The 57,671-nt window shown below is 44.3% G+C and carries 48 protein-coding genes (1 of these 48 only partly in view); 27 read left to right on the plus strand and 21 right to left on the minus strand.

Annotated features, from left to right (window positions below; all coding sequences use genetic code 11):
* The 22 genes from IE165_RS04620 to IE165_RS04725 form a co-directional block, all read left to right on the plus strand.
* A protein-coding gene (locus tag IE165_RS04620; RefSeq protein WP_189625433.1) for a nuclear transport factor 2 family protein crosses the window boundary here: on the plus strand, positions 1 to 372 show its 3' portion. The gene continues 54 nt to the left of window position 1, outside the view; only the last 372 of its 426 coding nucleotides appear in the window; the start codon falls outside the window, past its left edge; the stop codon is at positions 370 to 372.
* Between the two features lie 250 nt (positions 373 to 622).
* Entirely contained in the window at positions 623 to 1,219 is a 597-nt protein-coding gene (locus tag IE165_RS04625) for an RNA polymerase sigma factor (protein WP_189625434.1), read from the plus strand.
* A 72-nt stretch (positions 1,220 to 1,291) separates the two neighbouring features.
* Positions 1,292 to 2,299, plus strand: a complete 1,008-nt coding sequence (locus tag IE165_RS04630) for a FecR family protein (protein WP_189625435.1) — start codon at positions 1,292 to 1,294, stop codon at positions 2,297 to 2,299.
* A 27-nt stretch (positions 2,300 to 2,326) separates the two neighbouring features.
* Positions 2,327 to 5,671, plus strand: a complete 3,345-nt coding sequence (locus IE165_RS04635) for a SusC/RagA family TonB-linked outer membrane protein (protein ID WP_189625436.1) — start codon at positions 2,327 to 2,329, stop codon at positions 5,669 to 5,671.
* Between the two features lie 8 nt (positions 5,672 to 5,679).
* Complete coding sequence (locus IE165_RS04640) at positions 5,680 to 7,059, plus strand: RagB/SusD family nutrient uptake outer membrane protein (RefSeq protein WP_189625437.1); 1,380 nt, start codon at positions 5,680 to 5,682, stop codon at positions 7,057 to 7,059.
* A 34-nt stretch (positions 7,060 to 7,093) separates the two neighbouring features.
* Positions 7,094 to 8,563: a TlpA disulfide reductase family protein gene (locus tag IE165_RS04645; RefSeq protein WP_189625438.1), complete on the plus strand. Its 1,470-nt coding sequence runs from the start codon at positions 7,094 to 7,096 to the stop codon at positions 8,561 to 8,563.
* A gap of 351 nt (positions 8,564 to 8,914) precedes the next feature.
* Positions 8,915 to 9,421, plus strand: a complete 507-nt coding sequence (locus tag IE165_RS04650) for a GbsR/MarR family transcriptional regulator (protein WP_189625439.1) — start codon at positions 8,915 to 8,917, stop codon at positions 9,419 to 9,421.
* Between the two features lie 64 nt (positions 9,422 to 9,485).
* The gene (locus IE165_RS04655; RefSeq protein WP_189625440.1) at positions 9,486 to 10,325 is read left to right on the plus strand and encodes a DCC1-like thiol-disulfide oxidoreductase family protein; all 840 of its coding nucleotides are present in this window, start codon (positions 9,486 to 9,488) and stop codon (positions 10,323 to 10,325) included.
* The gene (locus IE165_RS04660) at positions 10,312 to 11,241 is read left to right on the plus strand and encodes a TIGR01777 family oxidoreductase (RefSeq protein ID WP_229826350.1); all 930 of its coding nucleotides are present in this window, start codon (positions 10,312 to 10,314) and stop codon (positions 11,239 to 11,241) included. Before IE165_RS04655 ends, IE165_RS04660 begins: the two co-directional genes overlap by 14 nt.
* A gap of 276 nt (positions 11,242 to 11,517) precedes the next feature.
* Positions 11,518 to 14,694, plus strand: a complete 3,177-nt coding sequence (locus IE165_RS04665; protein ID WP_189625441.1) for a SusC/RagA family TonB-linked outer membrane protein — start codon at positions 11,518 to 11,520, stop codon at positions 14,692 to 14,694.
* 27 nt (positions 14,695 to 14,721) lie between these two features.
* Positions 14,722 to 16,263, plus strand: a complete 1,542-nt coding sequence (locus tag IE165_RS04670; protein WP_189625442.1) for a RagB/SusD family nutrient uptake outer membrane protein — start codon at positions 14,722 to 14,724, stop codon at positions 16,261 to 16,263.
* Positions 16,264 to 16,283: 20 nt separating this feature from the next.
* Entirely contained in the window at positions 16,284 to 17,048 is a 765-nt protein-coding gene (locus tag IE165_RS04675) for a hypothetical protein (protein ID WP_189625443.1), read from the plus strand.
* 1 nt (position 17,049) lies between these two features.
* Complete coding sequence (locus IE165_RS04680) at positions 17,050 to 18,123, plus strand: glycoside hydrolase family 43 protein (RefSeq protein WP_229826352.1); 1,074 nt, start codon at positions 17,050 to 17,052, stop codon at positions 18,121 to 18,123.
* Positions 18,124 to 19,232: 1,109 nt separating this feature from the next.
* The gene (locus tag IE165_RS04685; protein ID WP_189625444.1) at positions 19,233 to 20,132 is read left to right on the plus strand and encodes a hypothetical protein; all 900 of its coding nucleotides are present in this window, start codon (positions 19,233 to 19,235) and stop codon (positions 20,130 to 20,132) included.
* A gap of 3 nt (positions 20,133 to 20,135) precedes the next feature.
* A complete protein-coding gene (locus tag IE165_RS04690) occupies positions 20,136 to 21,449 on the plus strand; it encodes a YcaO-like family protein (RefSeq protein WP_189625445.1) in 1,314 nt (437 codons plus the stop codon).
* A gap of 6 nt (positions 21,450 to 21,455) precedes the next feature.
* Entirely contained in the window at positions 21,456 to 22,298 is an 843-nt protein-coding gene (locus tag IE165_RS04695) for a SagB/ThcOx family dehydrogenase (RefSeq protein ID WP_189625446.1), read from the plus strand.
* Positions 22,299 to 22,305: 7 nt separating this feature from the next.
* Positions 22,306 to 23,442, plus strand: coding sequence for a zinc metalloprotease (locus IE165_RS04700; protein ID WP_189625447.1), 1,137 nt, complete (start codon positions 22,306 to 22,308; stop codon positions 23,440 to 23,442).
* A 1-nt stretch (position 23,443) separates the two neighbouring features.
* On the plus strand, positions 23,444 to 24,331 hold the full coding sequence (locus IE165_RS04705) for an ATP-binding cassette domain-containing protein (RefSeq protein ID WP_189625448.1): 888 nt from the start codon (positions 23,444 to 23,446) through the stop codon (positions 24,329 to 24,331).
* Positions 24,306 to 25,022, plus strand: a complete 717-nt coding sequence (locus tag IE165_RS04710) for an ABC transporter permease (protein ID WP_189625449.1) — start codon at positions 24,306 to 24,308, stop codon at positions 25,020 to 25,022. The genes IE165_RS04705 and IE165_RS04710 overlap by 26 nt, the downstream gene beginning before the upstream one ends.
* Positions 25,019 to 25,786 carry a tetratricopeptide repeat protein gene (locus IE165_RS04715; RefSeq protein ID WP_189625450.1) on the plus strand — a complete coding sequence of 256 codons (768 nt, stop codon included), beginning with the start codon at positions 25,019 to 25,021 and terminating at the stop codon, positions 25,784 to 25,786. Before IE165_RS04710 ends, IE165_RS04715 begins: the two co-directional genes overlap by 4 nt.
* A complete protein-coding gene (locus IE165_RS04720; RefSeq protein WP_189625451.1) occupies positions 25,783 to 26,544 on the plus strand; it encodes a tetratricopeptide repeat protein in 762 nt (253 codons plus the stop codon). Before IE165_RS04715 ends, IE165_RS04720 begins: the two co-directional genes overlap by 4 nt.
* The gene (locus IE165_RS04725) at positions 26,504 to 28,681 is read left to right on the plus strand and encodes a TonB-dependent receptor (protein ID WP_189625452.1); all 2,178 of its coding nucleotides are present in this window, start codon (positions 26,504 to 26,506) and stop codon (positions 28,679 to 28,681) included. The genes IE165_RS04720 and IE165_RS04725 overlap by 41 nt, the downstream gene beginning before the upstream one ends.
* A 143-nt stretch (positions 28,682 to 28,824) precedes the next feature.
* Here IE165_RS04725 and IE165_RS04730 read toward each other — a convergent pair whose 3' ends face one another.
* The gene (locus IE165_RS04730; protein ID WP_189625453.1) at positions 28,825 to 29,250 is read right to left on the minus strand and encodes a hypothetical protein; all 426 of its coding nucleotides are present in this window, start codon (positions 29,248 to 29,250) and stop codon (positions 28,825 to 28,827) included.
* A gap of 681 nt (positions 29,251 to 29,931) precedes the next feature.
* Between IE165_RS04730 and IE165_RS04735 the strand changes: the two genes are divergently transcribed.
* Positions 29,932 to 30,357: a nuclear transport factor 2 family protein gene (locus IE165_RS04735; protein WP_189625454.1), complete on the plus strand. Its 426-nt coding sequence runs from the start codon at positions 29,932 to 29,934 to the stop codon at positions 30,355 to 30,357.
* Between the two features lie 409 nt (positions 30,358 to 30,766).
* On the opposite strand, the gene IE165_RS04740 is transcribed toward IE165_RS04735, so the two are convergent.
* Entirely contained in the window at positions 30,767 to 31,489 is a 723-nt protein-coding gene (locus IE165_RS04740; protein ID WP_189625455.1) for a hypothetical protein, read from the minus strand.
* 544 nt (positions 31,490 to 32,033) lie between these two features.
* Here IE165_RS04740 and IE165_RS04745 point away from each other — a divergent pair.
* Positions 32,034 to 33,164, plus strand: a complete 1,131-nt coding sequence (locus IE165_RS04745) for a ligand-binding sensor domain-containing protein (RefSeq protein WP_229826353.1) — start codon at positions 32,034 to 32,036, stop codon at positions 33,162 to 33,164.
* 210 nt (positions 33,165 to 33,374) lie between these two features.
* Here the strand turns inward: IE165_RS04745 and IE165_RS04750 are convergent, their stop codons facing one another.
* The gene (locus IE165_RS04750) at positions 33,375 to 33,551 is read right to left on the minus strand and encodes a hypothetical protein (protein ID WP_229826354.1); all 177 of its coding nucleotides are present in this window, start codon (positions 33,549 to 33,551) and stop codon (positions 33,375 to 33,377) included.
* A 786-nt stretch (positions 33,552 to 34,337) separates the two neighbouring features.
* Here IE165_RS04750 and IE165_RS04755 point away from each other — a divergent pair.
* Positions 34,338 to 34,565 (plus strand): helix-turn-helix domain-containing protein, encoded by a 228-nt coding sequence (locus IE165_RS04755; RefSeq protein ID WP_189625456.1) that lies wholly within the window; start codon positions 34,338 to 34,340, stop codon positions 34,563 to 34,565.
* A 269-nt stretch (positions 34,566 to 34,834) separates the two neighbouring features.
* Positions 34,835 to 35,644, plus strand: coding sequence for an alpha/beta fold hydrolase (locus IE165_RS04760; protein WP_189625457.1), 810 nt, complete (start codon positions 34,835 to 34,837; stop codon positions 35,642 to 35,644).
* A gap of 142 nt (positions 35,645 to 35,786) precedes the next feature.
* On the opposite strand, the gene IE165_RS04765 is transcribed toward IE165_RS04760, so the two are convergent.
* The gene (locus IE165_RS04765; RefSeq protein ID WP_189625458.1) at positions 35,787 to 36,281 is read right to left on the minus strand and encodes a hypothetical protein; all 495 of its coding nucleotides are present in this window, start codon (positions 36,279 to 36,281) and stop codon (positions 35,787 to 35,789) included.
* Between the two features lie 71 nt (positions 36,282 to 36,352).
* Between IE165_RS04765 and IE165_RS04770 the strand changes: the two genes are divergently transcribed.
* The gene (locus IE165_RS04770) at positions 36,353 to 36,658 is read left to right on the plus strand and encodes a hypothetical protein (RefSeq protein ID WP_189625459.1); all 306 of its coding nucleotides are present in this window, start codon (positions 36,353 to 36,355) and stop codon (positions 36,656 to 36,658) included.
* A gap of 122 nt (positions 36,659 to 36,780) precedes the next feature.
* Here IE165_RS04770 and IE165_RS04775 read toward each other — a convergent pair whose 3' ends face one another.
* From IE165_RS04775 to IE165_RS04855, 17 genes are all read right to left on the minus strand, one after another.
* Positions 36,781 to 37,908 (minus strand): S41 family peptidase, encoded by a 1,128-nt coding sequence (locus IE165_RS04775; protein WP_189625460.1) that lies wholly within the window; start codon positions 37,906 to 37,908, stop codon positions 36,781 to 36,783.
* Positions 37,909 to 38,051: 143 nt separating this feature from the next.
* Positions 38,052 to 38,567, minus strand: coding sequence for a hypothetical protein (locus tag IE165_RS04780; RefSeq protein WP_189625461.1), 516 nt, complete (start codon positions 38,565 to 38,567; stop codon positions 38,052 to 38,054).
* Between the two features lie 211 nt (positions 38,568 to 38,778).
* Positions 38,779 to 40,188: a S41 family peptidase gene (locus tag IE165_RS04785; protein WP_189625462.1), complete on the minus strand. Its 1,410-nt coding sequence runs from the start codon at positions 40,186 to 40,188 to the stop codon at positions 38,779 to 38,781.
* Positions 40,189 to 40,220: 32 nt separating this feature from the next.
* Positions 40,221 to 41,360: a DUF4932 domain-containing protein gene (locus IE165_RS04790; RefSeq protein ID WP_189625463.1), complete on the minus strand. Its 1,140-nt coding sequence runs from the start codon at positions 41,358 to 41,360 to the stop codon at positions 40,221 to 40,223.
* Between the two features lie 360 nt (positions 41,361 to 41,720).
* On the minus strand, positions 41,721 to 42,674 hold the full coding sequence (locus IE165_RS04795; RefSeq protein ID WP_189625464.1) for a helix-turn-helix transcriptional regulator: 954 nt from the start codon (positions 42,672 to 42,674) through the stop codon (positions 41,721 to 41,723).
* 11 nt (positions 42,675 to 42,685) lie between these two features.
* Positions 42,686 to 43,264, minus strand: coding sequence for a YdeI/OmpD-associated family protein (locus IE165_RS04800; RefSeq protein ID WP_189625465.1), 579 nt, complete (start codon positions 43,262 to 43,264; stop codon positions 42,686 to 42,688).
* A gap of 186 nt (positions 43,265 to 43,450) precedes the next feature.
* Entirely contained in the window at positions 43,451 to 43,843 is a 393-nt protein-coding gene (locus tag IE165_RS04805) for a RidA family protein (RefSeq protein WP_189625466.1), read from the minus strand.
* Positions 43,844 to 43,966: 123 nt separating this feature from the next.
* Positions 43,967 to 44,494, minus strand: coding sequence for a GNAT family N-acetyltransferase (locus IE165_RS04810; protein WP_189625467.1), 528 nt, complete (start codon positions 44,492 to 44,494; stop codon positions 43,967 to 43,969).
* Between the two features lie 325 nt (positions 44,495 to 44,819).
* Entirely contained in the window at positions 44,820 to 45,872 is a 1,053-nt protein-coding gene (locus tag IE165_RS04815; protein ID WP_189625468.1) for a serine hydrolase domain-containing protein, read from the minus strand.
* Between the two features lie 62 nt (positions 45,873 to 45,934).
* Positions 45,935 to 46,258 (minus strand): hypothetical protein, encoded by a 324-nt coding sequence (locus tag IE165_RS04820; RefSeq protein ID WP_189625469.1) that lies wholly within the window; start codon positions 46,256 to 46,258, stop codon positions 45,935 to 45,937.
* Between the two features lie 71 nt (positions 46,259 to 46,329).
* Positions 46,330 to 46,548 carry a hypothetical protein gene (locus IE165_RS04825; RefSeq protein ID WP_189625470.1) on the minus strand — a complete coding sequence of 73 codons (219 nt, stop codon included), beginning with the start codon at positions 46,546 to 46,548 and terminating at the stop codon, positions 46,330 to 46,332.
* A 987-nt stretch (positions 46,549 to 47,535) separates the two neighbouring features.
* Positions 47,536 to 50,541: an AAA domain-containing protein gene (locus IE165_RS04830; protein ID WP_189625471.1), complete on the minus strand. Its 3,006-nt coding sequence runs from the start codon at positions 50,539 to 50,541 to the stop codon at positions 47,536 to 47,538.
* A gap of 281 nt (positions 50,542 to 50,822) precedes the next feature.
* A complete protein-coding gene (locus IE165_RS04835; RefSeq protein WP_189625472.1) occupies positions 50,823 to 51,221 on the minus strand; it encodes a hypothetical protein in 399 nt (132 codons plus the stop codon).
* Positions 51,222 to 51,305: 84 nt separating this feature from the next.
* Positions 51,306 to 53,255: an ATP-dependent nuclease gene (locus IE165_RS04840; RefSeq protein WP_189625473.1), complete on the minus strand. Its 1,950-nt coding sequence runs from the start codon at positions 53,253 to 53,255 to the stop codon at positions 51,306 to 51,308.
* Position 53,256: 1 nt separating this feature from the next.
* Positions 53,257 to 53,475 carry a hypothetical protein gene (locus tag IE165_RS04845; protein WP_189625474.1) on the minus strand — a complete coding sequence of 73 codons (219 nt, stop codon included), beginning with the start codon at positions 53,473 to 53,475 and terminating at the stop codon, positions 53,257 to 53,259.
* Between the two features lie 13 nt (positions 53,476 to 53,488).
* Entirely contained in the window at positions 53,489 to 53,779 is a 291-nt protein-coding gene (locus tag IE165_RS04850; protein ID WP_189625475.1) for a hypothetical protein, read from the minus strand.
* Between the two features lie 157 nt (positions 53,780 to 53,936).
* Positions 53,937 to 57,671, minus strand: a complete 3,735-nt coding sequence (locus IE165_RS04855; RefSeq protein ID WP_189625476.1) for an AAA family ATPase — start codon at positions 57,669 to 57,671, stop codon at positions 53,937 to 53,939.

Here is a 57,671-nt window from a genome sequence, read left to right on the forward strand (position 1 = left end):
TCTTCTTTCGCAGCAGAGAAAACCAATCCTTTAAAGAACGTCGAATCCGGAAAGATTATCAACACCTATCTGGAGGCTACCACACTGGGCAGCGTCGAACTGAATAAATTCCTTTTTGCCGATGATTTCCAGTACAGCAACAGCGCGAACAACGACACGTTCAACAAGCGCGAGTACACCGCCTTTTTGAAAGCACACAAAGGCGTCAACTTCGACTGCAAGACAAGCTATGAGATCTTGGACCAAAGCGGAAAGGCCTGCATGGCAAAAGCGACGATGGTTTTTGAAAATTTCACCCGTGTTGATTATATCACCTTGAGTCAAGATCAGGATGGCTGGAAAGTAAGCAAAGTGGTTACAACCTACCCTTAATAGCATAGAGATTTTTGTTTCAATATCGCCATGTCGCGAGACATTGCATTGTTTAGTTTAGTTTATAAAGTCTGCCGCCTGGCAGACTTTGTTGTTTTTATCGAAACATTTAGCATCGCATGCACAAGGCGACATATCTTTGCTAGCTATACCATTAAACGTTTAACGGCCTTCCCAAATTTTGCCATAAAATTGTGCATATTGCCATGACAAATTTCTATATTCAATTTTTTAATAATACAATCGTAACGTGGCGGTGAAAAATCATCGGATTAATTTAGCTGATAGTGAGTTAGTCATCCTGATCAACAGGGGTGACCAGCGTGCATTTGATGAACTCTTTCTCCGCCATAAAGAAGCACTTTACATACACGCTTACCGTATGGTCGCAGACCATGAGCTTTGCAACGACATCATACAAGAAGTTTTCTTAGCCGTATGGGAAAGGCGTAAACAATGGCAAATCCAGACAACGCCATTGGCCTATCTTTATCGAGCGGTAAGAAATAAAATTCTAGATCACATCAGTCATGAACAGGTTGTCACACGATATATGGCCGAAATGGTAGATTTTGATGAAAACGGCCAGAATTTCACGGACGATTATATTTTAGAAAAGGAACTTCTTGCATTAATTGAAGAAATAAAGAACGATTTACCTAAAAGGACTAGGGAAATATTCGACCTTAATAAAACAGAAGAGCTTTCCTATAGAGATATTGCGCAAAAACTGGATATATCTGAGCATACAGCGAAAAAACAAGTGCACAACGCTTTGCGTTATCTGCGAACAAGGCTTTCTTCAGGCATCTTCTTTATATTTTTTCATATTTTCTTCCAATTGTAGTACTCCCTTTGGTCTGCATAACCGTCATATAAACAATTAACCGCTATACATATTGGCGAAACACCTACGGATATGAATGAACAGGAAATAGCAGATCTTCTTAATCGGTACCGCAACGGAGAAAACCTAAGCGCGGCAGAACGGCGATGGCTCGATAGTTTCTATGTGCACCAGGCTAAGAAATCGCAAAACTTCCTCAGTGATGAAGAGCTGCAGACGAACTTAGGGAAAGTAGAATGGGGTTTAAAAAGAAGCATCCAGCGGTCTAATCGCATCCGGCGAATAAACTATATCCGTATTGCCGCAGCGTCTGTGCTTGCGATCTTGTCGTTTGGATACCTTTTTTCCATAGGTTCTTTTGACCGCGAAAAGGTGATCGAACTATCCAACGGGCAAACGAAAAAGCTCGTCTTAGAAGACGGAACCACCGTCATCCTGAATGCATCCAGTAAGCTCAGCTATCCGAAAACATTCGAAAATGCCGCCCAACGCGAGGTTACCTTGGTGGGCGAAGCATATTTCGATGTGGCTAAGGATTCGAAAAAACCTTTTCGTATCCATACGCCGCGCATGGAAATCCGTGTACTCGGAACAGCTTTCAACGTTCGGGATTATCGGGAAGATAAAAGCGCAGAAACCTCGTTGGTCCGTGGGCGTGTTGAAATATGGAAAACGGGGATAACGGACAATAAGTTTGTGCTCGCTCCACGGCAAAAATTCGTAACTACAGAGCCCCCTCAGGCAAACGACCAGCACAACGTCAAGTCTTCGGAAATCGCATCCCCGAAGACCAGCAGCAACATACAGACCTTCGTCATTTCGGAGAAAGATGGACATGCGGTAGAAACGGAATGGATGCTAAAACGCATCACCATCCAAAATGAACCCCTTGCACAGATCGTGCGCAGGCTGGAGCGCATGTATGGTATCCAGATTACTATCCGGGACAAACGCATCGCCAATCAACTTTACTCTGCGACGTTCGATAACGAACGCATAGACAATGTGTTAAAAGGACTGCAGGCAGTAAGCCCTTTTCAGTATCGCACAGTGGCCGCTGGCCATATCGAAATCTACTAGCAGCACAATACGTACCCAAACAACATTATGAATATAAAATTCCCTAAACTGACCAAAACAGTGAGATTAGCCTTGCTGTTATCCTGTCTGAGCTTGCTCGATGTGGCAGGATTTGCCTATTCCCAAACAGAAAAAATAGACATTGCCGTGCGGAATGGCCAACTGGAAGATGTATTTAATGTGATTAACGCGCACAGTAAGTACAAGATGTTTTTCAGTAAAAGTATGCTCCCCGACAGGACGATCAACGTAGTAGGCAAACAGCTTACTGTCCAAGATGTGCTGCGAAGATCGCTGCAGCGCAGCAACCTCACTTGGGAAGTACTCGACGATGATATTATAGCAATCAAGGAAAAGCCGAATGCACAAAGCCGTGTCAGCGGTCAAGTTGTCAATGAAAACGGTGATCCCTTGGCCGGCGTGTCGATTGTCGTAAAAGATTTTCGGAAACCTGAGTACCGAAATATGCAGACCAGCACCGCTACAGACGCTAACGGTATTTGGGGACTGCTGTTACCGGATCCTGATGTCACCCTCTTATTTTCTTTTATAGGTTATCAGAAGATGGAAATTTCGGCAAAGCAGTTGATGGATGATCGGTCGCCCATTCGCTTGCTGCCCGAGCGAGGAAGCTTGGAAGAAGTGGTAGTAATAGGCTATGGTACGACAACGCGCCGTTTAAACACCGGCTCGGTAGCCTCGATCACGGCAAAAGACATCGAAACACAACCGGTGGGCAATCCGCTAGCAGCTTTGTCAGGTAGAATGCCCGGCGTACTGATTGCACAAAATAATGGCGTCCCTGGAAGTGCTGTACAGATCCAAATCAGGAATCAGGCCTCTTTAAGCGGAACGACCTCCGGTTCCATTCCGCTTTACGTTATCGACGGTGTCCCGTTTACCAACTTTAACGGCGGGCAACCGGCTACCGACAACCTGAATGCTTTCGGTATCTCGGGTGCTTCGGGTGGACTGAGCCCTTTCAGTATGGTTAATCCGGCGGATATTGAACGAATAGACGTACTGAAAGATGCTGATGCGACCGCCATTTATGGTAGTCGCGGGGCAAATGGCGTTGTATTGATAACGACGAAAAAAGGGAAATCGGGCCGTACACGCGTGGGCGTAAATTTCAATACAGGAACAACAGAAGTAAACAGATTTATCCCGATGCTAAATCTGCAAGATTACCTGGCCTTACGCCGAGAAGCCTTTGCGAATGATGGCGCAACAGCTACCTCATCCAACGCACCCGACCTCATCGATTGGGATCAAAACGCATCCACCGATTGGCAAAAACTATTGATCGGTAACACGGGACATATCACCGATGTGCAAGGCAATCTCTCTGGAGGAAACGAGCACACACGCTTCTTCTTCAATTCGGGCTACCGCAAAGAAAGCACCGTCTTTTATGGCGAAAGCGGCAACAATAGGTTTACATCCCGATTGAACCTAGACCACAGCAGTGCCGATAAAAAGTTCAACATCGCCCTGTCCGCCAGCTACGCAAACGATCAATCGAATATGCCCACATCGGATGTTACCTCGCTTTACAATTTGCCACCAAACTATCCGATTTACAATGAGGACGGCACCTATTATTGGCTGCCTTCCGCATTCTCTATAAATAATCCGATCGCGTTGTTGGAGCGAAAATACATCGGCAAAACCAACAACCTTATTAGCAACGCCAACCTAAGCTATAAGATCATACCGGGGTTGACCGCGAAAGCAAATTTTGGTTATACGATTACCCAGCTCAGTCAGAATAACCAAACACCTTCTACCAGTATAAATAATACAAATGCCAATGCGACGCGCACGAACCTGTTCGGATCTTCATCGTTTTCCAATACCAAGGCGCAGAACTGGATTATTGAGCCTACGTTAGACTACGTAAAAACGATCAGCCAAGGTAAATTGACCGCTTTGATCGGCACAAGCTTCCAGCAAAACTCGTCTACATCGCAAAGTATAAACGGTTCGAACTACAGTAATGATGCTTTACTGGGCGCGCTCAACGCGGCAGGCATGTTTAGTGCGAGCAACAACCTTGTTTATTATAAATATCACGCGATATTCGGAAAGCTCAATTATGATTGGCAAGAAAAATACCTTTTAAACGGGACATTTCGGCGTGATGGTTCCTCTCGATTCGGACCTAAAAACCGCTTTGGCAATTTTGGGGCGATCGGTTTAGGCTGGGTATTTTCAAAAGAGCATTTCATCGCGGAAAACATTGATTTTTTGAGTTTCGGTAAACTTCGGGGAAGTTTTGGAACGACGGGTAACGACCAAATATCCAACTATCTCTATCTACAACTGTATTCGCCATCCACGGCTTATCTGGGTAATGCAACGATGAATCTGTTAACCCTTCCCGATCAGTCCATACAATGGGAAACAACGCAAAAGCTGGAGTTCGCCTTGGATCTTGGCTTTCTGAAAGATCGGATCTTGCTCACCGCGAACTATTTCAGAAATAGATCCGGCAACCAGATAACGAGTGCGGCCATGCCAACACAAGTGGGCTACAACAGCTATACCACCAACCTTCCCGCATTGATACAAAACACCGGGGTCGAGCTGGAATTAAATAGCACCAATATTGCGAACAACGATTTCACGTGGAAGACCTCAACCAACTTCACCTTTTACCAAAACAAACTTTTAAAATTTCCAGATCTCGACAAGTCCTTCTTTGCCAGTAGCTATGTTGTTGGCGAGCCGATAAATCTCATTCGTCTGTATAACTTTTTGGGAGTCGATCCCTCTTCTGGGCAAGCTATATATGAAGATAGAAATGGGGATGGTGTGATTACGCCGGATGATCGCTACATAGCTGATATTGGAACGCCATTTTATGGCGGCTTCAATAACACCTTCACCTACAAACGCTTTGAATTGGGTGTCTTCTTCCAATTCAATCATCGCTTTGGTGCAACAAACATATTGAATACACGACCGGGCGCGATGGTCAATCAAAACGATTCTTGGCTGGGCCGGTGGACACCCGAAAATAGCGATTCTGCAATTCCCGGAGCAACCACAACAGCCGGAAGTCCATTGTATACATCCTACAACCAATACACGAGTTCCAATGCGATGTATGGTGATGCATCATATATCAAGCTTCGCTCGGTAAATATGGCTTACCAACTTCCTGCCAACTGGATTTCCAAAGCAAAAATGTCGAATTGTAGTGTTTTCGTACAGGGACAAAACCTGTTCACCTGGGCAAAAAACAAATACGTCTTAGACACCGAAACGACTGTCCAGGGCGGCCCTTCCGGTTTGGGTACCGGCACCATCGGCCAAGTGTTACCGCCGTTACGTACCCTAGTTTTTGGATTTAACTGTCAATTTTAAATATCACCATGAAAAAGATACTATCAACATATATATTGTCTGCAATCCTGCTTTCGGGCATATGCTTACCTACGTCGTGCGAAAAATTTGTAGAGTTGGGTGCTCCCCCAACACAGGTCGAGCTTGACGACGCTTTTCGAACCGACGCTTCCGCAAGAAGTGTCGTGCTCGGACTCTATGTCTCCACCGTTAACAGTAATATCTCCGGGACGACGACGTTCTATGCGGGGATGGCCGCAGACGATCTGCAATACAATGCGGCGGATCCGAGCTTGCTTGAATTTGGCAACAATGGATTGCTGAATACCAACAGCTATGTAAATAATTTGTGGGGAAGTCTCTATCAATTGATCAAGAACACAAATAACTGCGTTTATGGCTTGGAGAAATCGACGACGCTGACCCCCGCTGTACGAGACCAGCTTATCGGAGAAACGAAATTTATACGCGCATATGCCTATTTGTATTTAGTGAATCTCTACGGGCCTGTACCTTTACATATCAAGAGCGACCTCGAAGTATTTGAGCAAGTTTCTTTGGAACGCGCTGCGGTCGATCAGGTTTACAATCAAATTCTTACCGATTTAACCGATGCGGAAGTAAAACTCAACACGACCTACGAAGGCACGTTTCGGGCCCGGGTAAATAAACATGCCGCCAGCGCGTTGCTCGCTCGTGTCTATCTGTATAGGGGTGATCAGGAAAAGGCAGAAAGCTATGCCACTAAAGTTTTGCAAGCTAGCGATTACAGTTTGGTAGCACCTACAGCGAATTTTGTCAATGACAGCAAGGAGACTATCTTTCAATTAGCCAATCTCACGGGTATCACAACCTTCGGCACCAACTACATCACCTCAGCCACGGTAATACCCTCTTACACGTTGCCCGAGCGTGTTTACAACAGTTTCGAAACAGCACCCACAACTGATCTCCGAAAGAGCAATTGGATATCTCCAAAAACGGTTTCCGGCACGCCATACTATGCGGTCAATAAATACAAGTTATCTGCCGGCACCGGCAACGAATACCATATCGTATTACGTTTGGCCGAGCAGTTTCTCATCCGCGCAGAGGCGCGAGCCAACCGCAATAATCTGAGCGGGGCCAAGGCTGATGTAGATGCCGTGCGTAAGCGTGCTGGCCTATCAGGACTGCCTAGCGGACTCACGCAGGCACAAATGCTATCCGCAATTGAAACCGAGCGATTGCACGAGTTCTTCGGTGAATACGCTCACCGTTGGATGGACCTAAAGCGAACAAACCGCGCTACAGCCGTATTGTCACCGATCAAAACAAGTTGGCAAGACACGGATGTGTTGTTTCCGATTCCAAACGCACAGATCGTGATCAATGGAAAACTTACACAAAATGCAGGGTACGAGAATTAATCGAATACATACTTTTTAACAAAAGACATTGAACATGAAAAAACATTTATTAGCAGCGCTTGCTTTGACCACAAGTATATGCTATGCTCAGCAAAAGCCGAACGACCTTTTTCAACGCAATCGTTCCATACTAGAAAACGGGAGCGTTTCCCAAAAGGATTCATTGGCTAATGCCGTATTTAATGAGGTAAACACCTACAAAACGGAAGAGCAATACAGGGTAGCGATCAATATGCTCCGCACACTGGAACACGAAGACAAGATGGAGTCCGTTAGTAAGACGGTGAAAAAGAAATTCCCCAAGGGAAGCTTGACAAGAGATGCTTTTATCAGCGATGTATTCTACAAAGCGGAAAGCGGTGCAGACAAGGAGAAAGCATACAAAGAGCTGCTAAAAAAGTGGCCCGTAAGCAATTTCCCGGGACAGGAGCTGAGCTATGACTATGTACTGGCGAATTTGGCAGGCGCATTCGCAACCGAAGGAAATGCAACCCGAGCAACCCACTATTTAGCGCAAATGCACGAACGTTTTTGGCGTGGGAACGGCTATCTTTCCGTAGGGAAAACGCTTTTGGCTGCCGGTGATACCACAGCTGCCACGCCGTTGCTCAAAACAACAATGGACGACGCCTATTACTACATCAGCTTGCCTGAAGAACAAAAAGACAACAAGGCCCGATTCGCTTCCATGGGTTATGCAAGTTCCATGTCGTCTTACGTCGGCATACTAGTTAACCAAGGAGCATACGCTGAAGCTTTGGATTTAATCGAAAAAGCCATGACGGTTGCCCCCGAACAGGCCGATGCACTCGCCAACGTATACTATAAGTCCCTATTGGGCACGGGCCGTAAATTGGAGGCCTACCAAGTGCTAACAAAGCTATACGCGAAAGGCCAGTTTAATGTAGAGGATGATCTTAAAATGCTTTATGCAGATCTTAATGGTTCCATGAAAGGCTATGCGCGTTTCAATACCGGCCTGAAAAACGATCTGATAAAGTCTATACAAGAGCATATTAAGCAGATGGAGACCTACAAGCCCGCCCCCGATTTCGAACTCCGTAATCTAAAAGGAGAAATCGTTAGTCTAGCTAGCCTGAAAGGAAAGGTCGTTGTGCTGGATTTTTGGGCGACTTGGTGTCAGCCTTGTATTCGTTCGTTCCCGGGGATGCAGGCTGCACAAGCTATGTACAGTACCGATGATAATGTGCAATTCCTGTTTATCAACACTTGGGAACGCGACAAGGATTACAAGGAGAAAGTCGTGTCCTTTATAGATAAAAACCAGTATCCGTTCGAGGTTTTGTATGATGACCAGAAAGACCCAGCAACTGGACAAGTGCTGGCGGCCAAATTCGGTGTCAAAGGTATTCCGGCCAAATTCATTATCGATGCAAACGGTAACATACGCTATTTCTTAACGGGATCTAGTCCTAATGTAGATTATATAAAAATGGAGATGAAAGAGCTCATCGAGGCTGCAAAAAAGCCTCACGCCGGATAGCGAAAACGCCAAAAGTGGGGCGTAGGACATCATCAAAGCATATAGACCGCTGCCGATAGGTGGAACAGGTAGCTGCTCGGAAAACGGCATACCAAATATTGCTGGGCAAGATGTTGTGCGCGAGTTTTTGTGAGCCGATTAGGGGTGCTAATCGGCTCATAAGATCCCTATCCAAGTCTTAATCCACCTGAACTATGCAAGTACGGATACCTAGCGACCCGAAAAACGAGAAAGTATGCGTCCATCTGCCATGCACCGCGCTCACGAAATTACAACCGGAAAACACCAAAAAAATATTATTAAACTTTCAGTATGTTTTGAAAGTTTAATAATCTTCCATATATTTGTGTTATGGAACTAGCTGAAGCAAAGGTAAAATTTATTGAAACCTGGGGTAAATTGGGCTCTGAATGGGGTATAAACCGTACCATGGCGCAAGTACATGCGCTGCTTTTGGTGTCTCCTGAAGCATTGACTACCGAAGAGATTATGGAAACTTTACGTATCTCCCGCGGGAATGCAAATATGACCCTGAGGGATTTGATTGGGTGGGGATTGATCGAAAAACAACATAAGGCCGGTGAGCGCAAAGAATATTTCTACGCCGATAAGGATACGTGGAACATCGCCCGACAAGTAGCCAAGGAGCGCCGCAAAAGGGAGTTGGATCCGGTATTAAAAGTCTTGGAGGAGCTTACGCAGGTGGAGGGTGACCAAAACGACCCGGCATACCAAACGTTCAACAAATCCGTGACGGACATCAATAAACTGGCAAAAAACGTCGATAAAACGCTGGACACTATGTTTAAGGCCGAAGAAAATTGGTTTTGGGGCTCCTTATTCAAGCTATTTAAATAAGCTATATTTTTTTGCCTATAATTTTCATTTAATACTGAAAGTTCCATAATAAAAATACGCAGTTATGAAAGCACTTCAAGATCACCTGATTTTATTCGACGCCGAATGTCCGATGTGCCGCCTCTATACCCAGGCATTTGTAGACAGGGGCATGCTTGATAAAGACGGTCGGAAAGCCTATCAGGAATTCCCCGCAGACGCCTGCCCCCTACTCGATCGGCAACGTGCGGTAAACGAAATTGCACTGGTCAATCTAAAAACGGGCGATGTAACCTATGGTATCGAAAGTATCCTCAAAATTGTCAGCACATCATACCCGCTGCTAAGGCCGATCTTGCTCTTCAAGCCTTTCCTTTGGTTTATGCGCAAGCTCTACGCCTTTATTTCCTTCAATCGCCGGGTAATTATCCCAGCGCCTGTTTCTGCAGATACTTTTCAATTACAGCCCAGCTTCCGTCTACGCTATCGCCTAGCATACCTCGTGTTGACGTGGCTCATCACATCCGCTGTGCTCACCGCCTACGTACCCCTGATGGGCGATCTACTGCCCCAAGGCGCGTCCTACCGCGAGTATATCATCTGTGGCGGGCAGCTTTTTTTCCAGAGCGCCATCATCGGCCTTGCACAAAAGGGCAAACACTGGGACTACCTAGGCAACATGATGACCATCTCTCTTGCGGGGGCTTTGCTGTTGCTCCCAATTCTGCTGCTGGCGCCGTGGTTGACCCTCCCTCCGATGGTTTACGTCGGCTGTTTTCTGCTGGTCGCGGCAATGATGTTGCTCGAGCACATCCGCAGAACGAAGCTTTTGGGTATGGGGCAGCTGCTCACCATCTCTTGGGTGCTTTATCGTTTACTGGTTCTTTTATTCATTTTTCTATACGCAGCATATGATCACGTATAACAAAATTATACTCGCCGGAGGCAATGGATACCTTGGTGGCGTATTAGCTCGATATTATAGTCCCCTCGCACGCGAAGTCATTATCCTCAGCCGGACGGCCAAGCCTGCGGATGGAAACATCAAGACGCTGCATTGGGATGGTTGCACTGCTGGCGAATGGACCGCTAGTCTAGAAGACGCCGATCTCTTGGTTAACCTATGCGGAAAAAATGTAAACTGCCGCTACACGGAAGCCAACAAAGCAGCAATCATCCGATCGCGTGTCGTGCCCACCACGCTTCTAGGAACCGTGATCACGCATCTCCAAAAACCACCCAAACTGTGGATCAATATCACCTCAGCGACAATCTATCGGCATGCCGAAGATCGTCCACAAGACGAAGAACGCGGGGAGCTGGGCTACGGCTTCTCTGTCGACGTTTGTCGGCAGTGGGAGGAGGCATTTTTCCAAACCGACACCCCTCGTACGCGCAAGATTGCCTTGCGCATGGGTATCGTCCTGGGTCGTAGCGATGGCGCATTTCCGCGTCTGCTCAATTTGGTCAAATGTGGCTTGGGCGGCAGACAGGGCAATGGCAAGCAGTATGTCTCTTGGGTACACGAACAGGATGCTGCCCAGTGTACGGAATGGTTACTGACGCATAACGACCTACAGGGAATAATCAATTGCACCGCACCCGAAGCATTGACGAATACCTTCTTCATGCAGCATATCCGCCAAGCAATCGGGATCCCTTTCGGCCTACCTAGCCCTGCCTGGCTTTTGGAAATTGGCGCAACGTTGATCGGTACAGAAACGGAGTTGATCCTTAAAAGCCGATGGGTGCTCCCGCAGCGGCTGCTGGATAGCGGGTATCCATTTCTTTTTGCTAAAGCCGAGCATGCAATAAAAGACCTGTTGCGTATCCGGGGCTAAACCGATGATACGTCGTTAGCAGCCCCAGCTGCCAGGTGGGGGCTAGGGTTTCTTCACAACAGGTAAAAGCGGTTGATCAAGGCTTGTGCGTCGTGTTCAATTGCGGGATTTCCTGCCGCCCGGCCACGGATAATTTCGATCATGCGACTGTCTAGCCATATTCCTATTTCAAATCCAGATAAGTTGATACAATATGTTGATTTTTTGAATGGAAATGGCAATCGGTAGCGAAACCTTCCTACCTATATTTGCTAGGTAAACCTAATTGAAGTTGACATGATACATTTCGCAGTCCTTTTCGGCCTTCTGTCGTCTGGACCAATCACTTGGTCCGATGCACCACTGAAGGCTTCTCCGGTACACACATCCAGTTACCATATGCCACGGGAAATAATCTCGTTGAACACGCGGCAAACGAAGGTGTTGACGGGAATCGTAACTGACCAAAGCGGCACACCCCTTCCAGGTGTCTCCGTCACGGAAAAAGGAACGAACAGTGCGGCCAGCACGGATGCAAACGGACGCTATTCCATCACGCTGCAAAGCGATACGGCCATCTTAATTTTCTCTTCTGTCGGATACTCGGCCTTAGAAGTCTCCTCGGCAGGCAAACAAACATTGGACGTGCTGTTGCAATCCGATGCCGCAAACCTCGATGAGGTCGTCGTGATTGGTTACCAGTCCATAAGAAAGAAAGACCTGACAGGCGCCGCCTCGGTGGTATCCGTAAGAAACACCGAAGCCAAGGTGGCGCGCTCGCTGCCCGAGGCCTTGCAGGGGCAATCTTCCGGATTGGTTGTCCGAAACTCCGGCGGACCGGGCCAAGGGGCCGTCGTCAATATCCGTGGGCTTAGCACCTTATACGGAAATGCCAGCCCCTTATATGTTATCGACGGCATGCTCTCCGACCCGAACGTCACCATCAATACCAATGATATAGAGAGTATTCAGGTATTAAAGGATGCATCTGCCGCAGCCATCTATGGGGCACGCTCGGCAAACGGCGTTATCATCATCACGACAAAAAAGGGAAAAACGGGACCTATGCAGGTCAACGCTTCTGCCCGATACAGCGTCACAAACTTGCCCAAGATGTACGATATGATGAATGGCTCCGAATATGTTGCCATGAATAGCCAAGCCTATCAAAATGCAGGGTACACGCCTCAAGCGTCTGTGGCAAACTATGACGGTACCGATGTCAACTGGGCGGATGAGCTTTTCCGCACCGGCGGCATCCAAGACTACAACGTGTCCATAGCGGGCGGTGGTGAAACATCGAAATACTACATGTCGGGTTCTTATTTCAAAGATGTAGGCACGATGATCGAGCGAAAATTTGATCGTGCGGCATTCCGTATCAACACCGAAGGCTCGCGCGGAAGGGTGCGCGTTGGCGAAAACATCTTGATCTCCTCGTCCTATGGGCAATCTCCTTTTTCAGGCGGTGCTTTTGGCGGAAACCCTTTTTACGATGCCTTTAACATGCTGCCCATCATTCCTATCCGCGGTCAGGAATTTATCAGCGAAGCCAATCCTGGCGGTTGGGGTATTGGCTCCAACAATGCGCGCACCTATTCTCGAAACCAGATCGCACAGGCCTACATCACCAACTCTTCCTACAACTATGTAAAGATAATGGGCAATCTGTATGGTGAAGTCGATGTGCTGGATTGGCTTACCTACCGCTTAAATGCAGGATTGGAAACCAGCTTTGATAAAAATACGGCATTGCGCGGCAAAGGCATTTGGTATTGGAACCAGATCGACCCGCCCACACGGATCGATGAAGAACGCTCGCAATTTTTAAGTTATCTATTCGAGCATACCTTAAACTTCAATAAAACAATCGACAAACACCAGATCAATGGTGTCGTAGGCTACACCCAGCAGACCATTGGTCGGACAGGCATCGGTGCCGGAAAAACCAATTTGCTTGCCTCTGCCGACGAATATTTTACGACCATCAATTCGGCAACAGGCGAGAGCATCGCTTCCGGCAGCCGCGGCAGAAATTTCATAGACTCTTGGTTGGGTCGATTGAATTATACCTATGACGACCGCTATCTTGCCACGTTTACATTCCGGTCCGATAAAGACTCCCGCTTTGGAAAAGACTACCGCAATGGCTTTTTTCCGTCTGGGGCACTGGCCTGGCGATTAAGCAATGAAGATTTTTATAACGTAAGCTGGATGCCCGACTTCAAGCTACGGGGGTCTTATGGCGTCTTAGGGGCCGTGAACCTGTCCAACTACCAGTATGTAGGTTTTGTCAACCAAGCCCCTCGTGCGGTTTTTGGTTCAGGCATGCAGGAAACGCAGGTTGGCGGTGCGCAGGTAACCTTGGTTGATCCCAACCTGAGGTGGGAGGAAAAAGCAACGTTAAACCTCGGCTTTGACGCAGCGCTCTTCAACTCGCAGCTCACCCTATCCGTGGACGCCTTTCGCGCCGTCACGTCCGATGTCTTGCTGTTTCTGCCTATTCCCGGATACTTAGGCAGTGTAGGCAGTCCCGGCCTCATGACAAATATCGGGTCTATTGAAAACAAAGGTTTAGAGTTTGAGCTGGGCTACCGCCCGAATAGCACCCGCGAAGATGGGTTCCGGTGGGATATCTCCGGGAACCTAAGTTTTATCCGCAATAAGGTACTTTCACTTGGTAATTTGGGCATTGACCCCATTACGGGCTTACCGAGAAACTATATCCAATCCGGCAATACCAGAACCCAAGTAGGCCGTTCCATCGGCGAATACTACCTCATCTTAACCGACGGCCTCTTCCAGAACCAAGCCGAAATTGATGCGCACCGTGCGCAGGCCGGTATTGCCAAACCGGGCGATGTGCGTTACGTAAACCTGCTGGACAGAGGTACCGACAACGACATCACCCCCGATGACCGAACCTACGCTGGCTCGCCATGGCCCGTCTTTACCTCGGGTGTCACCTGGAATGCATATTACAAAAACTTTACCTTCAATATGCAGCTGTATGGCGTGGTGGGCACCAAGCTGTACAACGATTTGCGCCGCGATTTTGATGGCATGGGCTATTCCAACTACCGCCGTGGCATTGTTCCCTGGACAGCCGAAAACCCGACAGACTTCCCCCGTTTAGGCGTTTCCTACACCAGCAATACAGCTGGTGATCCCAGCGTAGACCAAGGGATTATTTCAAACGTGCGTGGTGATACCGACCGCTGGTTGGAGAATGGTTCTTATCTGCGGTTAAGCAATGTGCAGTTGGGATACAATATGCCGCAACGCATATTGAAACACTTACACATCCCCTCCTTGCAGGTGTATGTAAGTGGGCAAAACCTATTCACCCTCACAAACTATACAGGATTGGATCCCGACGTAGTGGGCGCCAATGCCAATCTAGAACCCGGCGTGGATGTAGGAGCCTGGCCACCGAACAGGATATTTTCTTTTGGAATATCGTTAGGGCTATAATCAATCGAACAGACAAAGAACTTTACCATGAAAAGATCAATCATATTCATATTTACAACATTAGCCATTCTAGGCACCAGTTGTCAACGGAATTTCGACGAACCTAACCCTGATATGCTGACCGTGGAGTCCTTTTGGCGAGACGAAAGTGATGCGCTCAAAGGAATAAACTCCGTTTACAGCGCACTCAACAGGGGCAGTTCCTACTACAACCGGGGCATGCATTTTCTTTACCTGCTACGCTCCGACGAAGGGTTTGGCTCGGGGGGCGACATCGGTCTCAACAACAATATGTCCTTCGCTTTTACCAGCAATAACACCAGTGCCGACGCGTGGAATGCCATTTTCCATGCGAATTTCCGCGCAAATCAGGTCATCCTCAACGTGCCCCAGATTGCCATGAACGAGACGGTCAAGAAACGTATTATCGCCGAAGCAAAATTTCTGCGAGCCCTCAACTACTTTAACCTTGTGGTGTTTTGGGGGCGACCACCACTGGTCTTGACACCCTTAACGGCGACCGATTATCCGGCCAATGCAACACCTGAACAGGTCTATGCGCAGATCGTGCAGGATCTCAGCGAAGCTGCGGCAGATTTGCCCGTCTCCTACTCGGGCGCCGATATAGGCCGCGTTACGAAAGGAGCCGCACACGGCTTACTGGCAAAGGCATACCTGCAGCAAGGAAAGTTTAGCGAAGCGAAAACGGCGATGGACTGGTTGGTGACAGGCGAAGGCGCGGGCAATTACGCCTTGATGGAAAATTATGCGGACAATTTTAAGCAAACCGCTGAGAATAACCGGGAATCGGTATACGAAATACAATACAAGGAAAACGCAGCCGAGAATGGCGATGACGATACCAACCCCGGCATAAGCCTGAATACGGGTGCTTCGGTTCCCAAATTCTTGGCCCCGCCGAATCCAGGGCCAGGTTATGCAGATGGCGGTGCCAGACGATGGATTGTGGACAGTTTCGAAGAAGAACGAACCATCGATGACCGCCGGGATCCTCGTGCCGCAGTCAGTTTCCTTTACGACAACGCCGACGAGCGCGGCCCTGCTTTCACCATGGTATACGGCCAGGTGTGGCAAGCCATCTACGGCGGTAACGATAAGCGCGTATGGTTTCGGAAACTATTGAACGATGACTCCAAAAGTGGCGAAAGCTTCAGTTCGCCCAACAATTACCGTATGATCCGTTACGCGGATATCCTCTTGATGTACGCAGAATGCTTGAATGAGCTCGGGCAGACAGCGACGGCTTACCCCTATGTTGATCGGGTTCGATCTCGGGTGAACATGCGCACGCTGACGGTGGCCAAGCCAGGTTTGGATCAGTCGGCTTTTCGCCAACAGATCAAGAAAGAACGGCTGTTGGAGTTGGCGGGCGAAGGCTGGCGCTATTTCGACATGGTGCGCTGGGGCGAGCTAAGCAACAACTTAAACACCTTGCGCCAACGCGATCCTGACTTTAACAACTTTGTACCGGGTAAGCACGAGTGGTATCCCATCCCACAATCGGATATCGACAACAGTGCAAACCTTACGCAGAACCCAGGCTATTAAAATTTGATCAAAAAAACAGAATGATGAAAAACTTATGCTATATCATCGCGATCAGCTTGCTGTTTATCTGCAGTGGCTGTGAACGCGAAGAGGAAATTCCGTCGAGCACCGTTCCGCCGACGATCAGCTTATCGGCAGACAGCGTAGCGATAGCTTCCGGCAAATACATATTGCGCGCCGAAGGAGTGAGCGCCTATGGAGGGCCTCAGCTCCAACAAGTAGACTTTTACAAGGGCGGCGAAAAAATTGGCGAGAAAGCGGTTGCCCCCTACACCTTCGAGTACGATGTTCAGGAAAACGTCCCTGACCAACAGCTCTCTTTCCACGCCGTTTTAATAGACCGCGCCGGCAACGCGATAAAGAGCAACGAAGTGCAGGCCAAAGTCAGGGTGCTTCCGATCCGCATCGAAGCGGAAAATGCGACCCTGCGCGGCTTAGCGCGCGTGGCAAACGACCAAGAAACAAGACAGACTTCCTCCAACCAAGCCAAGGTGGGTGCCATCGACAACGCCTCCAGCGGCATCGATGCCACCATACAAATTCTTGCTGCCGGCGACTACCTCATCCGCATAGCCGCAGGAACGGGTTTTGACGGCACTTCCCATAAGGTCTATATTGATGATCAGGAGTCCACCGCCCAAATATATGCTATCCCCAACAGGGGTTGGAACGTGTGGCAGACTTTCGATCTGACGTTTCCGCTGGAAGCAGGCCCGCATAAGATCAGTATCCGCCACCAGTCGATGTATGGCGAGCTAGATTATTTCGAATATTCCAAACTTTAATATGATGATCATGAAACAGATGCTTTATATCAGCTTTATCCTATTTGCGCTTGCTTGCGACAAACGGGGTGCTGGCCCATACTTGCCCACGCCGAAAGCTCCTGAAGCGACAGGGCCCGCAAAATTCCAAAATCCGCTCCTGAACACCGCTCCCGATCCTTGGGTTGCGCAACGCGGCGATTTTTACTACTATCTGCAAACACTGGGCAACCGCATCGAAATTCGGAAAACAGCAAAAATGAGCGAGCTGTCGTCTGCAGCAAGCAAAGTCGTTTTCACAGCGCCCAGTGCTGGCCCCAACAGCCGGGATGTTTGGGCACCGGAATTATTCTTTCTGCAAGGAAAGTGGTACATCTACTATACCGCGAGTAATGGCCAAGACGTTAACCACCGGATGTTTGTGCTGGAAAACGCGAATGAAGATCCGACCACAGACAACTGGGTCGATAAAGGGCAGCTGATCACACAGCCTACCGATCAGTGGGCCATCGATGGCAGCATCTTCGAACATGGAAGCGAATTGTTTTTCATCTGGTCGGGGCGGCCAGGTGCCAGCTCAGGGAATCTTACCCAAAATATCTACATCTCCAAGATGTCCAATCCGTTTACATTGACCGGCGAAACGGTCATGATAGCCGAGCCGGAGTACGATTGGGAACGCAAAGGCTTCCGTGTGAACGAAGGTCCCGAGATCCTGAAAAACAAAGCTGGCGATACGTTTTTGATCTACAGTGCCAGCTATTGTGGCACCGACGATTACGCGCTGGGTATGATGAAGCTGACCAACGGCGCAAACCCGTTGCTCATGTCCTCTTGGACAAAGCACCCTACCCCTGTATTTAAACAAGCTCCAACAGCCTACGGCGCGGGACACAATGGGTTTTTCAAATCGAAAGATGGCACCGAAGACTGGATTATCTACCATGCAAATACGGAGTCGCACCCGAACAATGATGGTTGCGGGAATGTCAGAAGCACGCGCATGCAAAAGTTTAGCTGGAATGCTGACGGCACGCCAAATTTTGGTACCCCGGTAGCCGTAGGCGCCTTTCTCGACGTGCCCGCTGGCGAGTAAGAGAGGGCTACTTCACCTGCTAAAGATCCGCCAGCAAGAGTTAAATTGCAGTGCCCGCCAACACCCTATTTGGGTATTGGTAAAGGGAAGCATACCAAAAAGCTGCGGTAAACAGTAATCGCAGCCTCCTGTGAGACGTGTTGCACCTCACAGGAGGCTGGATATGCTCGATATCCCAACAACCGAGCTACCAACACACAACGGACCCGTTTCTTATGGAAATGGCACCCAAAACAAATCGGAAACGCCGAAGGGGACAAAGACCTTCGGATTTTGCAACCTCAGCATAAGTGGTTCACCGCTTCGATGATACAAAACGAAGCGCGTTAGAGGAGCTGCACATAGCGTATTTCAATAAAATTTATACAATATCCCTAGAATTTTACCCCGGCGTGCTATCGGCAGTTTTTGCGCTACTGCCATGCCAAAATGCATAGATGTAGCAAACATAGCATACAGCGCCTAGCTGTTCTGCCAAAACGACGATCCGGAAGCAGATCTAACGGCAAGGCGAAAGCTTATCGCAACAACCGCTAAAAAAATGTTAAAACATTTAAAATCAACGATTAACATAATTTCTTTAAAAAAGTTTTGTTAAATTTCAATTGTTACAAAAACCGGCTAGACGAAAAAAATTCAAAAAAATTTCCATTTACCGGATTGTCACCTAATCTTCGTTCTTCACGTTATTATCCCACAAAATATAAAAACGACACATCGTGTCGACATAATTTTTCGGAATAATTATTTATTTTTTTATATATAGCTTTATGGTGGCGGAACCGAAAAGCCAATCTTGATTTCTCCAAATCAAGAATAAATAACAGAGTAGGACCATTGTAAATTTTTTTAATATGAAAAGGACACTAAGTTTAACCATCCAAGAGGTAGAAAACCGAAACATGCCGACCTTTTTAAGTGAAACAGCACTTTCTGTCGCAAGATGTACCTCAACTTGCACAACATGTACATGTTCTTGCTGCTGCAACAATGGAGACCAACAAGAGATGGTAGCTGCCCTCTAATTGGATTTAATAGCTTTGGGGCCACTGATCCCCAAAGCTATTTCAAATCCGATGCATTTTGCTAACCTTTTTTATTTTGCATATATGAGTACGAAAAGCATCTCATTAAAAAATCTGAGTATCTACAAAAATGCGGAACGCACTTACATCGGTCGAGGCGACGGCTACCTTTCCGTATTGGAAGGGGAAGACGTATTCTTGGTGAATGACATTTTTTCGGCATTGTTGGATAACGATAAGAAGCTGACCTACCACGAACTACAGCAGTCTATCGTGGAGAAACATACCGTTGACGACGGATTTTTTGATGACATTATCAACTGGCTGACCTCAAATGGAATACTGATACTAGAAGATGAGCACGCAAGTCCGCCCGAGACGCAACAACTCCACTTAGCCATCATAGGACTGCCCGATGATGAAACGGAGATGCTATTGCAGAAGTTGCAAGAGGTTGTGGGCGAGGAGGTGAAAATTGCCGCTCAACAGCTAGAAGGATTAGCCAATGCTGAAAACTGTGCCGCTTTGCTATTTACACCGATTTTGGATAAGTCTATCAGCAACTGGGCACAACAACTTTACGAAAGCAATATTCCGCATATCTATTTAGATTTTTCACCCTATACGATCACCCTCGGACCAGCGGTTATTCCTTCCATCAAGACCCCCTGCCTGAAATGCTTTGCCCGTCGCAGAATTGCAAATACGGCAGATCCCAAAAATTACATGAAACTGATCCGGCTGGACAATGAGGTGTTGACCAAGACCTCGTTTTTGGATAGCAATTTCCATCGCACACTTTTGGAATGGCTTGGCGGTGAGTTGTTGCGCTTGATAGCTTCCAACTGGACCTCCGCCGGCATTGTTGCCAAATCTAAATCCATCAACTTTGCCACAGACGAGTTTGAAACGGCGAAGATCATCAAAACCGTGAATTGTGAGGTGTGCAACCCTCACTTGGTTTTCAGGGCATTAAACGGGTAGCACATGAAGACACATAACGCCAACCGCGAGGTTACGAAATACCTATCAGGCTCGTTTGCCGGATTTTTATCGGGAAACATTTACTTTATTCCGAACCGGCTTTTCATGCCCAAAGAACTACATCATACAGCCTGCGAAGGCCGCAACTTGCAGTATGTGGGCGCCCAGCTGGACAGCTTGTCCGGTGGCTCCATTTCCTTTGACAGGGAATCGGCTATACTATCCACCTTCGGCGAGTTTATCGAGCGCTATAGTGCGTCTTTCCAGAGTGAGCATAGCCACATCCTGCGCCAAGGCATTAGCTACCGCGAGCTTGAGAAAACGGAAAACGTGGTTAATTTTAAGTACCTCAGGCATTACCAAGAAACACAGTTTGGGCAGGTTAATTTTCCCTTTGCACGGTTAGCACCCGATGATCCGATCGACTGGGTAAAAGGGCATTGCCTCTTGCACAACGAAAGCTTCTATTATCCAGCAGAGCTCGTATTTTTACCCTACAAGCTCAGCGGCAGCCAGCATTATTGGGCACAAACCTCGACAGGCTTATCAGCGCATATCACGGCAGACTTGGCTATGGCCGGCGGCTACTTGGAGTGCGAAGAGCGCAATGCCTTCAGCCAGTGGTGGTATCGCCAAGATAAGATCGACTTCATCAAATACGACGCGCAAACGATACTGCGCGAATGTCCCTCAGAACAGATCCGCATCCTGTTTGCCAACGATCGTGTCAAGCTTGATGTGTATGACCTTGGCGAGTTTTCCAATGTGGAAACGGTTGTCTGCTTTTTGCAGTTTGAGTACAAGAACCATCCCTATATATCCATTGGCTGTTCCTCGCGGTTCTCCAAAGAAGAGGCCATCACAAAAGCTTGCTTGGAGGCTTATCAGGGGATTGATTTCGCCATACTCCTGTGCAATAAAGAAGGCTGGATAGATGATGCCAAAGATGATTTCTCCAAATTAGATGAGTTTGATAAGCATTTTGCGTACTATAATAAGTTTTTGGACATCCGGCAGCACGTACCAATTTATTTGGACCTGCTGCACAATAGCGCTGGATACCGCGACAGGCTTGTCCAGTTCCCGGGCAAGGTCAGTCGCTTTGGCCAAGCAGAAATACAGCAAAAGGCGACGAATATCAAGTATTTACTGACCTTTGATGTGGCTACATCCGACGCTCGCCATTGCGGCTATCACGTGTATAGGGTCGTCGTGCCGGGGTTCCACCTGCTGACAGGAAATTACAATACCCCATTTTTAGGTTTCTTCGAGGAGAACGAAGAGCTGTTCACCCACATTCCTCACCCTTTTCCCTAATCTGCCATGATCTTTACGAACAACTTATTCAACGATTACATCTCGAGCTGCACGCGCGACTTTATCGAAACATCCAAACTCCAAGTTTATGATGTACAAGATTATGCGATGCACATCTCCGGCGTAATGTCTAGCGACTACTACATGAAGGAGATCTTCAACTCGACCTTGGAGCTGGGCAATGTGAAAACCGTGGCACTGCCAGCATACGAATCATCAGAAGCGCTGCGCATTTGGCACAAGATAAACAAGGCAAGGAAGTGCATACGGCATTTCTCGGCCACCGAGCAACTGAACCTTAACGAGCTGTCATCGCTACTGCAGAACACGCTGTTCATCAGCCGCGTCGACGCGCATGGTAACGACGTCAAACACCGAAACATCCCCTCGCCGGGAGGCCTCTATCCCGTCGACCTCTACTACCTGAACCTAAAGGCTATCGACGGGCTTGAGGTGGGCGCCTATTACTATGATCTACATCAAGGCAGCCTCAAAAAGGTATCGGATGGGACCGTTGATTCGGTATTCCGCGAAAAAGTGTTTGATGCTTTCTCCGTGACGGAGGGTGTGCCCACAGATATCGATTTCTTCAACGCCAGCGGCGTGGTCATCCTGGGTGGCACACTGAACCGCACGGCTTTCAAATATTTGGACCGTGGCATCAAATGGGTGTTCACCGAGGCAGGCTCCCTGCTGAACAATATACAGCTTGTCGCCACGGCACAGGGAGGTGTCGGCACATGCCCCTGCGCGGGCTTTATCGATGATGCCATCGCCGAGATCATCAATTTCAGGTCTATAGATCAAGTACCCATCATCAGCATCGTCGTGGGCAAACCCGTTAAGTAGCCATGTTATGAATCTGAGCTTAAACACCGAATATCTGTTGATTGGCGATATCGATCGCCAGGAAGTCGTGGTGCTGAAACACAAACGCACCCATCGGGTTTTCCGTATGAGCAGCATGGAATACCGCATCATCGAACTTTATGCCAAGGGATGTTCCAAGCAAAAGATCATCGAAACTTTCGAGGCCGACTATGAGATCAGTATGGAGGTGCTGGATGCCATTATCAACTCGGCAACGACCCATTCCTTTGTTGTTGCACGCGGCGGTTACGAACAGTTTCCCAAATATAAGATACAACGTAACTTTATCTCGCTGTTGAACTACGGTATCTTTCTGGCCTTAAAGCGCCTCAAGTTAAATCCAAATCGGATCAAGCTGGACAGCGGCGGGAGTTTCAATTTGACAAAGATCATCAAGTGGACACCGCGGCCCGTTCCCGCGCCCCTGTATCGCGCAGGTTCGCTGGCGCTTTTGGGGCTGCTGCTTTTTACGCTGCTATTCTTCGTCCTTTTTCGCGCGCAGTCCTTAGACTTCGCTCTTGTTTTTTACAACCTCAGCCACATCGGGTTTTTAACGATGCTGCTGATCGCCTTCCCTATTTCGCTGGTCATTTCCTTTTTTCACGAGCTCGCGCACTACATCGTCTACAAACGAAACGGCGGCACGCAGCACGAGCTGGGCCTAGGGCTGCTCTACGGATTTATACCAATCTTCTATACGGCGACGGAGGATATGGTTATTTGGCATAATAAATGGACGAAGATCAAGGTAGCCTTAGCGGGCCTAGCATCTGACCTATTTTTTCTGTGCCTGGGCCTGAGCCTATATGCATTGATAAGCTCGCCTTGGATCGCTGGCATTTGTTCATTTATTTTCCTGAATTTGGTGGTCAAGATTATTTACAACTGTAATCCGTTTTCACCCGGATCTGACATGTACTTTGTGTTTCTCGACTTGTTCAACCTGGATATCTCCTTTACCAATGCGCACGAGCAGGTAAAAGCGATACGCAAGAACAAGCACACGAAGATACATTGGGGAAGCCTGGCCTATGCATTGGCCTGCTACCTTAGTATCACGGTATACCTGTTGTCTTTTTTATTGATTTTGTCTTTCCCGATTTGGATTAATTTTTTCATTTAATATGGATACACAAAACCTAATCTTTCAGTTGAAAAATGTTGACCTTAAGATCGAGGGCACCTTCATTCTAAACGACATCAACTTGGATGTCCAGAAAAATGAGCGTGTGTTTATCCTGGGCAATAACGGATCGGGAAAGTCCTCCTTGATCGAAGTTTTTTTGGATAATATCAAAGCCAGCGGCCAGATCCTGCGTCGCATGCCGGCAAAGCGCCACATAGGTTTGCTTTTCGATCAGGTTCCTTTCTCGCCGCTCTATAAGGTCAAGGAAGTCGTACACCTATATGGACTGCTTTTCCATCTGGAACAAAATGCCTATCAACCGATCTTGGAACGATTGAACCTTCCGGCTATTATGCACAAAAAGATCGGCAAGCTCTCTACGGGCGAGCGCAAGCGGCTTGGCCTCTTTGCGGCCCTTTTCCACCATCCACAATTGCTGGTGCTGGACGAGCCGCTGAGTGGCATAGATCCCAATAGCGTGCAGCAGATCAATGAATTGATCTTTGCGCATCCACGCACGGTGATCATCGCCTCGCACTATTGGGAGAGTGCCGTCAAGTATGCCGATAAAATTGTTTTCCTGCATCAAGGAACGATCCTTGGCGGCGGCGCACGAAGCCCCACAGAATGGCTATCTGAGGACTTCATCCCCTTTAACGAGAAGGTGGTGATTCAGGCCGACAGCGGCTTGTCGCTGGATGAGCTCAGGCGCCTTGCTCCGCTGACATTCGGCTACGAAAACCAATATGTGCTTTTCGGCTTTAATGCATCGCTGCTCGACTTTCTCTCTACGGCAAAGATCACCTACTCGAGGGCGCAGAAATCATTACATGATATTTACTACTACTTAATGACTAAACATGAATTGGAAGGCATTACTCTATAACACCTACTTGGATAGCTTGGCTTTTTTCCGCGTAAAAATAGCCCTGTTTTTTTCGTTTCTTTTTCCGTTGATGCTGTTTGTGATATTCTGCACCATCTGGGGCCGTGCAAACAGCGCATACATTGAGTTTCTCCTTCCGGGGATGATCGTGCTCATGTCGATCAGTGAAGGGCTATTTTCCGTCGGCCCCGTGATCAAAGATTACTATGCCTCGGGCATGATTAAACTCATCAAATTTCTCCCTGTCGATATCGCGCTGTTTTTTATCTCGTTCATCTGCAGCCGCTTGGTATTCTTTCTGCTGTCCGTGCTGCTGTTGCTTATCACGGCCAAGGTGTTCTTTGACTACAGTGCCCTTGCGATATACCCGCGGTTGCTGGCCGGCAGTATCTTGAGCTTGGTTACCTTTTCGTTGTTAGGGCTGTGCATCTCTTTTTTAAGCAAGAAAGACAACAGCCGCACCCTGTCGAATATCGTGTATTTCATCCTCATTTTTATCGGCAACCTCTTCTACGCAACGGGCATACAAAGCGGTGTATTCCGATTCTTTCAGGATATCCTGCCAACCAACCATCTCGTAGCTTTCATGCGCTCAGAAAACTTCAACCTGCTCGTCGTCTTCGCGTGGATCGTCGTACTGGCTATCGCTTTCCGCCTACTATTCCTGAAAATAAGATACAGTCGGTCATGAGAAAAGTATTTGCATGTACAGCTCTTTTCTTGGCTTTATTAGCCGCCTGTCAAAACTCGACGTTGACCAACAGCGCCTTTGTTGGGCAGGAAACAGACAGCCTATTCTTCCATACGGAAGATGAAATTGAGCAAGCCTTTTCCAGCAGCTTTGCCTTGGGCAACATGGACAGCCTGGTGCGCCTGGAGAAGAAACTGCAGGCCTTTGACGGCCCGCTTGCTGCCTACTGGCGGGGATATATCGCGTATTTGCAGGGGATATACCTATTTTCCAAAAACAAGCGCGACTCCTCTTCGCTGTATATCGATCGGGGCATTGAGGTGCTCAAAAATGAAAAACAATCCTCCGAGAGCAGTGCCCTGCTGGGCATGCTGTACAACTTCTCGGTGCAGTTTAGCAGCAACGTCATGATCCCCGTTATCAGCCACAAGGCCGACAGCTATTTCCAGCAATCACTGGCGCTGGATTCCAACAACCTGCGGTCCTACTTGGGCATGGCCAACAAGGACTACTACACGCCGGAGAAATTCGGGGGAAAGAAAAATGTGAACGGCCTGTTGCAGCAAGCGCTCACAAAGCCGGACCGGCTGGACAAAGACGCGCGGCTGCCCAGCTGGGGGCGCGAGCAGGCTTACGAGCTGCTGATCCGGCATCATGTTGAATCGGGAGAAGTGGATGCTGCCAAAACATATTACAAAGAGGCCGTAGCGCTATTCCCGATGAATTATCAATTAATCCGTTTATCCTCATTATTCTTAGAATGAAAAACAAACTGACCCTTCACCTGCTGAAAATAAGCGTGGTGTTTATTATGGCTTTGCTCTTCGTTGTGCCAGCAGGTGCACAGACTGGTCAAGGTGTCCTAAATGGCATCGAAAAGAAAATAGATGATGCCTTTGGCCAAGCATTCGTGACAAAGAAGCCCGATCAGCTGGAGCGCATAACGAAACTTTTGAAAGAACAGAAAAAATCGGCACTGACCGACTATTGGCTGGCTTATGCCTACTACCTGAACAGCCTTTACTACGATAGCATGGGCGATGCCGATGAGGCCGAGTCGACGCTTTCCAAAGGCATGGAGCTCCTGAAATCGGGCAGCCAATCGTCCGAAAGCTATGCGCTGATGGGCACCATGCAAAACTATTCCATCAAGTTTATGAATATGCTATCCGCCAATAAGGCGGCAGAGGAAGCTACGCGAAACCTGTCCAAATCCATCCGTCTCGAGCCAAAAAACTTACGGGGCTATTTGGGCTTAGGCCTTCAAGATTATTACACCCCACCGGAATTTGGCGGGGGAACCAAAACGGAGGGCCTACTGAAAAAAGCGCTGAGTATGCCCGATCAGCCCACAAAGAACCCCACGATGCCCTCTTGGGGTCGCAAGGAAGCCTATACCACGCTGATCAGTTATTACATCAAGAAGAAAGATCTGGAAAAAGCAAAACAATATTATAAAGAAGCGTCAGCCAAATATCCGAATGATTATAGATTGCTCTCTCTATCTAAGGATCTGCTATAGGCTGCTCATCGGTCTTTGCCCCCTCCTTACGCTGGGGCAGCAAGCTTTTGAGGGGCGGGTCGTCGATGCCAACAAGCATCCCCTTTCCTATGTCTCGGTCAGCGTTGTCGCCCATGATTCGATGAGCACGCTGACCGATAGCGCGGGCTACTTTTCGCTAACGGGGATGTCCTCCGCTACCGAAGTAGAGGTATTGTTCTCTCTGTTGGGTTATCAGTCCAAACAGGCTATGCTGCGTAGGGGTAGCAAAGAAAGCCATGTGCTGCTTGGCGAGTCGCAGACGTTACAGACCGTGGAGGTGTGGCGCTCCATGAAAGACCTCACTTCGATCAATCTTGGCAAGCTGGATATCTATACCAATCCCATTGCAGGGGCAGATGCGCTCAATGCCCTGCAGATTTATGCCTACTCAAGTAATGTAGACGAAACGGCGAACCCCTCTTTTCGGGGGAGCGAGGCAGACCGCTCGCGGGTGTTTATCAACAGCGTGCCCATCAACAGCCCAGTACGAAACTCGCAGATAAACGGTGTGGGCAATTTCAGTATCTTCAACACGGAGCTCATCCAGTCTATGGATGTCTTTCCGGGCAACCCGCCCTTGATCTACGGGAACACGGGCGCCGGTTTGATCGACATCAAAACATCCGAGTCGGTGAAAAATAGCACCCAGCTTAGCCTCTCCATCGCCAGTGTGGGTGCATTGATCAACCGCAACCTGTCTCAAGATGCCTTTACCCAGGTCTATGCCAACCACCAATTTGATGGGCCGCTCCTGAAATTGAATAGCAAGGGCCTAGGTTTTCTCCAATCGTTCCGAACGACGGATGTCGGGTGGAACAGCAACTGGAAGGTCTCGGATGCCGACAGGCTCAATTTCTATGCTTACTACATCGATGAATATGCCGAGCTAACATCGACAATAAATTTCAGCAATGGGCTGAACCAATCGGGAAAAAGGCGGGGTTTCTTTATCATGAACTACCAAAAGTCGCTATCAGACAAGCTGAACCTTGCGCTGAACAGCAGCTATGATATGGGCAAGAGCCGCATTGACTTCCTGCAGATCGATGTCTCCTCGACCTCCAGCACCCTGTTCAACTCGCTGTTGCTGAATTACCAAAAGGAAGGGCTAAATGTCACCACCGGCCTGGAATACAACCTGCAGCAAAGCAGTATGCAGGGTGTGGGGCCTACATTTTACTACAGCAACCACGATAGCTCACAAACGCAAGTTGTGCAAGGCGACTTTGGGCTGCACATCCTCGAATCGTTCCTGCACGGCACCTACAGCAGCAATAGGATGACTTACAGCCTGGGGCTGCGCAAAAACGTCCCCTTGCAGCACGATGCCAACGGCATAAAGGGCTCCGACAATTACTTTAGCTTTCAATCGTACATCAAGTGGAAGATCAATACCATCCAAAACCTAGTACTCTCTGCCGGAAGATACCATAACTATACCGAACCAAATGTCATGTACCAACGACAGGCGCTCAACCAGACCGATCAGCTGGCGCTGGATTACGTGCTGAAACAAAAAAGCACTTCTTTTAATGCCTCGCTGTACGCAAAACGAGAACAGGGAATGTCCAACACCAGCTACGAGTTTTTGGAAAGCATGGCCTCCCAACGAGAGATCTTCGGTTTGGAGCTTTCCGTCCAGCAGAATTTTTGGAAGTACTTTCGCTTGCTTTCCTCTTTCAGCTTGATGGATGCTTCTTTCGATATCGAGGGCGTGCGCTACAGTACGTCTAACAACATACCTTACTTTTTCAAAAACGCATTGACTTTCAGCAGAAATAGATTCAACATTTCATTGACTGCGCTCAACAGACCGGGCACACGATACACCAGGGTAATCAATGGCAATTACATCCCTGAAGCGCGGGCCTACGAACCGATCTACGAGCAGCAATTGAATGGCTCGCAACTTGGGGCATACCATCGCTTGGATCTCAACATCAGCAAGCTGATTCCCATTAAAAACAATCTGCTAACACTTTACTTCAATGTCAACAACCTCTTGGGCGCTAAAAACCAACGCAACTTGATCTACACCCCCGACTTCTCCGGATCTTCCTTTGAGCATTTCAACGGCAACGTAATATTCTTTGGAGCCAGCATGACCCTTTATTAAGTAAGACCCCTTCCAGTGGGTCTTTACGGACGGCTAAACTTAATTTTCCGGCTTCCTTTAAACCCGATCCGGTTTGGGCGATCAGCCATACCGCACTTATCCCCGTATATAAAGCACTAGGATTAGGCCAATCCTTAACGCGGTCATTTACGGATCAGCTTGATTTGGAAATAGTTGTCCTTTTGGGTGTATGCCACATCGCGAAACAATACCTCCGTAATATATACGCCATCGCAGTCTTCGTAATTCTTCCCTTCGACCACGAAAGCGAAAGCATGTATAGTCGAAAGGAATTTATATTGTTCAATGCCATTCGATAGTTCCAGTTCTCTCAATACGACATGATCGTTTCCATCGATATCATATGGAATCGTCTTGTTTTTATTGCCTCCTAATTCTTTCTTGAACTCAAACATATTTTCAGCAAGTTCGTTGTTGGTAATCATGTTGTCCCCGTTTTCGTTCACAAACGCTAGGGTTAGGGTTGCCGGTGGATTGGAACAAAGGGTCCGCTTATCGCACGACGACATCAAGGGGATCATCAAGGCCAGTAAATAAAACACTTTCATGGGTATATGCTTTTCATTGCTTGATCAATTATCTTACCAAAAGGTCGTATGGTCTGGAAAGTTGCTTGCTGTTTGCCGCATTCGTTCGGCTAACTGCGCAGATACGCATGCGTATTCGGTGCAATGTATAATGCTAACGAGCTGGATACTTATGCGCAGGCAATTTCCACATCATGATCATAAAGGCGTTTGACCCGCCATACTAAAATGTTAAAAACTGTAAAATGTATCATTGTATTATTCTATGGCACATTATTTGTTTATTTACTTGTATTCATAATTTAGGTTAATATTGGTTAGTTAGTAAAAAATCCTGAAGCTCCCCGCTTCAGGATTTTTTTGTTGGAAGCAGTCCATTATGATTGGCCAGCTGTTCAAAGATGGACATCTTTTTGTTCGGTATCGAACAGCTGCGCATACCACATAAAACCACAAATACCTGTCAGTCTTTTAGTTAAAGTTTTTGGCAAAGCGGTTGCATCCCTCTTCACAGATGGCAAGCGAGCGGTTGCGGGTTAAGCTTATCGGAAAAGATTTCACCGACCAAAGCTCCGCATTTACCGAGAAACAACTGCAACCCATCTAATAGGTATTCATCAGCAGGCATTAGCGCTGTACTTTTGAGATATCAAATAGGAAATAATAAAAAACATATTAAAAGACATTAAAAATAGCACAACCATGAAAAAGACATTAACAACCATCGCAGCAGCCATCATCATGATTAGCTCATTCTCTTCTTTCGCAGCAGAGAAAACCAACCCCTTAAAGAACGTCGAGTCATCAAAGGTCATCAACACCTATCTAGAAGCCACTACATTGGGCAGCGTCGAACAGAACAAGTTCCTTTTTGCCGATGATTTCCAGTACAGCAACAGCGCGAACAACGACACGTTCAACAAGCGCGAGTACACCGCCTTTTTGAAAGCACACAAAGGCGTCAACTTCGACTGCAAGACAAACTATGAGATCTTGGATCAAAGCGGAAAGGCCTGCATGGCAAAAGCGACGATGGTTTTTGAAAATTTCACGCGCGTCGATTATATCACCTTGAGTCAAGATCAGGATGGCTGGAAGGTGAGCAAAGTCGTGACGACCTACCCTTAATAGCATAAAGATTTTTGTTTACATATCGCCATGTCGCGAGACGTTGCATGTTTAGTTTAGTTCAGTTTAATAAAGTCTGCCGCTTGGCAGACTTTATTGTTTTTAAGCCCTGTCCTTTTTTGTTGTACCAAAAATGGTATTTCGCCGTTATGGCTTGGCAACGTTATAGCGTGTAGGACATGCTAACAAAAAATAAATGTTAAAAATTGTAAAATGCAAGATTGATTTATTCAATGGCACATTATTTGTTCATCTATTAATATTCATAATTTAGGTTAATAATTGGTTAGTTAGTAAAAAATCCTGAAGCTCCCCGCTTCAGGATTTTTTTGTTTACCGCGTTTGTCCGTTTACATACGATGGTACATCGCTACTTAGATTAATCATCATATAGCGCATGATGAAATATTTATTTCTGTCTACTATACCAATTTCTTATCTCTTTTTTTATCCGCAGCTCATCCTGGGCATCCGCTAGGACTTCCATATATGTCATCTCCTTAATTGCCAAACAGTAATGAACCATAATCCAATATTCGTAAAGCTCCCTCGGCGCAATCGTACCGTCTTCAAATTTGATTCCCCAAGAATCTTCATCCGCATTTTCCAATCTGTCCAAATTCTTTAAAAGGTCGCGTTGTAATGGTCCTTGCCTTGCGATAAATTCCACATAACCTTCCCACTTCCACGCTGGAATTTGGGCAACAGGGTTAGATTTCCAAAGTCCAAGCTCTTTGTATTGCAAACAGTGCATCATTTCATGAGCGAGCAGTTGCGTCAAATTCCAGGTGTAACCATGTAGTTCAACGGAATTCTCCCCGCAGTTCATTTCCCCCTGCAGGATCACCTTATCATAAACTGCCCAAGCAAATGCTGGGCCGAGCAGCACCTTTATCAGGCCGGGATATTTCGATCCGTCATGAAGACAAATATCCAAATTTAAAGAGCCTTTATAAAACTCACTATTTTGTAAAAGTATGGCTGCTTCGTCCAGTATAGCTGTTAATTTTGGATCAACAGGCTTGTTGTGATAAATCGTGAAGCCGCTGTGCGTAGATTTATTGGCGTATGCTAGCTGGGGGCTTAAAATAATTGTTATTAAAAGTCCTACAAGCAGCAATACTACTATCATTGACCCTAAAATCCATCTTTTTACTTGGCGTCTTTTCATGATACTGCAATTTGAGGTTACGCACAATCGCACTGCACCTTTAATAACGAAATCGTCGTTTGCTTAGCCGGTCTACTAAATGCGTATGCGGTTAAACATATCGTTCCATCCTGTTCATTCGATTTTCCATCTTGCCGCATCGTTACAAAAAGCGAGCGGCCGTAAAACCTTATTTTCTTAACCGATGTTGCTCGATTCAATATACAAATTATTCGCGCATATCCGTTATATGCGTACACGATAACTTGAACATGAATCAAGACATGCATCGCTCCTAGGACAGCTACACTATCATCCACCTCTCAATCAAGCAATATTTTGGAAAAATTTCAGGGACTGCGCCGTGTTACTTTTCCATCTCTTTTCGCCACCCCTAAAATAAGATCGTGGAAAAATTGTCATGATAATCCTATAATTGCCGTTTGTACCCGAATCATTACCTCCATATTCCTTACATTGTCGGTGTTAAGCTTAAGATACAGCAGTTAACCAAATCGGGTACATTATGAGTAAACAACCTCATCCTACGATTGTGCTACGAATGAGCATGTGCTTATTTAACGGCAAAAAATCTGATCATGCGATCAGTAGGCGCATCAGCGCGCGGATGCAAAACTGTTTAGTTTTGCTGACCTTTGCTTTTTGCACCGCTTGTACGGCACAGCATGAAAGAGATTCCGAAAACAGGAAGCCTAGTCTACAAAAAGAGCAGGCAGCTTCGCTGCACGGACCCGAGACAATTGTTCGAACGATTAAGCAAGATAGGAAAGGTAACATATGGATTGCCTCTTGGGATGGGGTTTTTAAATATGATGGAACATCTTTTGCCAACATGACAGAAAAAGTGAGCACGGCCCGATTTTTCGCTGTTTTAGAAGATCGCGCAGGAAATTTTTGGTTTTCTACTGTCGGATCGGGCGTTTATTATTATGACGGGAAATCGTTTCGTCAGTTCACTACGGCGCAAGGACTGGCCAGTGATACGGTCACCGATATCTATGAAGATAGCAAAGGTCATATTTGGTTTAGCACGGCAAAGGGCGCAAGCAAGTATGACGGGCACTCTTTTCAGAATTTCACGGAAAAAGATGGCCTGATCGATAACAACCTGAATTCGATCATGGAAGATCATACTGGGCAGTTTTGGTTTGCGACCTCGGGGAATACCTACCGATATGACGGCAAATCGTTTAGCATGGTGACGCATGAAGGCAGACCATTTACGAACGTGCGCTCCATGATAGCTGGTAAAAACGGAAACGTTTGGCTCGCCGGCAACGATGGCCTTTGGTTATACAACAAGACGACCTTTACCAATTTTACGCAAAAGTTTGTTGGCTATGTGTATGAAGATAGCGAGGGCAATATTTGGACCAGTACAAATAGCGGTATGGCAAAAAAATCACCCAATGATCTATCAAACAATAACGATGAGGGCACATGGATGATTACGCGATATCAGGCAACCTCCTTACACAACAGCAAGGTATTGCCAGACATTATGAAATCGAACGAAACGATGATTTTTGGAATCACTGAGGCGGCAGATGGCAGTATGTGGTTCGGCACGTTACAGGGTGTTTATCGCTACGATGGCGATACGTTTAACGACTTTAAAAATCATTCACCGCGTTAGTAGGCTTTTTTTGTAATGTAATTGCCAGTTCGCTATACCGAGATCCATTCATATTGTATGGAGGCTTTGCATGCGCGCAGATAAGCACAAAGACGACGCAATTGTTTGTGTGGATTCCAGATGTAACTTGCCATAGATTGCTTTGGTCAATCGACGAAAGACAGATCATCAAACAGGGGCCTCTCCACGGGGCTGAACAGAGCGATAGGTTTACTTATTTTGGAGCAACTTTTCCAAGTAGGCGATCTTCTCCTTTTCGGCTTCCCACAAGCGCTCATAGAGCTCCACAATTTTATCAGCGGTGTTAAAGGTGGGCTGGTAATTTACCGAACTGGCAATGAGTGTGGAATGGTCCGTACTGGTATTGATCGAGATAAGTGAAGACAAAAAAATGTAAAAAACCGGCCACCTCCCACCTATTTCGAACAGTGGAAATGTATTTATTCATGCTTGCCAATCAGAAAAAAACAGCTAGATTTATAAAAGCTAAAGTATAAACCGCTTGCTCTTGTTAACCGCTTGGCGCGATGTTTTCCTGCCCTTCTTGGTATAAAAGGCGACCGGTACAGACAATTTGCATAACCCGCACGCTGTAAACGCGTTTTTGGTGTGTAGAATTTGAGCAGCCAGCATATGGGATGCTGACCCGCGCTACGCCTGCAGGCTGTCTGTTTTATCCTTGCCCCCCTGCCCTAGGCTGGCGGGCACTTAACGTTCTTATAAATAACGGTGGGGGAATGCCCCGCTCTGCGATCATGGATCGGGATCGGGCATCGCCGCTTGTTGGTGTTTAATCGTCTCCTCATCATTCGTTATGGTTTATGATCACGATGTACTACTCGAAAAGCGGAAAGAATGGCTTAATTGGTGAAAATCCAATAGGGCGAGCCTCAGTGCTTTACAAGTGGTACCGTCAAGAACCTCCACAACAAAAGTTATGGCTCCCTAAAGACTAACATGAGACTCGCCCTACTGGACCATGTACAAAGATACAGAATCCAATAGATAGCGAGTTCACGATCGACTCATAGGGAAAATTTGACGGTTTTCTTGTATGAGTGACATCGTTCAAGTAATGACATCAAAACCATTACTATGCATTCGCTAATGTAACTGAAACAAAGATAGCAATAAAAACAAACTCGTGGCAATAAAACCACAAAATATTTTTTTATGATTGGTAAATATGCTGGTGTATACGCCAGAATCGGTAAAAACGTTAGGAACCGACGGAGAGCATTAAATCTCACGCAGGATCAATTATCAAAGAGGACATCCAAAATTGATCGAGCGAAAATCAGTGACATCGAGAATGCAAAAGAAGATTTTATGTTTTCTACTTTACTGGAGCTTGCGCATGCGCTTGAAGCCGATGTGGAGGACTTAACGAAGGCTTCTTAAAAGTTTAAGCATCCTTAAAGCCTACAGATAGAACGTAGATAAAGGTGTACGTGTAAATCATGCGAAATTTTATCATAAGCGAGCTGGCAGTCATTTTTGTTAATGCAAGCAATTTTACTCTTCGTGCCATCACGACATAATATTGCTCTTCAATTTGCGCGAAGGCAATCAAAAAATTTGCTTGTGAAGGTTCATCGGCGGGCTCCCCAACCTCCCTGAAGTCGCTCTTTCATCTTTTTTCGCTATTTTACGTAAAAAGTCGGGATATTATGAAAACCTATGTATGGATTGTTTTGTATCTATTAACTATTACCGCTGATGGCTATTCACAAATAGACACGTTAATCAGGATCAATTCTTGCAATCTCCATTTCAAAGTAAACGCCGGTGCCGGTAAACCAATATTATTCGAATCTGGAGGAGGGTTAGACCATAGGCAGTGGGATTCCATCGCAAATATCTTGCACGAAAATCTTCATGCTACCACTATTATTTACGATCGACAGGGCTTCGGAAAGAGCGAAATTGATACCGTTCGATATAATATCTTAACAGAGGTTCAAGGATTGGAAGACGCCATTGAGCAACTGGGGTATGATCAATCTGATATGCTTTTAGTTAGCCATTCTTTGGGAGCATTTTATTCGAGGCTCTATGCACATAGAAATCCAGCGTCCGTGAAAGGTATTATTATGTTTGATCCGCGCATACCGACAACAGACGATGTCAAATTTGCGAAGGATATAGCCAAAAGCTTGGTTCGCGATGCATTCGGGCCAGAAGATATCGCTTGGTATTATCTACTCTATAGGATGGCGTGGAACAGTAATTTCTTAATAAACAAACCAGTTCCAGCATCTATACCGATATTGAACATCATGGCTGCATATGGCCCATTTGATACGGAGGAAGAGAATAATCGATTTAAATCTGCTCAAACGAATTTTGTCAATAGTAGAAAAAACGCAACATTACTATTGGCACAAGGTAGTTCCCATAATATACCGCAAGATATGCCCGATTACGTGATTGCAGAGGTAGCGAAATTTTATAGGCAATATCTAGGTTTTGATAAATAACATCAGGCACCACTTTCGACTATTACGATTGGTTAGCGCACCTTACTGCGTTTTGTTTTCTGCCATCCCTATTTCGGCGCACGACTACTGCACAAAACGCCAACATTACCGTGCGTTTTTTGAGACAACGTTAATTAGCCGACTAAAATTGAATAGATAGTATTCTCTTACAGTCCAAATCAACGGCGTGAATTTCGATCATTTGCCCTTCAACAAGCTTTGTGTAATCAATTTGCTTAAATATGAGCACGTTGTAGGTAGAAATTATAGGCGGCGTTAGGTCGGTATATACCACGTATCTCATCCCCATGTCGCTCAAAAATTCCTTTTCAATTTTTAAAATCCGTGTCTTGATTACATGTTTTCTTGTCAATTTCGAATCTTCGGCGGCTTTTCTATAAAATGGCAGTACGAACTTACCTATGAGGTAGTTTGACAAAACGAAGAAAGCAACCGCCAGGATATGTACTAGATCTAAGCCGCTTCGTACCATGGCGATCAAAGCAGAAATTCCATAGTACATGATTACAACGTAAAGTGGGCATATGAATACAAGACCGACCACTCTTAAAAGCATCAACCGGGATTTTATCCGCTGCCGTTCCTCAAATCCTAAAGGTAATGTCTCAATAGCCATGTCGTTAATATGTTCCGTGTATTCTCAACTCTTATTAATATATTAGTAACAAGCAACTTTTAGCTTATCATATGAACAGAAAAAGTTTACTGCTATTGGCAGCCACCATGACAATTGTAAGTGGAAACGTATTTTATTTTGCATACTGGAACGATATTATGACTTATGGAGTCTACTTCCTGTTGTTCGTCTTGACAGCGACCATAACCATTGCCTCGCTCTTCAAGGTACGAAAAAAAAATATTGTTTGGTGGCTTATACTGATTCCAAATATATACCTGATCTTAGCACAGATAGCATTTATAACCCTATTTCTTCTTCTTGGGGGACCTGAAGTGTTATTCGAGCGAATGCGCGGAGATCTTTTGAGGAAATAAAATGGCTTATTTCGTGTTGTGCGATAGATCTTCCATTTATACTTGCTTTGTACCTGAATTTTTTCGGTCGTGAAGTACGGCACGAAAGAAATGCTGTGTTATCATCGGCAGTATTTTTATAATCATTGTGTTTGTTTAGTAAGTCGTTCAAGCGCCTTTTGTAAAACAGGATCAAACATATTTACTATATCCCTTTTAGCATTCTCCACAACGATATCGACTGGCACACCCACTGCTTCGTAACCAATCATTTTGGATGAATAATACCTTTGATTTGATAAGGTAACTACCCATTTGTTGGGCAATTCAAAAGCATACATATCCGAAAATATTCCCGATGAGGGCTCTCCAATAATCGTCGTGGAAGGAAGTTCTTTACAAATCAACGTCAACACGTCCGCAGCGCTCGCGGTCTGGTCATTTGTTAAAATTATGAGCGGCTTTAAAAACGGGATCTTTCGAGCAGGTGTCAAATAAAACGATTTCAAATCGTTGAAATCCTCGTAATCTCCTTTTCTAGACTGTTTGTAGTGCCCAATGCTCTTTTTCTTGACAAAATTATTTGCTATGGCATAGGCAAATTTGTCATTACCTCCCTCATTCATACGGATATCCAAAATAATTGCCGCTTTATTTTCAAACTTATCTATGATCTGAGCGAAATAGCTCGAGGCGATTTTTGCATCCTTTTTTGGATTATTCTCTGTCTCAACGGTCACATAGCATCGTAGAGAACGAATATATCCATACGCTGCTGTTTCACTAATGTAGAAAAGAGGCGTATTATTTTCCGATGGACCAATCTTGGTAAGTTCTGAAAAATTTAGATTTTTTAGCGTGGTATCAACGGTGCTCCAAAACTGAGCTTGGGATGTAGAATCTGGAAATTCATCCAAAAATCTTGAAGGCTTTTCCACGGTAAACTCTTTTTCATTAGTGTATATATTGATGTGTTCGTCCTGAAATGGTTTGACCATGCCAGATAGTATGTTAAACAAACTATCATCTGTGGTGCTTGAATTAATCCTTTCTCTGTACGTATCGTATGCATGTTTCCAATCGATATTTCTGAGATTGAAAAAAGCATAATTATCCTCAAAAGTTTTCCAAAAAACCTCAAACGTCTTTTCAGGGAGGGAAAGCCCTTTTTCCGTAATCGTGGAAGGTCTATTCAACTGTCCAAAAATTGGAATGGAATGAATGAAAAATAGGCTTACAGTAAGGAAAAAATAAAGTTTCTGCTGTTTCATGAAAACATGGTGTAAAGTGACGGCAAACGTTACCGACTAGTTTTTAAATTTGTCGGCTTGGATCTGTCCGCTCCATCTAGCGCTAATTTATTGGTAAAAAGCTCGGATATCCAGATTGACACGATCTAAATTGTGTAATTCTTTTATGAGGTAGTACCTGTTCGGGTGTTATTAAAATTCTCTGGAGACAGCGATGCAATACTTATCAAGTCGGAAGTTATACGTTGGAATGATTCATAAATGCTCGCTTCCTCTCGTGTCAGCATGTGCGTCTTAAACAAACTGTCTATCAATTGTACCGCGAGATTGTCAGTAGGCACCATTCCTTTTTCCTTACGGTACTGATTTCTCCCTTCAAAATCAAAGGGGAATCGTAACGTTTTTGGATATTTGGCTACATAGCGATTACTTGCTATAATCTCATTTCCCTTTAGCTTTTCAGAAGATGTCTCATAGGCTTTCATCCCCTCGCTATCGACTTCATGCAAGATTATGTCGGGTTTTATCCTGTCGATAATTTCGAACAGAATCTGAGGATTGTAATTAGGAACACTATCGTGTATATTTCCAACAATATAGATTTCAGATTTCTTTTGAGCAAATCCTATGTAGAATACCAAGGAAAAAAGTAATAGCGCTAGCGATGTTTTAGTAGACATTTTGAACATAAGTGTTGGAAGTGATCGTATCTGCTTACCGGTGACTGCACCGACTTACCTTTATAAAAACGCTTGAAGTCTCCCGCCTCAGGCCTTGTTTATGCTGTTGGAAATTATTTGTTCGTTTTTTAACACCCTCGCTAATCTTAAAAACGTATAGCTACTTTTCCAAACATTGATTTCATGCACACGGCGTGCGGATTCTACTGATCTATTTTTCATCTTCTGCTAAATATTTAATAGCGTAGTCCAATTGAGAGTCACTTTTTAAGGGATATAAAACGTCATGGAGATTTTGTCTTACAACAATATTTGGTTTTATTCCTATACCAACAAACTCCTCATCATTTGGTAATGTCACTTTCTTTGTACAAATCCAAGCTGTAGTATTTCCTGGCAATTCGATTTGAAGAGGCTGTCCTGTACTTCCATTCGTAAAATCGCCTATTCTTTTAATGTTCTCCTGATCGTAGAGGTATATTAGAAAATCTTCAGCAGCAGAAGCTGTATAGCTGTTCGACAGAATCACGGTAGGTACTAAAAGTTTAACAGCTGAATGAGCAACCGTAGGTCTATAATCAAATGCATAGAACTTTGCTCCGATGTATGACTTATAATAGTTGACAGCTTCTTCTTTAGATAATCCCCATTCAGCCTTTCCATTAACTGTGTCTTGCGGCGTTAAAAATGAACCAATGGCGCGTTCCGAGGGGATTATATTTCTACTATAACTTTTAGCCCCATACAAGGATTCATTTTTATTAAAATATTTGGCAATATTCAATGCATGTTTTCCGCTTCCGCCGCCATTATTGCGAACGTCAATAATTATACTCCGAGCTTTCTGTAATTCCGAAAGTTTCGATTCAAAATTCTTTACGACCTCACCGTTTTCAAAAGAGCGAATAGCGATATAAGCTACGTCGTTTTCTAACCACTTAAATTCAAATACCTCACGCATAGATATTGGCCCTGAAGCCATCACACTCTCCTCTGTCTTTGCGTGAGTTAATTTAAGGTTTTTCATTTCGCCTTCAGGCGTCTTAAAATGAATACTGTATTGTTCTCCAGCTAATCCCGAAAGAAGGTTATAAGCGGCTTTATTATTCAGATCAGTTTCTGTCGAAGTTGCGATAAACGGTTTTACAAACTTTCGCTGATATTCTTCTGTTGATAAGCCATTTACCTTGATAACTTCACTGCCTATTGGGATATCTCTTTGTTTGCTCTCATTTACATCTACGACATACACTTTGCCGTGGACATTGCCTAAGCATATGCGGTACTCTCCAAAATTAGTTGTCATTATTTCATGCTGTATAGCATCGGGGAAATATACTTGAGTATGACCATCTTTTAAGATTGCACAAAGTTTTTGAAGTTCTCGGAAGTATTCGTAGTCGTTTTGTACCTTTTGCACGTTAGCAATAGCTTCTTTATATGCACTGTTCCATACCGACGGATTTATCTTGTACATGTATACGAAATTGTAATTTGCCTCACTCCAAAATTTGGATAAACCGTAAATCTTCTCTTCGAGTGACAAGGTGCTTTTTGTTTGGGAATAAGCGTTGCTTCCCGAAACTGCCATAATTAATAAAATAAACAACGCAATTCTCATAGTCTTAGATTATATTTATCAGCGAATCCTGACTATTGACTCTCGCACCAGTCCAATAGTGGTGTATATAGATCTTCAATTTTTGCATATTCGCCACGCTCATACAGCTCTAGTAATTTCTGATTAAATGCCAATGCCTTTGGAAACCCTTTTAAAACCATCCTTTCATTCACATGATTCACCATTTTTTGGAAAAGATCGTGATCGTCCTTTATTTTGTCATAAGAATACAGGATAAATAGTCCCCATGTTAGATATTCATCAAAAACTTTCAAGGCATTTGGATAATGTTCAACCGTCTTATTACTACTGTCTACCCATTTTAAACGATCACTAAATATCAAATTCAATCGGTTTACATAGCGGTCGCTCACGGGGCCAACGTAGTTATGGTCAATTTCCGTAAAAATGACCCTTACATTCATGAATTTTCGATACATTTCACTCCACTCATTATTTCTATTAATGGTTGGTACAAAAAGTAGCATTTCTTTAAAACCGTCATCAGTAAATGTATGCGTCGCATTCATTCCAGCTATTAACGGGGATGTGAGTATGCGGTAACTATTTATTTTATAATCAAATCGGTTTTCTAACCACTCCTTTTGCTCGCTTACCGTAGCATAGCTCTCATACTCAGATTTTAATTTGTCGTAATACTGTTGGTTATCATCGTAAAATTTTCGATAACTCGCTTTTGTCACGAACTCTTCTAAATCTTTAAGGTGTGTAATAATAGGATTAACAGTGATTTCATAATTACCTATTCCTTTGCCCGGAAAATTATAAACGTTGGTAGGGATTAGCTTATTATTATTGAACTTAAAGCCATATGCATTTGCTGATAGCAAGAAATAGTTCACGAGACTTTCTCGAAGTAACTTATCAAATTCTTTTACCACGCGCAGTTCTGCAAATGGTGAAAAGTGCGCTTGAACCCTATCATAATATCTGGATTCCTGTTTCACCATAGTAGGATTCTCTTTTGCAAAATCTGTTAGTGACAGTATGATGTAGATAAGTTCTTGCGCTTCATTAATTTCTATAGTTGTTTTCCCATCATTTCGTTCCCTATACTCTTTATCAAAAACAACGTCCTTTTCTTGAGAAAACAGATGATTTGATAAAATTAAGAGTACTGCCGTGACCGTAATTTGTATTCGAATATTCATAGGGGTAGGGTAAAGATAAGCTGCATGCTATGGATAGAATAGCAAACAAATATAAGATTTTGATAGCTATATATCATTGTGAAACTTCATGTTTCGTAGAATTTTTTCAAATTCATTCGTTTTTTTTTCGGGCATTCTTAACTTCCATAGTTTCGCTTGTACGTTCATATCTATTTATATTCTTGATATGATTTTTTCGAAACATTTTTCTATAAGAAAAAGAAAAAAACAGCTCAAATGTGGACAAAGTTGATGACTATATGTTGCAGTGTTAGGCTTTTGAACCCTAAAGGCATATAGCATGTATATATCTCATTTTGCGAGATACAGATCCGTTTTAAATATCGATCATACGTAGCTTCACGAATACATCAATCTTTTGGAGCCATTTCGCACGATGTCTGATAGCTCCTCTTTCAAAACCTTTGGCGCTACGATATGTGCAATATCTATAAACCTTAGGAACCACCGTACAAATGCTGTGGGGTGGGCCGCGCATTTAAAATACATCTTCACATGATTAGCCGTTATTTCCTCCTTATAAAAACCGTATGCATCTCGGTCGAACGCTAGAAAATGCGCATACAATTGATCGCATTCAATAACGATCTCCACCGTCGGTACTTCAGCTAATGTAGCACGCAAGGTTTGTACAGACTGGTGTTTGCGGGTGAAGGGTATTGGGGTAATCTTTACCTGCTTGATTCGATCCAATCTAAAATTTCGATAGGCTAAACGCGTGAGACAAAATGCTAGTACATACCAAAAACCACGTTCAAAGAATATGCCTGCTGGTTCAATTTCTCGGGTTTGCTTGGTCCGATCTCCAACTTTTACATAGTCAATCTGTAGCACAGTTCTTTCTGAAACACTTTCCAATATCGTATTGATGATCGTTGGCAGATAGGAATTAGCCTTGGTATCAGGTATGATGTGCAGCTTATCTTCCAATTCGTCAAAAGCCACTTTCTGCTGATACCGAAAAGAACTTTTCACCTTCACGAGCAACGAATCAAACTGTTGCCGAATAAAATTTGTTTGATGTTGCTTCATCATCTTTTCGGCCACGAGCAGGCTAAGCATTTCCTCGTCTGTAAATCTAGCGACTTGTACCCTGTAGCCTTCCAAAAGACCGAAAGAACCGTTATTGGATAAAATCGGAATGCCAACAAGCTCCAACGACTTGAGATCTCTGTATATTGTTCTTTTGCTGGTACCAAAAATTTGCTGCAGCTCTTGGATAGATACCGAAGCCTTGGATTGTAGTAGAAAATATAATCGCAGGATGCGATCAAAACGTTTGTATGTATCCATGGTTTCCTGTGTCAACTTCCTAATTTTTCCGGCACTGTTTTGGCGCACAACGACTGCACGATTTCGGCTATTCGTTTCGCGCGCGTGTTGGGTGTCTTCGCGCCGTGAATAAACAATAATATTCTTTTCTTTACAGAGTTACTCAAATTGTTGTAATAGGTATCAGCATGTTTTTCACGATGGATGGCTTCTTCCAGATCGGCTGGAATAATCAGGGCTTCTACTTCATCCAGTGAATTCCACGATCCATTATCTTTCGCTAGTTGTACCACATCCAGACCAGCCTGAGCCATCATTTTACAGTCTATCAAAATCTGTACTTTTTCTTTATTGATTCTGGACCAAGCACTATTGGCTTTACGCTTACAAAAAAATTGGATGTAACTTTCCTCATCGATCGCCTTTCGTCGGCCATCGATCCAGCCGAAGCACAGGGCTTCATCTACAGATTCCTGCCACGTGAGGTTGTGCTTTTGAGATTTCTTTTTGTAAAAAACTACCCATACCGAAGAAGTGGAAAGATGGTTTTTTAACAACCATGCTCTCCACGCCGCACGATCGGAAGGTGTATATTCTGGCGTATGATTCATATCCGAGTATTATCGCATGTATTCCAGCACAAATCTAATCATATACATGCTATGAAGTAAACCGAACCTATAATCGCGCTAAATCGTAACGGGCTCGGCACGTTTGGATATCTAGCTATATTTACGGAGTGGCCCATCCATACCAATTCAACAGGCAGATATTCGGGATACCTGCCCATTGATTAATTATTTTACAACAGTCGCTTCAAGCTCTATCGTCAATGTAGCAAATAGTGCCTTTACTTCGACCAGTGTCGTAGCCTGCTTAATCTCGTATTTTCTAAGAAAATCGCTATAGATATCTACACTGGTTGAGAAAAGCTCATTGATAGAAGTGGTGTACACATTTAATCGAACGATGTTTTTCATTTCATAACCTGCTTCGGTGATCAGGTGTTCCAAATTTGCAATGGTTTGCTTAAGCTGGGAGCGCATGTCCTCCGCACTTGGCTGGCCCTGCTGGTCTATAGCCACTTGTCCTGAACAGTATAGCGTTCCTGCTACGTTTTTTACTTCTACTGCCTGCGCCGAATTCGTGTACTCGCCCCACTTCCAAGGATCAATTGTAATTTTTTCCATTTTCTTTGTTTTTAAGATTTAAAACAAAGGTCTGCCGAGTTGTGACAGCTGTCTGTCACAGCGGAATAAAATAGCTGTATTTTGTCAATCCCCCATGCTCGAATTACCAGCTGCTAGCGAATTTCAGGGATTGATCATAGCAGCAAAGGAACTCCTATTCACCGTCATTCGGAAGGAATACCACCTTTCATGCCCAACTTGGGTTGCGCTTTTATGTAGTCCCACCTTGATAAAACCGTTTTTTATATAACAATTAATTGCAGCTGTATTGAAGTCGTATACATTCAATGCTACCACCTCAATTGCTGGTTTACTAAAGCACCACTTCGTTAATTTGGCTACTAGAGCTGCTCCATAACCTTTGCCTAGAAATCGCTTATCGCCAATTAGGATACGACACAATCGGCGTGTTTGTAGGTCTTCTTCATATACCTCGCAGTGGCCGATGACGGCGTTTGTATCCTGGTGAATTACTTTGAAGATATGTCTATCTGGCTCTTTAAGATGATCGATGAGCTGTTCTTTCGTCAGTGGAAAGTGAAAGGCCGTACCCGCAAATTGTACAAGTTGTTCCTCCGTTGTTATCCAGGAAATTAGTCTGGGGAAGTCTGCCTCTTTAAACTCTTCGAAAACTATGCTATGCTCGCCCATGTGTTCCATGCTATTTTACCCTAAATATAAGAACCTGCCTACTTTTTCGAGTAATTATGGCTGGTATTAAAGCGCAGTAGTTTGAAATTGTCGTTTGTTTTGCGCGACAGCTTTTAAAGGGATCAGTATGGTCGTACCGCGCGGTCATGCTCTCCGCGTGACCAAGCATTTTTTGGGACGGCCTCAATCAGGGACATTATCGGGGCAGCGGAACAGTCGTCGCGCATGTACTTCTTTGCCGCTTTCCGTATAGTAGGAGAACGGGGTTCTCCCCTATCAACAAAGGGAAGTGTTTTCAATAAGCGTTAGGCTATCGGATTAAGCCCTATATTTTCTCGATCTGCTCAACCGCAGGGATAATATATTCCAGCATAATGTCAAAAGGGAGCTTTCCCCTCCAATTCCCGTAGTTACTTCCCGTAAATACAATCGCTAAATTGTGTGCCGGAACAGACATCATATACTGCCCGCCATTACCCGAAGCAAACAAAACTTCTGTATCGATGTCTTTATGCTTTAAGTGCTCCCGATACCAAAAGAAACCATACCGTGCGCTTTGATATTTTGCATTGGGCATTCTGGAATAGCGGGTAAACGAATAATCGATAATAATGTCGCAATTTGTGGATGTTTCTATCCACCCCGAACTAATGATTTGTTGACCTTTCCAATCCCCTTTATTCCTTACCAAATCAATAATTTTGAGCATATCCAGCGGCCTCATAAAAAATGAACCAGCGGTCATGCCTTGACCTTTCGGCGAAATAGTCCATTTATAATCTTCGATGCCCAGCGGTTGAAAAAGATTTCTTGCTGCAAATTCCATGACCGTCATGCCGCTGGCCCTGGCAATAATCTCCCCTACTAGCATAGGTGCGATAGAATTATAAGACCAATTGATCCCAGGTTGCTGTATTAAATCTATACCCAAACAAAACGCCACCCAGTCTTCCGTCTCAGCCATCTCGTCTTCACAATTGGGGCCAAGAGCATAAAATTCTTCGCAGTTTAATCCCGCCCGCATTTCCAATAAATGCTGCACACGGATCTTACCTTTATCCTCGCCTTTAAGCTCCGGAAAGAAGCGTTCCAAAGGATCGTCAAGAGCAATCAGCTTTTTGTCGATGGCAATGCCTGCTAAAAGGCTTGTTATTGATTTAAAAGCGGAACGAATATCGTGGCGGCTGTCTTTATCAAAACCATGGAAATATTCTTCAAAAATGATGTGGCCATTATTTTCAACGATAACCGCATCAATCTGCGGATAGGTGTTGTCAACGATTTTTTCTTTTAATTCCCTAAAAAACGACTGGTCGACTTCCTGCCCTTTGGAAGTTATGTACAACAGCATCAAGATATGGAATAGCAGGGTTTTCATCAGCGTAAATCTTCAACGAGCGATCAGGTCTTGAAGTACAAGGATAACAAATATTACTGATTTTATGCTAATCGCTCTCCATTTTCGACTTTCGTCCCAACCGAAATCACGGAAACGCTGCTGCTACTCAGGATGCAGCTCTTGGCTATCCCGTTACAGCCGAACATGTTTAGATGGATACGATGGCAAGTCGTTAGCAGACACCGTATGCCTATAACGAAGGAAAGTAGCGCAAAAAAATGCAGGGCGAGGTACAGCTCGATTGTCCGAGAATCGGCCCAATCTCCTCCCTCAATGTATGCCGCTTGGACAATCAACATACCTTCTTCTCCTAGAAAGATCGGTGCCTGCATGTGCACACAAACGGGACAGCATGATGATAACATCGACTTTCCTATATATTAAAAGCATTGCATGCAGATCGCCGGCAAGCAACATGCAAATGCATGTGAGGGAGCTACAAAAAATAGGCTGCTACACCCTTCGACGTGGCACGCTCAAGTATCAATAGCTCGACCTCAGCTATCAAAAACGCGTGTTCAAGCATCTGCAAGGATATATTGCCTGCTGAAGTTTGCTCCGCAAGCATCAACAGGAGGCCTGCACCCATCAACAGGTCGACTGCCCCCATCAAGGTGGTCTTGCACGACTTCAATGAGCAAATGCTACGTAGCATGCTTTATGCGACATTGCAATTACGCTTAGCGACACTTAAAGTCTTGAGACGATAGCTTTCCTAATCATTTACGATCCTTGCTGATAAAGATCTGATGTCCGTTTTTGCAACACAAATGGTAGACTTATTTTCGGAGACAGGCTTCAGCAGCAAACAGATGCTCAAATGAATAAAGAAAGCCTATAAAGTTGCAAAACAGTCATGCTTCGACAAAAAAGGGTCACATGAAGATGGAAAGGAGTCGCTTGTCAAAGGAATTTTTTTGATCGTCGACAAGAATCAAGCAGCTGACTTACCGAAAAAAACGAACGACAAAACGTTATTGATGGTCCTCCAGTGCTACTTGTTGCGTGAAGACGGAGCAATGCTACGTAGCATTTGTCTTGTGGAAGGAGAGAGTCGATAGGCGAAAAACACCGTTTACTGTCGTTTAAAAGCACAAAATGTGGACGTAAAATCTCTTTTGGATCTAATTGTCGGTTAGGAGGTCCGACTTTCCACGCGCCTTTTTTGAAAGCTTTTTTCAAAATTTAGCTTTGAAGAAAAACCGGAGCACGAACCGATCTCTTATTGATTCTCTTGGGACCGCTTTGTAGCAGTTCGTAGGGGAATCCTACTGCCGAACTTTCAGTCTCTTTATCAGTGTTTTACAAATTTTAAAAATCAATTACGCCACAGTTGACGCGCTGATTTAACATACTTTTTAGCTGCAAGTGCTTGTTATGGGCAATTTACATATTAATTTCCAGATCACAATAAACTTGAATGTCAAATATTTTCGGGACAATTGAGAAAATATTTTAGCTAATACATTGGCGTGTTGACAATGAAAAAACATCATAGTTTCTAACTTTTAGGGGTAGAAATACCAATAAAACAAGCCGAAACCATTTCATCCAAAGTACTTGAATATTGGCGATTTTCTAGCAACCAACAGTTGATTTTTTACTTTGTAAAAGTCATATTTATCTTCTTGAAATAGGACTTTTAAGTAACAGATGCCTGGCTCTCAATATACCGATACAACTGCCCAGACGGAGTTTTAGCGTTTTGAGATAGTATTTCTTTACAGCCGAATAGAATAAAAACATCTTTTGCACGAGATACGGCCACATTCAGCATGTTTACACCTCTGTCGTAGAAATAGCTTTTGCCTAAATCATTGGTGCCATAGGTGGAGGAGAACAGGATTACTGGACGTTCTGCTCCTTGTAGGGCATGTACGGTGCCTATGGTCAATCCTGAGATGTTGATTCCTGCACGGCGTAACGTGAGGGCCAGCTCGTGTTTTTGTCCCGTAAAAGGGGTGATTATACCCACTATATCTGCCAGGCGAAGCGTCTTTTGCTGTCTTTTTTCTTTTGCTGCAGTGCTGTTTTCGATGTCCTGATAGTGGCTAAGTAATTGCTCCTGATTAGCAAGTATCCATTGGGCTATAACAGCTGCTTCTTCTGAATTTGCGCGGCTGCTACCGCCTCTGATTACGGAAATACCGCTAACTGCATGAAATTGCATAGGTGCAAACGGACTATTTTTTGCCGACCCTTTTTTGGGTTCCAATAGGCCATGATAGGCAAGGCGGTTACAATATTCAATAATTTCATCAAAACAACGTCGGTGTTCGGTGAGCATCATGCCATGTTCCATTTTCGGATATAATTGATATGGAGTGGCTTTCTGGGCGAGTTGCATCATACTGCAGGCGCTGCTGAGGAAACCTTTGCTTTGCAGATCGGCAATTGATTTCTGGTCATTGATGTTGGTTATTACTTTGTATCGATGCAGGTTGGCATGGTCTACTTTGGCGGGGACATTCCATACGGGTTCTATTTGTAATGTGTCGCCTACTACCAAGGCTCTTTTTGCCAATGCAAAAGTGGCCGCTCCTACTTCTGGCGAAACTTGCCCAGCTTCATCGACAATCAGCAGGTCTATGTAGTCCAATAGCGGTGGCGTATCCCAGACGCTTCTTGATCCTGTGGTTTTGACAAGTTTTGAATAGCTAAAAAACTTGGGTGCCATGAAAAATGTGGAGACAAAGCAGGGGCTCAGCATGGCAAAGCGTTGCCAGCGTTTTTGGGCATCTCTTTCTCCGTTTTTGTACACTCTATCTTCCCGTATGAGGTCTTTGGTGGCTAAGATCCAGCGTCCTTCCCAATAATGGATGGCGAGGTAAAACAGGTCGTATTTTAATCCCATTTCCAGCTCATCATAGAAGTAGGTTTCTTTTTTGTGTTCGGCCATTTTAAACCCTTCGTCATCTACGGGCGGATTGGATTTAATATTATTGTTTTGTTTCCAGTTTTTCCAGGCTTGTGAAAGCTTTTTGATTTGTTGGATTACTTGCAATTTTTCATCAAAAAAATGATGGAAGGAACTGATTTTATAAAAGTTTACGGTGTTGTAATTTACCGGACAATCACGGAATAGTTGTTTTAGTCGGATGGCTCTTTTTTCTTTTACGAAACGGAGAAATGAAAAGAGTTTTATCCAGAATGATTCCTGATCCAGATAATCGCTGAGTTTTCGCTCTATGTCTTTAATGCTTGCTTCTATTTGATCAAGTGCTTTTTCGTCTAGTTTTTGTCCTGAAAATAAACTTCCGGTGGTTGTGGCTCCTAATTTTTGAAGGTGTACGGGTATTGTTTTGTATTGTTGCCACAATTTGATGCCGTCCTGAAGCTCTTTTTGTTTGTATTGTATCGTGGCTTGTAGTTGTTTGGTGATGTTCAATACATTCAGTCCTTCTTGCTGGAGGTAACGTTGAGATTTTTCAATATAGGTTTGCTCTGCAATGGCCAGATAGTTATGGTTTTCTTTATCTGTATGCGCTCCGCTCAGTCTGCCTTCTACACGTTTTAGATGGGGTATGCCTCCTGATACTATTTTGCTTTGTGCAGGCAGGTAGAGACCAAAACCTTTCAGATTTGGCAACCAGCGTTCATACAACAGTCCCGGTTTTTGGGTCACACTGAAAAAACTGTCTATGATGTTGGTTACTGCCTGATTGTTGGTGGAGCAGGCTACGATTACTGCGGGGTTATGTCCTTTTACGGCACTTTGTACTACTTCGTTTGCTACGATGCTTTGTAGCAGGGTTGTTTTTCCGGTTCCGGGCGGACCATTTACGGCTAGCACTTCGCCTTTTTGTAAGGTTTGGAAATGGTAAAGCGATTTTCTCTGTGAGATGGATAGCGGAAAGGCATGCGCCATCTGGCCAAGGTGAGTGGCAGATGTGTCTTCAAAGTGGTTGATGGTTAATAGGGATTTTAGTTGTGTATTGGATCTGTCTGCCAGTTTTTCCAATAAGGACGGTACTTTTTTTTCACGGATCAGGTAGTCGTATAGTCTGATAATGCCGTCTGCTGCGGCTGTAAGGTTTTCATGGGCGACTATGGTGTTTGAAAAACTGACGGTATGGTTTTCTGAAACATATTCCTGGAGTTGCATTCCTGTAATCAGTTGGAAACAGTCTTGAATATAGGTCCAATATTCAGCCCATTTTTCTTCGCCTGCAAAGGGTCTGGCAAATGCGTTGTCTATTTTGTCTACGTCTGAAAAAATAAAATTTACGGCTTCATTTACCTGTGGTTCCAGGTGTGTACGTGGTATGTAGGGGAAGGTGTCTTCATCGGGTTTTAAAAATCCGTTTCTGTTGAGCAGCGCTCTGATCCAGAACGGATAGCTGATGCCTGTTTCTCCGGAGTATTTGGTGTATTCCGGATCGGGGCTTATTCTGAATGGGGCTATCAGGATGCTGGTTTCTTCTAATTTTTCCCAATCAGGATCATTTTGGTTTGACCGTCCTTTTGCTTCGTTTTGTTTTTTCTCAACGGCATCGAGTAATGCTGTTGCAGATGCTGAAGGTACATGGCCTTTGGCATAGTCGATAGGTAGATTATGCAGGTGTATGGTTTTGTCTACCTTTATTTCTACTCGTGAGCCATCGGCCAGGGTATTGCGCCAGTATTCTAATAATTGTATTTGTTCCATTGTGTGTGAAGCTATTTTTAGATTTGTCTGCCTTGATGAGTTTTTATTAAGGATTTCCTACCTAATAGTTTTATCAGCCCATCCTCCTGATTTGGAACGAGCTGATAGTAGCGTGGTTTTGCTTCGGAATAGAGATAGAGTTTTTTCATGGTGAAGATAATGCCTATTTTATTATACCAAGCTTTTCTCGGATTTTTTATTTATAACTATTGGAATTTTGCATTCATTGTTTTTATCTTTTTAAGATACCAATATTAATAAGGACGTAGGGTTAAAATCCGTTAATTAATCTTTCTTCCGTAAACGGTGATTTTTATATTAGGAATGATGTGAAGTGCAATTCCTTTACCTAAACTTATGCTGAAGCTGGCTTTGTCTACTACTTTTCCATTCGAATCATAAAATTTTCCAGAGGAAGAATAGGCTACTTTACCATTGTCATGATACGCTATTCCTGATGAGCTATATGCTGTCTTACCATTCGCATGATATACCGTGCCAGATGAAGATAGAGCGGTTTTGCCATTATCATGATAAGCGATGCCCGAAGAACTGTAAGCCGTCTTCCCATTCGCATGATATGCTATGCCAGATGAAGAGAAAGCAGTTTTACCATTGTCATGATATGCGATGCCAGAATCGCTCCATTTTGTCTTTTTGTTGTTGTGATATGTTGCCATTTTTTATTTTTTTAAATTGGTAAAATAGAAGCTTCCAATGCTTCATAGTGTAAAGTTTTTTTATGATTTATTACAATTGACTTGTTATGCTGGATTAAAAATAAATCTTGGATCCTTTATTTCATTTAAAGCAACCCACTCAGCAAATTTTTCATTCAGGATTTCAGAAAAAGGTTTATCGAATGGTTCTTCGTTACATTCACAATCAATGAGATCGTCCAACACTTTCTCTACTGATTTTTTAATTTCATTATTATCTTTAACTTTTTGATACATTAACCAAGGTTTATCTTTTGATGTACCAGAAAGATAGTTGCCTTGTTCATCCAATTCAATTTTATCATGAGCAACTTCAAATGTTGAAATTGAAGTTCTATGTACCACACGTATTCCTTGTTCTCTTGCAGTTTGAATTTCCTTGTAGATATTTTGATTACCAGTCCAAACATTATTGACGTGACCTTTTTTGTTCTTAGGGTAATCTGAATCATGCAATACTGAAAAGTTTACTTTAAAGTGTGCAAGCATTTTAATCAACGGAACCATACTAAATTTTCCTCTAGCTCTGATAAGTATTGGCTTGTAATTGATGTGATATTTTTCGTTTTCCATGCGCATCACTTTGTCAAAAGCTGCATACTCTGTATCGCCTTCAACTATTATTGGGTATTGGCCAAAAAACATTTCAGAAAGGTTCTGATCAAAACTATTCAATAATTTCAAATTGTCAATTTCATCCTCTGTGAAGGTTATTTCGTCTGATCTGTATGTACTCGGATTTGGATTTCCTTTATTTCTTGATAATCGAACTATTGTTGTATGATCTTCAAATGGATTAATAAAAAGAGGACTATGAGTCGTAAGCATAACCTGCCAAGATGGATCATTAGCTAGTTCATATAGGTATTTTGATGCTGCTCTGATACCGTTAGGATGAAGTGCTATCTCTGGTTCGTCAATTAATAGCATGTAACCTGGTAGCGATATCTCTCCATCTCTTTCGTCCATCGCTTTTTCTACTTCCATTTCTTTAGCCTGCTGTAATTCTTTTGATTTGTCATCAATAGCTGCTTGTTTGGTTTCTCTAGTTGCATCTGTTTTTGCTCTATCTCTTTCGCCCTCTAATTTTTTAATATCTTTCTCAAGTGCTTTTAATTTCTTTTCATTATCGACTTTAAAACTCTTCACCGCCTGTAGTCTTGAACGAACTTGTAATAATGACCAAAACAATGCTCGTTGAGAACCGCTTCCTTGCTGATCCCAATCTATATTTTCTTCAAATTCCCGTATGCTTAATTTAGACCCTTTAATTAACGCATCGAGAGGGTCAACTTTCAAGTCTGACATTCCTATATTTAAATCAACAGAAAGATTTGGGAAGATTTTGTTATGGCTATTAGTCATTCTTTGACTGATTTTTTCAATAATCTCTTTATGTTCTTCCACTGGCTTTTGAGCATGCTCAGTAAATATTTCTAATGCTTTGCTTAATTCAGATTCTTTATTATCTAAATGTGAACGTAGATTCTCCGCAATAGGATCAACTATAAGTTTTAGTAGGTTCTTTAATTCTACTTGTGGATTCTCTAATGCACCTATTCTAAAAGGAACAGGCAATCTGCTATTAAAAACACTATCTAACCCAGCAGCATTGCCGTCCTCTGAATAGCTCTCTAATTCGGGGTCATATGTTTTTCTTGTTTTAGAACCATTTTTATCCCATTCCCATCTGCTTTTTACAACTAATAAATCTCCTTGCTTCTCTTTCCACTTCTCAGCTATATTAGCCGTTCCTTCGGGTATATGGACAGAGATTTCCACATATGTATTTTCTTCTTTGGATTTTTTACAATAGTCCTTATCATATGAGTATATCTGAGTACCAACAGCTAATTCATAAGCTCTTAATATAGTTGATTTTCCTGTGTTGTTATCACCAACAAGACATAAAATATTATCAAGACTAACCGTTAAACCTTCGTTGCCAATACATCCAAGATTTCCAATAGATATTTTTAATAATTTTGATCTCATATTAATCGTATAAATTTTTAACATATCGGTTAATGTAACTATTCAAACCGCTGCTACTTCTGGCTAATCCTTTCATGGTTTCTACATGACTACTTCCAGCTTTTCTGTAGCTGTAAGTATAGGTGCGGGATGTTCCTGAAAATTTTACTTTAATGTAATCAGCTCCTATTTCATAGGCGGATACTCCTGAATCTCCTCCTGTATTTCTATATCTTTCCATTGTTCTTAGTTTTTTATAATTCAACATAAATTTCTGACATTCCTTTATCACCTCTTTGATAACCAGGGCGTGGTCCGTCAAAATGGTCTTCGGTAACTGTAATATCGTCGGCTTTACCCAGATCATACATTTTCCAACCAAATTTTCCTGTGGAGCTATATCCACCAATTTGAAATGCACGTAGCCCTTCGTTCCCTGCTGTTGTTTCTCCATAGCAATGGGGTTCAACTACTCTTAATTCTCCATCATAGTAAAATTCTATTACTTTCTGATTTTCAATTGCATAAATGATTTCTTTGTTCATGATTTTGTTGTTTATTTAAATGGTTACTTATAATTGATTGTTGGTGTTTACTCTGCGTGAGGGATAGTAGCGTAAAGCCCGCAGCGTAGCGAGGACTTGTAGCGGATAGCCCGACCCGAAGGGGCACGCCCAAATACATAATATATCAATGTTGTTTTCATACGCTTATCACTTCCACTTTACTCTTCCCACTCTGCTGCTTACTCACCTTAATCTGCACAGGAATCCTTTCCGTCATTTCCTGCACATGGGAGATGACGCCTACTTTACGCCCCTGATTGTGCAACCTTTCTAAGGCATCCATAGCGATATTGAGCGTGGTAGGATCTAAGGAACCAAAACCTTCGTCAATAAACAGGGATTCTACTTTCATACGACTGGAGGATAAGGAGGCGAGGCCCAGGGCGAGGGCAAGCGACACCAGGAATGATTCTCCGCCCGAAAGGGAGTAAACGGTGCGCACTTCATCGCCCATGTCTTGATCTACCACCTGCAGGCCAAGTGATGCGGGAATGCGCTCGATTTTGTAGCGGCTGGTGAGTGCCTGTAAATGGATGTTGGCATAGCCCAGCAATACGTCGAGGGTGTATTCTTGTGCAATCTGGCGGAATTTTTTACCGTCGGCCGAGCCTATGATTTCGTTGAGTTTGCTCCAGTTTTCTGTAATGGCGGCTTGTGCTGCGATGGTTTTTAGCAGGTCGCCTATTTTATTTTTATTGGCTTCGTTTTGTTGCAGTTGGAAGTGGTTTTCTCCTTTTTTATGTTTCTTTTGTTCTGCTTCTGATTTAGCTATGTTGTTAAGGGCATTCAGTTCCTGAAGTGGCCGTCCCGATAAATAATTTTGTTTATGGGTGTCGAAAGCTTGTTTTCGTTCTGCAAGAATGCTGTTAGCTTTGGTCACTTCCTCTTCAATGGTTTGCAATGCCGTTCGCTCTGTAGTTATCCAATCGTTGCTCAACGCCAATAATTCGTGGAGTGCTTCTATGTTTAGCGATTGATTGTTTTTTTGGTTGAAATCGTTAAGCCAATCCTGCATTTTTTGTGATGCGTTTTGGGCTTCGGTTTCTAAAGTTGTTAGTGTGACTGTTAGTTCTTCTTTTTGGGTATGAGCTTTGGTGCTGTCAATGTTAAGTTGCTGCTGGTTTTCTTTTAGTTGCTCGAGCTGCTGCTGGGCTTCGTTTAGGGCCAGCTTTAACTTTACTTCGATTGCATCAGCAGGTTGTCCTTCAAACAGGGCATTGCGCTGTTGGGTCAGGTTCTGATGGATGTTATGTTGTGCCAGGTGGGCTTCCGCTTTTTTGCCGACTTCGGAGGCTAGGCTTTTGGCTTGATTTTCCAATTCTTTTAGCGTTGCTTCTAGTGCTACTTTTTGATGTGCGTATTGCTCCAGTTTTTCGTTGTTTTCTTTCCAGTTGCGGGCGAATTTGTCAATACGTTCTTCAAAATCAATAGGGTTGGCTTTCCAGTTTGCCATCCAGTCTGAAGCGGTAAAATAGGGTGTGAGGAGCTGTTCTACACTGTCGAGATCAGCGTTTGCTTTGTTTTGTTCTTTTGTGTTGCTGCTTTGCTGTTCGTGATAAACAGCTAGTTTGTTTTGGATGTCTTTTATTTGGTTGGCAAGGCCGTCTGTATTTTCTTTTAGCTGGTCTATTTGGGTTTTGGCGATTTCCAGTTGTTGCTTTTTATCTGTATAAGTCTGTATTTGTGCCAGCAAATCGGCTTGTTTGGTTTTGAGAGATTGCAATTTGTCTTCTATCCAGTCTGCTTTTTTAGCATCGGCTATGGCCTGGCTTTCTTGGGCGCTATCGAACTGTTCCCAATCTTGCTTTTTGGTTGCTAATGCCAATTGTTTGGCTGTAATGTCTTCACTCTGGCGTTGGATGGTTTTCTGTAGCGCGTTACTTTCCTGTTCTAAGGCATTGTGCTGGCTATGGCTCGCGAGATAGCTTTGTTCTTTTTCTTGATAGGATTTTTCGAGTTGTGCCAATACATTTTGTAATTGTGGATTATGCACGGCATAGGGATGACTGGTGCTGCCACACACGGGGCAGGGTTGATCATCAACTAAAGCATCCCTGAGGGTTTCTACATTTTCTGCGGATGCGAGGCGTGCTTGCTGCAAGAGTTGGTAAACTGTGTCTTTTTGCGCCTTTTCTAAAGGCAGTTGCTGGGTTAGTTTCTGTAGAGTTTGCTGTTTTGTTTGATAATCTGCTTCGTCTTTTAATTGTTTCTGGTTTAGGGTTTCTAATTCTGTAAGGGCATTATAAAGCATTTGCCAATGGGCATGTGCCTGTATGGTGTTTTCTACCTGACGGTCTGTTTCGGCTTTATCAAAATTTAAGGTTTCGATTTGCGTCAATAACAATGCTTTGGTTTGCGTACCGTAGCTCTTTTTTAGGTTGTCTAAGCTTTCTGATTGCAGCTTCCAATTGGTCTCAATCGTTGTCTTTTGGGCTTCGTCTGCCTTTATTTTATCCTGTAACCGAGCCAGGTTTGCAGCAGAGGTTTGCAGGGTTTCCAAAAGCTTTTGGGCATCCTGTAGTTTAGACAGGATGAGGTCTTTGTTTTCGGCAATCGGGCTACGGTCTGCGTGTTCTGTTTTCCAGTCGGTAATGTTTTTTATTTGGGTAAAAAGATTGTTGAATTCTTCTTGTTTAGCGGTTAGTGCTTCTTGATGTTTCTGGTTGGCTTCAGTAGCATTTTCAGCGTCGTCTTTGAGTTTTTGTACTTGTTCTTTTTTCTCCGCCATTAGGGTGTCGAGTTTCCTTGCCTGTTCCAATAGAGGCAGGGCATCCGTAAGGACTTTGTTTTTTTCTGAAAGATGGTTTTGTGCCAGTTCCAATTGCTTTTCGAGGTTTTGTTTTTGCTCTTGCAAGGTGGCTAGGGTTGCTTTTAGTGTTGTAAAAGCTGCTGTTTTCTCGGCATGCTGCTGTTGTGCATGTTTCAGGGCATCTGCCCAGCTTCTGGTTAGCTGTGCCTGCTCTACGGTATGCAGTTTTTGCTTGGGTGACGAGGCTAGTGTTTTAGCTTCAGTGGCCTGTTGTACTGCTGCCTGGGCTTCATCGTAGCTGGTTTGCAGTTTGGCGAGCTGTTCGTACCAGCCGATTTCTGCGGTTAGTTTTTCGATGTCTTTTTCCAGACTTTTGATCTCAGCTTCGAGGGTTTCTTGTTCGTCTAACAGGGATTTTAGTTCGTTATCGGTAAGGGTAATGATGCCTTCTTTGCGCAGATTGAGTTCACGCAGCAAGAGGTCTTCTGCTTTGTGTTTTTCGTAAATCTTTTTCGAGATTTCGGAATAGATGTGCGTTCCTGTCAATTTTTCGAGCAAGGAGGATTTTTCGTCTCTGTTGGCTTTCATAAAGGCGGTAAAATCGCCTTGCGCCAATAGTACGGATCGGGTAAATTGTTCAAAGTTTAGGCCAACAAGTCGTGCTATTTCGTTTAGGATTTCTTGTTTTTTGCCTGATATATCGGTGTTGGTGTTGATGTTTTTTAAGGTGATGTTGTCTGATTGCATGTTGCCATCGGCCATATTTCGGGCTCGTCTTACACTCCAGGTCGCGCGGTAGTGTTGCGTGTCTGTGCCTACAAAATCTACTTCGGCAAATCCGTCAGCCGTTCCGTCACGTAGGATGCTGCGTACGTCTCCCTGGTTTAAGGTGCTGCCCTGTACATCGCGGATTTCTATTCCCATTTCTTTTGCCTGCAGGTATCTGGGCGTTTTCCCGTATAGGGCAAGGCAAAGGGCATCTAATATGGTAGATTTTCCTGCGCCAGTGGCACCAGTGATGGCAAATATTCCAGCCGAGCATAGCGGCTCGGCCGTAAAGTCGATTTCGGTAGTTCCTTCCAGTGAGGCGAGGTTTTTGATACGTATGGCTAGTATTTTCAT

It is taken from the genome of Sphingobacterium griseoflavum, from assembly GCF_014653155.1.
Taxonomy (GTDB): domain Bacteria; phylum Bacteroidota; class Bacteroidia; order Sphingobacteriales; family Sphingobacteriaceae; genus Sphingobacterium; species Sphingobacterium griseoflavum.

Bases quoted from the DNA above. Each gene is read 5' to 3' on its own strand.
- IE165_RS04630 (WP_189625435.1), top strand. From the start codon at position 1,292: ATGAATGAACAGGAAATAGCAGATCTTCTTAATCGGTACCGCAACGGA.
- IE165_RS04635 (WP_189625436.1), top strand. From the start codon at position 2,327: ATGAATATAAAATTCCCTAAACTGACCAAAACAGTGAGATTAGCCTTG.
- IE165_RS04640 (WP_189625437.1), top strand. From the start codon at position 5,680: ATGAAAAAGATACTATCAACATATATATTGTCTGCAATCCTGCTTTCG.
- IE165_RS04645 (WP_189625438.1), top strand. From the start codon at position 7,094: ATGAAAAAACATTTATTAGCAGCGCTTGCTTTGACCACAAGTATATGC.
- IE165_RS04650 (WP_189625439.1), top strand. From the start codon at position 8,915: ATGGAACTAGCTGAAGCAAAGGTAAAATTTATTGAAACCTGGGGTAAA.
- IE165_RS04655 (WP_189625440.1), top strand. From the start codon at position 9,486: ATGAAAGCACTTCAAGATCACCTGATTTTATTCGACGCCGAATGTCCG.
- IE165_RS04660 (WP_229826350.1), top strand. From the start codon at position 10,312: ATGATCACGTATAACAAAATTATACTCGCCGGAGGCAATGGATACCTT.
- IE165_RS04665 (WP_189625441.1), top strand. From the start codon at position 11,518: ATGATACATTTCGCAGTCCTTTTCGGCCTTCTGTCGTCTGGACCAATC.
- IE165_RS04670 (WP_189625442.1), top strand. From the start codon at position 14,722: ATGAAAAGATCAATCATATTCATATTTACAACATTAGCCATTCTAGGC.
- IE165_RS04675 (WP_189625443.1), top strand. From the start codon at position 16,284: ATGATGAAAAACTTATGCTATATCATCGCGATCAGCTTGCTGTTTATC.
- IE165_RS04680 (WP_229826352.1), top strand. From the start codon at position 17,050: ATGATGATCATGAAACAGATGCTTTATATCAGCTTTATCCTATTTGCG.
- IE165_RS04685 (WP_189625444.1), top strand. From the start codon at position 19,233: ATGAGTACGAAAAGCATCTCATTAAAAAATCTGAGTATCTACAAAAAT.
- IE165_RS04690 (WP_189625445.1), top strand. From the start codon at position 20,136: ATGAAGACACATAACGCCAACCGCGAGGTTACGAAATACCTATCAGGC.
- IE165_RS04695 (WP_189625446.1), top strand. From the start codon at position 21,456: ATGATCTTTACGAACAACTTATTCAACGATTACATCTCGAGCTGCACG.
- IE165_RS04700 (WP_189625447.1), top strand. From the start codon at position 22,306: ATGAATCTGAGCTTAAACACCGAATATCTGTTGATTGGCGATATCGAT.
- IE165_RS04705 (WP_189625448.1), top strand. From the start codon at position 23,444: ATGGATACACAAAACCTAATCTTTCAGTTGAAAAATGTTGACCTTAAG.
- IE165_RS04710 (WP_189625449.1), top strand. From the start codon at position 24,306: ATGAATTGGAAGGCATTACTCTATAACACCTACTTGGATAGCTTGGCT.
- IE165_RS04715 (WP_189625450.1), top strand. From the start codon at position 25,019: ATGAGAAAAGTATTTGCATGTACAGCTCTTTTCTTGGCTTTATTAGCC.
- IE165_RS04720 (WP_189625451.1), top strand. From the start codon at position 25,783: ATGAAAAACAAACTGACCCTTCACCTGCTGAAAATAAGCGTGGTGTTT.
- IE165_RS04725 (WP_189625452.1), top strand. From the start codon at position 26,504: ATGATTATAGATTGCTCTCTCTATCTAAGGATCTGCTATAGGCTGCTC.
- IE165_RS04730 (WP_189625453.1), bottom strand. From the start codon at position 29,250: ATGAAAGTGTTTTATTTACTGGCCTTGATGATCCCCTTGATGTCGTCG.
- IE165_RS04735 (WP_189625454.1), top strand. From the start codon at position 29,932: ATGAAAAAGACATTAACAACCATCGCAGCAGCCATCATCATGATTAGC.
- IE165_RS04740 (WP_189625455.1), bottom strand. From the start codon at position 31,489: ATGATAGTAGTATTGCTGCTTGTAGGACTTTTAATAACAATTATTTTA.
- IE165_RS04745 (WP_229826353.1), top strand. From the start codon at position 32,034: ATGAGTAAACAACCTCATCCTACGATTGTGCTACGAATGAGCATGTGC.
- IE165_RS04755 (WP_189625456.1), top strand. From the start codon at position 34,338: ATGATTGGTAAATATGCTGGTGTATACGCCAGAATCGGTAAAAACGTT.
- IE165_RS04760 (WP_189625457.1), top strand. From the start codon at position 34,835: ATGAAAACCTATGTATGGATTGTTTTGTATCTATTAACTATTACCGCT.
- IE165_RS04765 (WP_189625458.1), bottom strand. From the start codon at position 36,281: ATGGCTATTGAGACATTACCTTTAGGATTTGAGGAACGGCAGCGGATA.
- IE165_RS04770 (WP_189625459.1), top strand. From the start codon at position 36,353: ATGAACAGAAAAAGTTTACTGCTATTGGCAGCCACCATGACAATTGTA.
- IE165_RS04775 (WP_189625460.1), bottom strand. From the start codon at position 37,908: ATGAAACAGCAGAAACTTTATTTTTTCCTTACTGTAAGCCTATTTTTC.
- IE165_RS04780 (WP_189625461.1), bottom strand. From the start codon at position 38,567: ATGTCTACTAAAACATCGCTAGCGCTATTACTTTTTTCCTTGGTATTC.
- IE165_RS04785 (WP_189625462.1), bottom strand. From the start codon at position 40,188: ATGAGAATTGCGTTGTTTATTTTATTAATTATGGCAGTTTCGGGAAGC.
- IE165_RS04790 (WP_189625463.1), bottom strand. From the start codon at position 41,360: ATGAATATTCGAATACAAATTACGGTCACGGCAGTACTCTTAATTTTA.
- IE165_RS04795 (WP_189625464.1), bottom strand. From the start codon at position 42,674: ATGGATACATACAAACGTTTTGATCGCATCCTGCGATTATATTTTCTA.
- IE165_RS04800 (WP_189625465.1), bottom strand. From the start codon at position 43,264: ATGAATCATACGCCAGAATATACACCTTCCGATCGTGCGGCGTGGAGA.
- IE165_RS04805 (WP_189625466.1), bottom strand. From the start codon at position 43,843: ATGGAAAAAATTACAATTGATCCTTGGAAGTGGGGCGAGTACACGAAT.
- IE165_RS04810 (WP_189625467.1), bottom strand. From the start codon at position 44,494: ATGGGCGAGCATAGCATAGTTTTCGAAGAGTTTAAAGAGGCAGACTTC.
- IE165_RS04815 (WP_189625468.1), bottom strand. From the start codon at position 45,872: ATGAAAACCCTGCTATTCCATATCTTGATGCTGTTGTACATAACTTCC.
- IE165_RS04820 (WP_189625469.1), bottom strand. From the start codon at position 46,258: ATGTTATCATCATGCTGTCCCGTTTGTGTGCACATGCAGGCACCGATC.
- IE165_RS04825 (WP_189625470.1), bottom strand. From the start codon at position 46,548: ATGCTACGTAGCATTTGCTCATTGAAGTCGTGCAAGACCACCTTGATG.
- IE165_RS04830 (WP_189625471.1), bottom strand. From the start codon at position 50,541: ATGGAACAAATACAATTATTAGAATACTGGCGCAATACCCTGGCCGAT.
- IE165_RS04835 (WP_189625472.1), bottom strand. From the start codon at position 51,221: ATGGCAACATATCACAACAACAAAAAGACAAAATGGAGCGATTCTGGC.
- IE165_RS04840 (WP_189625473.1), bottom strand. From the start codon at position 53,255: ATGAGATCAAAATTATTAAAAATATCTATTGGAAATCTTGGATGTATT.
- IE165_RS04845 (WP_189625474.1), bottom strand. From the start codon at position 53,475: ATGGAAAGATATAGAAATACAGGAGGAGATTCAGGAGTATCCGCCTAT.
- IE165_RS04850 (WP_189625475.1), bottom strand. From the start codon at position 53,779: ATGAACAAAGAAATCATTTATGCAATTGAAAATCAGAAAGTAATAGAA.
- IE165_RS04855 (WP_189625476.1), bottom strand. From the start codon at position 57,671: ATGAAAATACTAGCCATACGTATCAAAAACCTCGCCTCACTGGAAGGA.